Below are 57,671 nucleotides of genomic sequence, written 5' to 3'. Positions count from 1 at the left end.
CGGTTTTCGAAGGCATAGGTACTGCTCAGGTACAGACGCTGCAAGTGCATGAATTTTTTACGCTGGGCGCGCGTGGCATATGCCAGCCACGTGGGCAGTTTCTTCGCCTCAGACACGGTTTTGCGCAGTAGCTCGACATTCGCCCAAGCCTGGCTCAGGGCATTATTGACGGGGATTTTCAGCTGCTCCTCCAGCTCGCCCCTCAATAGCGCACGACTCAACTCGGGGCCCTTTACCTCACTGAAAATGCGTGTAATGTCCTCGGTGCTTGTCTCCAGGCGATGGTAACAACCGAGCAATTTTTTCAGTGCGGCCAGCGCTGGCTTGCCCTTGATCTCAAGGTAGCGAACAGCGAGTGTTGCCCGCGCCGCATGGGCACGCAGGTCGCGGCGTTTATCACGCTCGACAGCGCCCCACAGCACCGAGCCGTCAAGGCTGCTCAAGCTGGCCTTTAGGCTCCGGGTCAATGCGTCCACACAGGAAAACGCCTTTACCCCACCCTCCACTCCAAACGCGTACAACACCACCGGATGCTGGCGGGTCGGGACCCTCATCGCAGCCGCCGTCGTTATCACCCAGACGTTATGAAGCGGGTAGAAGGCGTCCGGCTCGCTGCCCACCGCAATCGACAACACCCGGGTATCAGTGTCCGCGGATCGGGTTGCCGAGGGCTGCGCTACCACTTCAATCACCAAATCTCGATGGGCCGTACCGATCAACTTGAGTCGGTGTAGCAACTGAACCTCACACCGCAAGGATTCGGTCTGGGCCTGCATAAAACGATTAACCCGTCGGGCTCTACCTGCTCCGTCAGGACGCTCCGCCCAGAAAGCCAGCTCGAGCAGCCGGGACCTTGCGTTTTGCATCGCCGTATTCAGCACAAAGGCATGCACGCTGAGTTGCCCCATCAGGGACATGATCTCCAGATAGGCTGGCGTTTCTGCGCTGATGTCATCCAGGTTGAGCAGTGCGAGCAGACGTTTTTCATAGCGCTTGACCTGCTGTTCCTCGGTGAGCAGGGCCAAACCCGGCGCTGAACTGGCGAAGACTATTTCTTCAGCGCGTCGTTGCTGGTCCCACCTGAGCAAGTGATCGCCCATGGAGCCGAGCCGAGCGCCACCGGCCAATTGCTTTCGGGCGCACTGCGCATGCGTAAGAAACAGCGCTGCGTTCAGGGGTTGAGGTGCGGGTTTCTGGTCAGAAAACACGTGCGCAAAATGAACCTTTACCGCACATCCCAGCTCGTTGTTCCATTGCCCGGCCAGTAACGCCTGGGCGCCCTGCTCCAGTGCATCGTCCATCACCTCCAAGCCACAAATAAAACCAGCCGCTGGCGATATATCTGCCGGCCGGTGCAACGCCTTACGGCGACTGATCGGCAAGCAATCCCAGAGCTCATGGAACAGGGACTCGTTCAACGCCAGCAGGTCGCACTGCAGGGCATTGAAGGACGCGGCCTCGTAAAAATTCCGAACCGCCCCCGGTAGATAAACCACATGTGACGCATCGCTGGAATTGCCCTCCCGGTAAAGATACAACGCACCGGGAATCGCGATGGCAGGAGTACCCGGCCACATCAATTGGCTCACTTTCACGCTGGCCCACTCCCCACCGGCGCGCTCACGCGCTGCTGCGGCCGGAGCATCGATCAGGGCTTGAACCATGGCCATGCCCGCACTCGTCAACTCCTCCAACTGCAACGCCATGAAGGCACGGTCGGCGAAGAGCGCCTTTTGCAACTCGACCCAACGCTCGCGACGTGTGAGCCAGGATCCAGGCACCAGGGTGTTCCAATAGCGCGAGGCCGCGTGATCCAGTCGCTCAAAGAGCCTCAGCGCTATAACACGCTGCAAAACCTCCTGCGGCGTGTACGCTAACTGCTTGTTCGGATCGCCCCTGACACTCAATGCAGTGAATTGATTGACGTTGGTCACCACCGTGGGCAGGGCCAATAACGACAACGCCCGGTCGGTCAGGCTGTCGACTTTGTGGGGTATGCCCGGTGGCCTGGACTCGGTAAACAACAGACTATCCGGATCCATTGCGAACGCTTTGCGTAACTGGGCGCGAATGACCGCCAGGATTTTGGGCGAACGCCCTATCAGGCGAGCAAGTTCATGCGTCGACTCTTTACACCGCGAGTCGGCAAGCGCGATCTGATTGATCAGACGGCTGGGGCGGGTGGCGGCGGCGATCCGCCGCATCAATGGCTCCCGAATAGACTGTAACGCGTGGGGATCGTCGGGATCGAAAGAGGGCGCAGCGCTCGGGTGATCCGTGGGCAATGTCATGATGCTTTCTTATCGAGGAGGAAAACGCCCAGCCTAAACATCACCAACCGCCCCACGGCACTAGATAGTTAGCCGTGCAACGGGCAAAAAAAAGCCCGCAGTGTGCGCGGGCGAAACCAACGAAGAGCTTTGGGGGTGTGAAGCGAGGTGACGCTCAGCTACCGCGATAGGTGGAGTAGCTGTAAGGCGAAATCAGCAGCGGGACATGATAGTGATCCTGTTCGGCGCTGATGCCGAAACGCAGCACCACCACGTCGAGGAAGGCAGGCTCTGGCAGTTGCACACCACGGGCGCGGTAATAATCACCCGCGCTGAATTGCAGCTGGTACACCCCACTGCGGTAATCATCGCCTTGCAACAATGGCGCGTCGCAGCGGCCGTCGCTGTTGGTCACAGCGGTGGCTACCCGCTCCAGCTGTGCGCCTTCGACGCGGTACAGCTCCACCTTGATCGCGCTGCCGGGGCAACCGTGTGCGGCGTCCAAAACGTGTGTGGTCAAACGTCCCATGGCGTCTACGCGCCTCCCGTAGTCAGTAGAAGAGTGATCCGCACTTTTTCAGAGCAGCGAAAAAGCCGGCAGTGACTGATTAAGACACTTTTAAATAAAATTGTACACAATAAATTCAACACGCCATCGCTCCCCTTTGGAAGCGAGCGCGCTCGCGAAAATCGTCAACAAAAACCCTGGCGTTCAGGGTGAAAGTTGACGCTCTCATGTTTTTCACGGGCACACTCGCTCCCGCAAGGAATTTTTGCCAGGTTAGCTGACCGGTTGGGCAAGTTTCTTGCAGGTGTTTATTCCAGTGGCCCGCGGAAAAAATGCAGAAATCTAGGCTTACAAAGTGGACAATAAGTTGTATACAATCACTCATCGCTAACACGACGAACAAGAAGGAAGACTGCAGTGAGCGCTGACTACCCACGCGACCTGATCGGTTACGGCAGTAACCCTCCTCAACCCCACTGGCCGGGCAAGGCGCGCATTGCGCTGTCTTTCGTACTCAACTACGAAGAAGGTGGCGAGCGCAACATCCTGCACGGAGACAAAGAGTCCGAAGCCTTCCTTTCGGAAATGGTCTCGGCCCAGCCGCTGCAAGGCGCACGCAACATGAGCATGGAGTCGCTGTACGAATACGGCAGCCGTGCCGGCGTGTGGCGCATCCTCAAGCTGTTTAAAGCATTCGATATCCCACTGACCATCTTCGCCGTGGCCATGGCTGCCCAGCGTCACCCGGATGTGATCCGCGCGATGGTCGAGGCCGGCCACGAAATCTGCAGCCACGGCTACCGCTGGATCGACTACCAGTACATGGACGAGGCCCAGGAGCGCGAGCACATGCTCGAAGCGATCCGCATCCTCACCGAACTGACTGGCGAACGCCCACTGGGCTGGTACACCGGCCGCACCGGCCCCAACACCCGGCGTTTGGTGATGGAGGAAGGCGGTTTCCTCTACGACTGCGACACCTACGACGACGACCTGCCCTACTGGGAGCCCAACAACCCTACCGGCAAGCCGCACCTGGTGATTCCCTACACCCTGGACACCAACGACATGCGCTTCACCCAGGTGCAGGGTTTCAACAAGGGCGATGACTTCTTCGAATACCTCAAGGACGCCTTCGACGTGCTCTACGCCGAAGGCGCCGAGGCGCCGAAGATGCTTTCCATCGGCCTGCATTGCCGCCTGATCGGCCGTCCGGCACGCCTGGCGTCGTTGAAGCGGTTTATCGAGTACGCCAAAGGTCACGAACACGTGTGGTTCACTCGCCGCGTCGATATCGCCCGTCACTGGCAGGAAACCCATCCGTACACGGGAGCAGCGAAATGACTGCGTTCCAAACCCTTAAGCCGTCGACCCTGAGCCGCGATGAATTCGTCAACGCCTTCGCCGACATCTACGAACATTCGCCATGGGTGGCCGAAAAGGCCTTCGCGCTGGGCCAGGACGCATCGATCGACCAGATCGAAACCCTGCACCAGCGCATGAGCGACATCCTGTTGAGCGCTGATCATGCCAGTCAACTGGCGCTGATCAACGCTCACCCGGACCTGGCCGGCAAAGCCGCCGTCCAGGGCCAACTGACCGAAGCCAGCACGAATGAGCAAGCTGGCGCCGGTATTCACCAATGCACGGCCGAAGAGTTCTCACGCTTCACCGAGCTGAACGATGCCTACAAGGCCAAGTTCAAGTTTCCCTTCATCATGGCGGTAAAAGGCAGCAACCGACATCAGATCCTGGCCGCGTTCGAAACGCGCATCCACCACTCGGCGGACACTGAGTTCAAATGCGCACTGGCCGAGATCAACAAGATCGCGTTGTTCCGATTACTGACCCTCTAAACGACCATCCCCAGCCACTCTTTTTAAGGCAGACAAGAAGAATGAAAGCTTACGCCGTACCTTTCGAAAAGTTCGTCAACCTGGCCGACGCCCGCCTGGGCACCAAGATCATCTCCGTCACCGATGACTGGTTCGCCGACGCCAACCGCCTGTTCCAGCCGACCCCGGCCGTGTGGAAGGAGGGCGTTTTCGATGACAACGGCAAGTGGATGGACGGCTGGGAGTCGCGCCGCAAGCGCTTCGAAGGCTACGACAGCGCAGTGATCCGCCTGGGTGTACCCGGTTCGATCAAGGGCGTGGACATCGACACTTCATTCTTCACCGGCAACTTCCCGCCGTCGGCCTCCCTGGAAGCCTGCTTCCTGGCTTCGGGCGAGCCGGATGACAACACCCAGTGGGTGGAAGTGCTGTCCGCCGTCGAGTTGCAAGGCAACAGCCACCACTACCACGAGATCAACAACGACCAGGCGTTCAGCCACCTGCGTTTCAACATCTACCCGGATGGCGGCGTGGCCCGTCTGCGCGTGTACGGCGTGCCGTTCCGCGACTGGTCCTCGGTGGGCGACAACGAACAGGTCGACCTGGCTGCCGCACTGAACGGCGGTCGCGCCCTGGCCTGCTCCGATGAACACTTCGGCCGCATGAGCAACATCCTCAACCCAGGCCGTGGCATCAACATGGGCGACGGCTGGGAAACCGCACGTCGTCGCACGCCAGGCAATGACTGGGTGATCGTCGCCCTGGGCCACCCGGGCGAGATCGAGAAGATCATCGTCGATACCCTGCACTTCAAGGGCAACTACCCGGACACGTGCTCGATCCAGGGCGCCTTCGTGAAGGGCGGCACCGACAGCCAGATCGAAACCCAATCGTTGTTCTGGCGCGAATTGCTGCCGGCGCAGAAACTGGAAATGCACGCCGAACACACCTTCGCCGAGCAGATCAAGGCACTGGGGCCGATTACCCACATCCGCCTGAATGTGTTCCCGGATGGTGGTGTGAGCCGCCTTCGCGTCTTGGGCAAGGTAGCGAAATAAAGGTGAACCCAATCGCGGGCTAGCCCGGCTCCCACAGGGGTACGCGGTCAAATGTGGGAGCCGGGCTTGCCCGCGATAGCGGTAGACCAGACAACATCAAATTCGGAAACTTAAGAAGACAGCCATGCGCACACTGATGATCGAACCCCTGACCAAAGAAGCCTTCGCGCCTTTCGGAGACGTTATCGAAACCGACGGCAGCGATCACTTCATGATCAACAACGGGTCGACCATGCGCTTTCACAAATTGGCCACGGTCGAAACCGCACAGCCGGAAGACCACGCCATCATCAGCATCTTCCGCGCCGACGCGCAGGACATGCCGCTGACTGTGTGCATGCTGGAACGACACCCGCTGGGCAGCCAGGCTTTCATTCCGCTGCTCGGCAACCCCTTTCTGATCGTGGTCGCGCCACTTGGCGATGAACCTGTATCGGGCTTGGTCCGCGCCTTCGTCACCAACGGCAGGCAGGGCATTAATTACCATCGCGGCGTCTGGCACCACCCGGTGCTGACGATCGAAAAGCGGGATGACTTCCTGGTGGTTGATCGCAGTGGCACAGGCAATAACTGCGATGAGCATTTTTTCAAAGAGGATGAGCGGTTGATCCTCGCCCCCCACCAATAAGAGAAGGTCTGATCACCCGACAACAAGGGTGACAGGCGAGAGGTAAAGACTGTGGAAGCACATTTGATGGAATGGCTGAACCTGAGCGTGCGCTGGGTTCACATGATCACGGGCGTCGCGTGGATCGGCGCTTCTTTCTACTTCGTCTGGCTGGAAAACAACCTCAATCGCGTCAACCCCAAGAGCGGCCTGGCCGGTGACTTGTGGGCGATCCACGGTGGCGGTATCTACCACCTGGAAAAATACAAACTGGCGCCGCCGACCATGCCGGACAACCTGCACTGGTTCAAATGGGAAGCCTATTTCACCTGGATGTCGGGCATTGCGCTGCTGTGCGTGGTGTTTTACTGGAACCCCACGTTGTACCTGCTGGCCCCAGGCAGCAGCCTCAGTGGTCCGGAAGGCGTGTTGCTGGGCATAGGCTCACTGTTCGCCGGCTGGTTCATCTACTCCTTCCTTTGCGACTCGGCCCTGGGCAAGCGCCCTGCCCTGCTCGGCTTCATTCTGTTCGTGCTGTTGATTGCCGCCGCGTACGGCTTCAGCAAAGTGTTCAGTGGCCGTGGCGCCTACCTGCACGTCGGTGCGGTGATCGGCACCATCATGGTCGGTAACGTGTTCCGCATCATCATGCCGGCGCAACGCGCGTTGGTCGCAGCGATCGCAGAGAACCGCACGCCCGACCCGGCACTGCCGGCCAAGGGCTTGCTGCGTTCGCGTCACAACAACTACTTCACCTTGCCGGTGCTGTTCATCATGATCAGCAACCACTTCCCGAGCACCTACGGCAGCCAATACAACTGGCTGATCCTGGCGGGTATCGCGGTGGCGGCGGTGTTGGTACGGCACTACTTCAATACCCGTCACAACAGCCAGAAGTATGCGTGGACCTTGCCGGTTGGCGCGCTGGCGATGATCTGTCTGGCCTACGTCACCGGACCAAAACCGGTGTCGACCGCACCAGAAGTGGCCAAGGCGCCCGCCGCCATCGAGTACCAGCCATTGCCGGAAACGGCGCTGGGCGGTGGTTTGAAACCCGCTGCACCTGCCGCACCGGCTGCTCCGGCCGCTGAACCGGCCCCGGCCCAGGCCACCACGGATTTCGGCCAGATCCACAGCGTGATCGAGCAGCGTTGCACTGTGTGCCATTCGGCCAAGCCCACCAGCCCGCTGTTCAGCACCGCGCCGGCCGGGGTGATGTTTGACACACCGGCGCAGATCCAGCAGCAGGCCGCGCGTATTCAAGCGCAAGCCGTGACGAGCCAGATCATGCCGTTGGGCAACATCACCCAGATGACCCAACAGGAGCGGGATTTGATTGGTACCTGGATCAACCAGGGAGCCCGCACCAATTAACTGACTGATTCACACAGATCCAAATGTAGGAGCGGGCTTGCTCGCGAAGGCGCTGGATCAGTCAGCACACTCAATGACTGACACACCGTATTCGCGAGCAAGCCCGCTCCCACAGAGGATTTGTGGTGCTGTAGAGATTGCGTTCCACACAACACAAAAATAAAAAAGATCCGAGGTGTTGCATGACCGAGTTAGCCGAACCGCAGATTCCCGCCGCGCCCGCCATGGTGCGGCTGCCCCTCTTGCAACTGATTCTGGTAGGCCTGCAACACGTCTTGCTGATGTACGGCGGCGCCGTCGCCGTGCCCCTGATCATTGGCCAGGCCGCCGGCCTGAGCCGTGAAGAAATCGCCTTTCTGATCAACGCCGACCTGCTCGTGGCCGGTATCGCCACCATGGTGCAGTCGTTCGGCATTGGCCCGGTGGGCATTCGCATGCCGGTGATGATGGGCGCCAGTTTTGCCGCCGTCGGCAGCATGGTCGCGATGGCCGGCATGCCAGGCATCGGGTTGCAGGGGATCTTCGGCGCGACCATCGCCGCCGGGTTCTTTGGCATGCTCATCGCGCCGTTCATGTCCAAGGTCGTGCGTTTTTTCCCGCCATTGGTGACTGGCACAGTGATCACTGCAATTGGCCTGTCGCTGTTTCCGGTGGCGGTGAATTGGGCCGGCGGCGGCAGTGCCACCGCCACGTTCGGCTCACCAATCTACCTGGCGATTGCCGCACTGGTACTCGCCACCATCCTGCTGATCAACCGCTTCATGCGCGGCTTCTGGGTGAACATCTCGGTGCTGATCGGCATGGGCCTGGGCTACGCCTTGTGCGGTGCACTCGGCATGGTGGACCTCAGCGGCCTGGCAATGGCGCCCTGGGTGCAGGTGGTGACACCCTTGCATTTCGGCATGCCTACGTTCGAGTTGGCGCCGATCCTGTCGATGTGCCTGGTGGTGGTGATCATCTTTGTCGAGTCCACCGGGATGTTCCTCGCCCTGGGCAAGATCACCGGCCAAGACGTCACGCCGAAGATGCTACGCCGCGGGCTGCTGTGTGATGCCGGCGCGTCGTTCTTTGCCGGTTTCTTCAACACCTTTACCCACTCCTCGTTCGCACAGAATATCGGCCTGGTGCAGATGACCGGCGTGCGTTGCCGTTCGGTCACCCTTATGGCCGGGGTCTTCCTCATCGTGCTGAGCCTGTTGCCCAAGGCCGCCTACCTGGTGGCGTCGATTCCTCCGGCGGTGCTGGGCGGCGCGGCCATCGCCATGTTCGGCATGGTGGCGGCGACCGGGATCAAGATCCTGCAGGAAGCCGACATCGCCGACCGTCGCAACCAGTTGCTGGTGGCGGTCAGTATCGGCATGGGCCTGATCCCCGTGGTGCGCCCGGAGTTCTTCGCGCAGCTACCGTTGTGGATGAGCCCGATTACCCACAGCGGCATCGCCATGGCCACGCTCAGCGCGTTGTCGCTGAATATCCTGTTCAACATCCTGGGCGGCGCGGAACGCCCTGAAGTTGCCCCTACGCATTGATTCCTTCGTTCTAACAAAAACAATAACGAAACAGGAATATCAACATGCACACCCTTCACTTGGGGCCGGCCACAAGCCGTGCCCCATTCTCGCCCCACGCGCGCTCTAACAGCGCACTTGAGCCACGGCCTGGGAGCCAGTATTCTCCGCGCCCGCTCGAATCGACTCAAAAAAAAACAGCGAATGTAAAAACTGACTGCAAGGCCAACTTATCCCGGCCTTATGTCTGCGGCCAAAGTGCGCAAAAGTCCTCTGAATTCGACTGCATCCGATGCAGCCGACAGGGATTTTTTGGCTTTTTAAACACCTTGGCGCAGCTCTTGCTAAAAGCACTAAAGCTGACCGAACAGACGATTTTTTCAGCGAACCAAAAGGCGCCACACCAGAGCGCCTGCGTAGAAGAAAAACCATAAAACTTTAACTCGGGAGCAACCGAATGAAACCTATGTTCAAAGGCCTGATGCTGGCGGGATCACTGCTGGCCGGTGGCCAAGCCGTGGCCGGTGACCTGTTGCAGTGGCAGAACAACAGCCTGACTTATCTGTGGGGCAAGAGCTTTACCGTCAACCCGCAGATCCAGCAAACCGTCACGTTCGAACATGCCGATGCCTGGAAATACGGCGACAACTTTATCTTCGTCGACCGCATCTTTTACAACGGCAAGGAAGACGGCAACGTCGGTCCCAGTACTTACTACGGTGAAATAAGCCCGCGCCTGTCGTTCGGCAAGATCTTTGATAAAGACCTGTCGTTCGGCCCAATCAAAGACGTGCTGCTGGCGTTCACTTACGAGTTTGGCGAAGGCGATAACGAGTCGTACCTGCTCGGCCCTGGCTTTGACCTGAACATCCCCGGCTTCGACTACTTCCAGTTGAACTTCTACCAGCGCCAGACCGAAGGCAATCGCCCGGGTGACGGTGTTTGGCAGATCACTCCGGTGTGGTCGTACACGATCCCGGTGGGCAACTCGAATATCCTGATCGACGGCTTTATGGACTGGGTAGTCGACAACGACAAGAACGCCCGTGGCACTTACCACGCCAACCTGCACTTCAACCCGCAGGTCAAATATGACCTGGGTAAAGCGCTGCATTGGGGCGACAAGCAGTTGTATGTCGGCTTTGAATACGACTATTGGAAGAACAAGTACGGGATCGAAGATTCGGGCGCGTTCAAGACTAACCAGGACACTGCGAGCTTCCTGGTCAAGTATCACTTCTGATTGACCCTCGTAGGAGCCGGCAAGCCGGCTCCTACAGGTTCGGTGTCAGGCCGAGGAACCGGGTGAGTTCCTCGCGCTTGGCCAGCGCATCCTTGCGCCCCAACTCGATCAACTCGCTGCAATACCCCGCCTCGAACAGCAAGTAACTCAATACCCCTGCCCCACTCGTCTTGGTCGCCCCCGGCCCACGCAAAAACAAGCGCAATGCCGCCGGCAATTCCTGACGGTGCCGCGCGGCGATTTCATCGATCGGCTGGCTAGGTGCAATCACCAGCACGTCCACCGCCGCCACACCAGGCGCGGCATGGCTGAACTGATTCAAGCGCTCCAGCAACTCGATATCGCTTTCCAGGCTGTCAATGAAGGTGCTGTTGAGCATATGCCCGCCGATCTGTGCCAAGGTCGGCTCCTGGCCGGTGTAGGTACGTTGCGTCGCGGGTTCATTGCCGCGTGGGTTGCCGCTGACGCCAACCACCAACACGCGACTGGCCCCCAGGTGCAACGCCGGACTGATGGGCGCCGACTGCCGTACGGCGCCGTCGCCGAAATACTCCTGGTCGAGCTTGACCGGCGCAAACAGCAAGGGAATCGCTGAACTGGCCAGCAGGTGTTCAACCGTGAGTTGTGTGGGCATGCCGATGCGACGATGGCGCAACCAGGCGTCGATGGTGCCGCCGCCTTGGTAGAAGGTCACTGCGTGGCCGGACTCGTAACCGAAGGCCGTGACCGCCACCGCGTGCAGGTGCTTATTGCGAATGGCTTCATCGATGCCGGGCAAGTGCAGCTTGTCTTTGAGCAGCGCTTTGAGGGGCGTGCTGTCGAGCAGCGCCACCGGCACCTGAGCGCCCAGGCCCAGGAGGCTGTGGATCAAGAAACGGCTGGCCTGGCGGATCACCCCCGGCCAATCACTGCGCAGCACCAGATGGCTACGGAAGCCCTGCCAGAAAGCGGTAAGACGTTGTATCGCGGCCCTGAAGTCCGTGGCGCCACTGGCCAGGCTCACCGCATTGATCGCGCCGGCCGAGGTGCCGACAATCACCGGGAAAGGGTTGGGTGCGCCCGGCGGCAACAGTTCGGCAATTGCCGCCAATACCCCCACTTGATACGCCGCTCGCGCCCCGCCGCCGGAAAGAATCAAGCCTGTAACCGGTTCAGCTGGGCGCATTGCGTCACTCCATGTGGGGAAATGTCTGTCTTATCGGCGGCGTTTTTCGTACAGCTTAGGCTCACCCGGTGGCCGGCTCTTGAAGCGGCGATGGGTCCACAGGTATTGCTCAGGGCATTCACGTACCGAGGCTTCTACCCATTGGTTGATGCGCAGGCAGTCGACTTCATCGCTCTCGCCTGGGAAGTCAGTCAGCGGCGGATGAATCACCAGGCGGTAACCGCTGCCATCGGCCAGGCGCTGCTGGGTGAACGGCACCACCAGCGCCTTGCCCAGCTTGGCGAACTTGCTGGTGGCCGGCACGGTGGCGGCCTGGATACCGAACAGCGGCACGAAGATGCTTTGCTTGGCGCCGTAGTCCTGGTCCGGCGCGTACCAGATGGCCCGGCCGGCGCGCAGCAGCTTGAGCATGCCGCGCACGTCTTCGCGCTCCACGGCCAGGGAATCGAGGTTGTGGCGCTCGCGGCCACGGCGCTGTATGTAGTCGAACAATGGGTTGCCGTGCTCGCGGTACATGCCATCGATGGTGTGCTTTTGCCCCAGCAACGCCGCGCCGATTTCCAGGGTAGTGAAGTGCAGGGCCATGAGGATCACGCCCTTGCCATCCAGCTGGGCTTGCTTGAGGTGTTCCAGGCCCTCGACGTGGGCCAGGCGCGCCAGGCGCTGGCGCGACCACCACCAGCTCATGGCCATCTCAAAGAAGGCGATGCCAGTGGAGGCGAAATTTTCCTTGAGCAGCTGTTTGCGCTCTTTGGCGGATTTTTCCGGGAAGCACAGTTCCAGGTTGCGCGCGGCAATGCGGCGACGCTCGCCGGCCACACGGTACATGCCGGCGCCCAGCAGGCGACCAATGGTCAGCAGCGCGCGATACGGCAGTTGAGTGACCAGCCACAACAGGCCGAGCCCCAGCCATAACAGCCAGAAACGCGGGTGAAGAAATACAGCTCGAAAACGCGGGCGATCCATTACAGATTCCGGTAAAGACAAGGGCCGCGCATTCTACAACGGTTCGACTCGGCTTGCGGCGGGTGAGTGTTCTCGTTATAAGTCTCGACACTTTTCGTGACAAGCCGCTTTTGCCGACCATGAGCCAAACCGAACCGCTAGACCAAGATCCCGTGTTCCAGCTGAAAGGCAGCATGCTCGCCATCACCGTGCTGGAACTCGCCCGTAACGACCTCGACGCCCTGGACCGTCAGCTCGCCGCCAAGGTCGCCCTGGCGCCGAATTTCTTCAACAATGCCCCGCTGGTACTGGCGCTGGACAAACTGCCGGCCGGCCAAGGCAGCATCGACCTGCCCGGTCTGATGCGCGTGTGCCGCTCCCATGGCCTACGTACCCTGGCAATCCGCGCCAGCCGTATTGAAGACATTGCCGCTGCCATCGCCATTGAACTGCCAGTACTGCCACCGTCCGGCGCGCGCGAGCGTCCGCTTGAACCATTGGTCGGTGAAGAGAAGAAAAAACCGGAAAAACCACCCGAGCCTACGATCAAGCCTACAAAGATCATCACCTCGCCCGTACGCGGCGGACAGCAGATTTACGCCCAGGGTGGCGACTTGGTGGTGATCTCTTCGGTCAGCCCGGGGGCGGAACTTCTTGCCGATGGCAACATCCATGTATACGGCCCGATGCGCGGACGTGCCCTCGCCGGCATCAAGGGTGATACCAAGGCCCGTATTTTTTGCCAGCAGTTGACCGCTGAGCTAGTGTCCATCGCAGGCCAGTACAAGGTTTCAGAAGATTTGCGCCGTGATCCGCTGTGGGGGGCTTCGGTGCAGGTCAACCTGTCGGGCGATGTGTTGAACATCATCCGTCTTTAACGGATACTGCCGCATTTTCCAAGCATCTCTAGACTCTGATAGCACAGCGAAACCGGCATTACTTATGTAGGAATATTTTTTTCCTACAAGGCTGTCCGCCTGCAGCGAGTTCCAAGAGATGTTTTTCAGGGACCGAAACGTCCTTCTTCCTTAGGGGTGAAACACCTTGGCCAAGATTCTCGTGGTTACATCCGGCAAGGGTGGTGTGGGTAAGACCACCACCAGCGCCGCTATCGGTACCGGTCTCGCTCTGCGCGGCCACAAGACAGTTATTGTCGACTTCGACGTCGGCTTGCGTAACCTCGACCTGATCATGGGTTGCGAACGCCGCGTGGTGTATGACTTCGTCAACGTGGTCAACGGTGAAGCCAACCTGCAACAGGCCCTGATCAAGGACAAGCGCCTTGAGAACCTGTACGTGCTGGCCGCCAGCCAGACCCGTGACAAAGACGCGCTGACCAAAGAAGGCGTAGGCAAAGTCCTGGCCGAGCTGAAGGAAACCTTCGAATACGTGGTCTGCGATTCGCCGGCCGGTATCGAGACCGGCGCTCACCTGGCGATGTACTTCGCCGATGAAGCCATCGTCGTGACCAACCCGGAAGTCTCCTCCGTACGTGACTCGGACCGCATGCTGGGCCTGCTGGCCAGCAAATCCAAGCGCGCCGAAGAAGGCCAGGACCCGATCAAGGAGCACTTGCTGCTCACCCGTTACAACCCTGAGCGCGTCAGCAACGGCGAAATGCTCGGTGTTGAAGACGTGAAGGAAATCCTCGCAGTGACCCTGCTGGGCGTGATCCCAGAATCCCAGGCCGTCCTGAAGGCTTCCAACCAGGGTGTTCCGGTGATTCTTGACGACCAGAGCGACGCCGGCCAGGCGTACAGCGATGCAGTGGATCGCCTGCTGGGCAAGACCGTGGAACACCGCTTCCTCGATGTCAAGAAGAAGGGATTCTTCGAGCGTATCTTTGGAGGCAACTAAACAATGAAATTTCTCGACTTCTTTCGCGCCAACAAAAAGCCTACGACCGCGTCGGTAGCGAAAGAGCGTCTACAGATCATCGTGGCGCACGAACGCGGCCAACGCAGCACGCCGGACTACCTGCCAGCCTTGCAGAAGGAACTGGTTGAGGTGATCCGCAAGTACGTCAATATCGGCAACGATGACGTGCATGTCGCTCTGGAAAATGACGGCAGCTGCTCGATTCTGGAACTCAATATCACCCTGCCTGATCGTTGATCGAACAGGCGGTCGCCACGGCGGCTCACACACCTTGATCCCTTTTCGGGAACCGGGTGGGCGAGCCGCCGTTGGCGTTTGTTACGAGGCTGTTTAATGCCGCTGTCCAACATCCATATCCTCTATCAGGACGACGCTGTCCTGGTGGTGAACAAGCCCACTCTGCTGCTCTCGGTGCCTGGCCGCGCCGACGACAACAAGGACTGCCTGATCACCCGCCTGCAGGAAAACGGCTATCCCGAAGCCCGCATCGTCCATCGCCTGGACTGGGAAACCTCCGGCATCATCCTGCTGGCCCGTGACGCCGACACCCACCGCGAACTGTCCCGCCAGTTTCACGACCGTGAAACCGAAAAGGCCTACACCGCCCTGGCCTGGGGCCAACCGGAACTGGACAGCGGCAGCATCGACTTGCCTTTGCGCTACGACCCGCCAACCAAACCACGGCATGTGGTGGACCACGAATTCGGCAAGCATGCGCTGACCTTCTGGAAAGTGTTGGAGCGTTGTGGCGACTGGTGCCGCGTGGAACTGACGCCGATCACCGGGCGCTCGCACCAGTTGCGTGTGCATATGCTGTCCATCGGGCATCCGTTGCTGGGTGATGGCTTGTATGCCCATGAACAAGCGTTGGCTGCCTGGCCGCGGCTGTGCCTGCATGCAAGCATGCTCAGTTTCACCCATCCACAAAGCGGCGAGCGCTTGCGCTTTGAGTGCCCTGCCCCCTTTTAAGCTGCGAACACGGGTAAATGTGGGAGGGGGCTTGCCCCCGATGGCGGAGTGTCAGTCACTGTATTTGCTCACTGACACACCGCAATCGGGAGCAAGCCCCCTCCCACATTTGTTCTGTGCACTTCTGGCCATCGAACGGTAAACTCCGCGCATTGCTGTCTGGAGCTATTTATGCGCGAAGCGTTGAATCAAGGCCTGATCGACTTCCTCAAGGTCTCCCCTACTCCTTTTCATGCCACTGCCGCCCTGGCCCAGCGCCTGGAAGCGGCCGGTTATCAGCGTCTCGATGAGCGCGAAACCTGGACCACCGAGGCCAACGGTCGCTATTACGTGACCCGCAACGATTCCTCGATCATCGCCTTCAAGCTCGGCCGTCATTCGCCGCTGCAGGGCGGTATCCGCCTGGTCGGCGCCCACACCGACAGTCCGTGCCTGCGGGTCAAGCCCCAGCCGGAACTGCAACGCCAGGGTTTCTGGCAACTGGGCGTGGAAGTCTATGGCGGCGCACTGCTGGCGCCATGGTTCGACCGCGACCTGTCCCTGGCCGGCCGCGTGACGTTCCGCCGCGACGGCAAGGTCGAAAGCCAGTTGATCGACTTCAAGCTGCCTATCGCTATCATCCCCAACCTGGCCATTCACCTAAACCGTGAAGCCAACCAGGGCTGGGCGATCAATGCCCAGACTGAGCTGCCACCCATCCTCGCGCAATTTGCCGGGGACGAGCGCGTGGACTTCCGTGCCGTGCTCACCGAGCAGCTTGCACGCGAACATGGTTTGAACGCCGACGTGGTGCTCGACTACGAGCTGAGCTTCTACGACACCCAAAGCGCTGCAGTCATCGGCCTGAACGGCGACTTCATCGCCGGTGCACGCCTGGACAACCTGCTGTCCTGCTATGCCGGCCTGCAAGCCTTGCTCACCAGCGACAGCGAAGAAACCTGCGTGCTGGTGTGCAACGACCACGAAGAAGTCGGTTCCTGCTCGGCGTGCGGTGCCGATGGCCCGATGCTGGAACAGACCCTGCGTCGCTTGTTGCCGGAAGGTGATGAATTCGTACGTACCATTCAGAAATCCCTGCTGGTGTCGGCGGACAACGCCCACGGCGTACACCCGAACTACGCCGAGAAGCATGACGCCAACCACGGTCCCAAGCTCAACGCCGGCCCGGTGATCAAGGTCAACAGCAACCAGCGCTACGCCACCAACAGCGAAACCGCCGGGTTTTTCCGCCACCTGTGCATGGCCCAGGAAGTACCGGTGCAGAGCTTCGTGGTACGCAGCGACATGGGCTGCGGCTCCACCATCGGCCCGATCACCGCTAGCCACCTGGGCGTGCGCACCGTGGACATCGGCCTGCCGACGTTTGCCATGCACTCCATTCGTGAGCTGTGCGGCAGCCATGACCTGGCGCATCTGGTGAAGGTGCTGGGCGCGTTCTACGCGAGCCACGACTTGCCCTGAGACCGAGGCGCGGCCATCGCGGGCAAGCCCGCTCCCACAGGGGAATGCATTTCAACTGTGAGAGCGGGCTTGCCCGCGATGACGATTGCAGATACCCACCACGCTATCTGACTCACATCAATTCCATTTCCCGTAATCGCGCCTAGACTTGTCAGTATTCCCACTCCGACAAGGCCGTCGCACCATGATCTCCATGTCCTCCTTCCACGCCATGCTTATCCCGATCCTGATCGGCATGATCATGCTTGCCGTAGGCTTCAACTTCCGTGACAAGCCACTCGGCGTGTTTGGCATGTGGATCGGCATGCTGCTGATTCTCGGCACCGTGGTGTACAAGATCCTCGCAAAACTGGCTGAATAACGATTGCGCTCGTACACTCGGTCAACTCGTCGTTTCCAAGGTTGACCGCCTCGTGCTTTCCCGTCTGTTTGCCCTGCCCTGCTATTGCTTGATCGCCCTGCTGACGCTGCTGCCGCTGACGCCTGCCCACGCCGTGGGCTTGCCCGGCCTGCTCGGCAACACCAACAAGACCCAGCCCCAGGCCCAAGTGCCGTTGGGGCAGTCATTGGACGAAGTGATCAAGACCCTGGAAAACGACCAGCAACGCACCCAGTTGCTGAGTGACCTGAAAAAGCTGCGTGAAGCCACGAAAAAAGCCCAACCGGCCGCCGAAGAAGGCGTGCTGGGGTTGATCGGCGGCACCCTGGCCAACCTGGAATCACAGTTTTCCGGGGCCGACAGCCCGCTGGGGCGCTGGTCCAATGAAGTCGACCTGGCCAAGGAAGAACTCAGTGCGCTGATGTTGCCGGCCAACGAATGGCTGCCGATCATTTTCGGTTTTGCTTTGATCCTTGCGGTATGGAGCCTGCTCGCTGCCGCGCTGATCTGGCTCAGCCACCGCGTACGCGAACGCTTCGGCCTGCCTGAAGAGTTGCCGCAACACCCACGCACCTGGGACATGGTGCGTTTCGCCCTGCGTAAACTCGGCCCATGGCTGATCGCCCTGGTGATCACGGTGTACCTGAGCTATGCGCTGCCCTCGTCCTTGGGCAAATCCTTGGCGATGGTATTGGCCTATGCGCTGGTGGTAGGCACCTGTTTCTCGGCGATCTGCGTGATTGCATTTTCCGTGCTCGACGGTCCGCATCGCCATCGCGCGCTGTACATCCTGCGTCATCAGGCTTTCCGCCCGTTGTGGTGGATCGGCAGCTTCGCCGCCTTCGGTGAAGCCTTGAGCGACCCACGGTTGGTCACGGCGCTTGGACAGCACTTGTCCCATACCGCCGCGACCGTCGCCAATGTGATGGCGGCGCTGTCGACCGGGGTGTTCATCCTGCGTTTCCGCCGCCCCATCGCCCACCTGATCCGCAACCAGCCACTGTCGCGCCGCCTCACACGCCGGGCCCTCAGTGACACTATCGAAATCATCGGTTCCTTCTGGTACATCCCGGCGTTGTTGTTGGTGGGCATCTCGCTGTTCGCCACCTTCGTCTCGGCGGGCGATACCAGCACGGCATTGCGCCAGTCGCTGCTGTGCACGGTGCTGCTGGTACTGTGCATGGTGATCAACGGCCTGGTACGCCGTCACGCCCTCAAGCCGCAGCGCGGGCACAAGCGGCATGCGCTGTATTCCGAACGCCTGAAAAGCTTTGTCTACACCCTGGCCCACCTGGTGGTATGGCTGGCGTTTATCGAGTTGGGCTTGCGGGTGTGGGGCCTGTCACTGATCCGCTTTACCGAAGGCGATGGCCATGAAGTCAGCGTCAAGCTGTTTGGGCTGGCAGGGACCTTGCTGTTTGCCTGGTTGATCTGGATCCTCAGCGACACCGCGATCCACCACGCCCTCACCCGCTCGCGCAAGGGCCTGGCCAATGCCCGTGCGCAGACCATGATGCCGTTGATCCGTAACGTGCTGTTCGTGACCATCTTCATCATCGCGGCCATCGTCGCCCTGGCGAACATGGGCATGAACGTCACGCCATTGCTGGCCGGTGCCGGTGTGATCGGCCTGGCTATCGGTTTCGGCGCACAGTCCCTGGTGGCGGACTTGATCACCGGCCTGTTCATCATCATCGAAGACTCCCTGGCCATCGATGACTACGTGGACGTCGGCGGCCACCTTGGCACCGTCGAAGGCCTGACCATCCGCACGGTGCGCCTGCGTGACATCGACGGTATCGTGCACACCATCCCGTTCAGTGAGATCAAGAGCATCAAGAACTACTCACGGGAGTTCGGCTACGCGATCTTCCGGGTGGCGATCCCCTACAACATGGAGATCGACGACGCCATCAAGCTGATGCGCGATGTCGGCCAGAAAATGCGCAACGACCCCTTGCAGCGCCGCAATATCTGGTCGCCGTTGGAGATTCAAGGCGTGGAGAGTTTCGAGTCGGGCAGCGCGATTCTGCGCGCGCGCTTCAAGACCGCGCCGATCAAGCAGTGGGAAGTGTCGCGGGCGTTCAACCTGTCCCTCAAGCGTCATCTGGATGAAGCCGGGCTGGACCTGGCCACGCCGCGCTTGAGTGTGCAGGTAGTGACCGCCGGCACTGTGCAGGAGAAAGATCAACAACAATAAACTCAGGAGAGGTCCTTATGCGTTTAACCGGTCTGACACCCCCATGGGTTTTCGGCGTGCTGTGCGGGGTTGCCAGCAGTGCCGCGATAGCCGCCAGCAGCGGCCAGGACAGTGCCCGTGAGGAAATCGCCGCCCAGGCAAAAGCCCTTGAACCGGCGATGCTGGAAACCCGACGCGACATCCACGCCCACCCGGAACTGGGCAACACGGAAACGCGCACGGCCGAGTTGGTCGCAAAACAACTGCGCGACCTGGGCCTTGAGGTGAAAACCGGCGTCGCCCGTACGGGCGTCGTTGCGGTGCTAAAAGGCGCCCTGCCCGGCCCCACCGTCGCCCTGCGCGCCGACATGGATGCACTGCCGGTGAAGGAAGTCGCCGACCTGCCCTTCGCCTCCAAAGCCAAAGGCACCTACCTGGGCAAGGAGGTTGACGTGATGCACGCCTGCGGCCACGACGCCCACGTCGCCATCCTGCTAAGCACTGCGAAGATTCTGACCGGCATGCGCGAGCGCCTGCCGGGCACCGTGGAGTTCTATTTCCAACCGGCCGAGGAAGGCCCGAGCGACTTCATCCCCGACGGCAAAAACACCTGGGGCGCCAAAATGATGGTGCAGGAAGGCGTGATGCAGTCGCCCAAGCCGGACGCGGTGTTCGGTCTGCATGTGTGGGCGGGTGTGCCCGCCGGTCAGATTGCCTACCGTTCGGGACCGACCCTGGCGAGTTCGGATGACTTGCGCATCAAAATCCTTGGCAAACAGACCCACGCCGGTCGCCCTTGGGATGGCATCGACCCGATCACCGTGGGCGCGCAGACCATTGTCGGCCTACAGACCGTGGTCAGCCGCCGCACCGATATCTCGTCATTCCCGTCGGTGGTGAGCATTGGCACCATCAATGGCGGCACGCGTTACAACATCATTCCGGAGTCGATGGACATGAGCGGCACCATTCGCTCGTACGACTACGGCATCCGCCAGAAACTGCACGCGGATGTACGGCAGACCGTGGAGAAAATCGCCGAAAGCGGTGGCGCCAAGGCCGAAGTCACCATCATCGAGAAATACGATCCCACCATCAACAACCCGGCGCTGACCGAGAAAATGCTGCCAAGCCTGCGCTGGGCGGCCAAGGATGACGTGGTGCAGGGCCCGCTGGTGGGCGGTGCCGAGGACTTCTCGTTTTATGCCAAGGAGGCACCGGGGCTGTTTGTGTTCCTGGGGGTGACGCCGAGGGATCAGGACATGAGCAAGGCGGCGCCGAACCACAATCCGGGGTTCTTCGTGGACGAGTCGGCGTTGGTGGTGGGGGTGAGGACGCTGGCGTCGTTGGCGACGGATTACCTGTACGCCCGCCAACCTCAATAACCCACCTTCCTGTAGGAGCGAGTTTGCTCGCGAAGACCGTTAATGAAAACGCGGGCATGCTGAGTGCCCGCGGTGCCCTTGCGATTTTCGCGAGCAAGCTCGCGCCTACAGAGCGTCTGGGTGGATCAGCCCGCGACCGCGGCCCCGTCCATCTTCTGGCGCAAGCTCAACGGGCGCATATCCGTCCAGACTTCTTCGATGTAGGCCAGGCATTCTTTCTTCATGCCGCTCTTGCCCACCGTCCGCCAGCCTTCCGGCACGGCCTTGTAATCGGGCCAGATGGAATACTGTTCTTCGTGGTTGACCACTACCTGAAACAGGATGTCGTCGCGGTCAAATACTGAGGTCATTGCTGTTCTCCATCGCTGAAAGCCTGGCTGCGCACCGCGCGCAGCACTGATATCTGTAGAAACGTACCAAGCGTGCAAAAAATTAGAGGCTGGCGACCGCCGCTGCCAACGCACGCCCAAAGATGTCCGCCACGAGGTCGACTTCAACGGCAGTGATCACCAGCGGCGGCAGGAAACGCACCACGCTGCCGTGTCGCCCACCCAGTTCCAGGATCAGGCCACGCTTGAGGCATTCACGCTGCACCAGCGGCGCCAATTGGCGATGCACGGGTGGGTGGCCCTGGACATCCAGCGTGCCATTCGGGTCCACCAGTTCCACACCGAGCATCAACCCGCGACCGCGGATATCCCCCAGGTGCGGGAAGTCGCGCTGCAGGATGCGCAGGTGTTCGCCCAGGCGTTCGCCCATCGCGGCCGCGTGACCGGCCAGGTCGTGGTCCTTGAGGTAGCGCATCACCGCCGAACCCGCCGCCATCGCCATCTGATTGCCACGAAAGGTGCCGGCATGGGCGCCCGGCAACCAGGTGTCGAGCCAGTCGCGATACACCACCACCGCCAGTGGCAGGCTGCCACCAATGGCCTTGGACATCACCACCACATCCGGAATGATGCCAGCGTGTTCGAAGGCAAACAGCTTGCCGGTGCGGCCAAAACCACTTTGGATTTCATCCACGATCAGCGCCACGCCCGCCTGTTCGGTGATTCGGCGCAGACCGCGCATCCAGTCGAGATCAGCTGGAATCACACCGCCCTCGCCCTGCACCACTTCGACAATCACCGCCGCCGGCAGCAAAACGCCCGCCTCGGGATCATTCAGCAGGTTGTCCAGGTAATGCAGGTTGACCCGCACGCCTTCCGCGCCCCCCAGGCCGAACGGGCAACGGTAGTCGTAGGGGTACGGCAAAAACTGCACGCCATTACCGAGCAAGGCACCCAAAGGCTTCTTTGGCCCCAGGCTACCCATCAGGCTCAAGGCGCCCTGGCTCATGCCGTGGTAACCGCCCTGGAAGGACAACACCGTGCTGCGCCCGGTGGCAGTGCGCACCAACTTCAATGCGGCTTCCACCGCATCGGTGCCGGTGGGACCACAGAACTGGATTTTCGCTTCCCGCGCCAACGCTGGCGGCAACAGGCCGAACAGGTCCTGTACGAATTGATCCTTGACCGGCGTCGTCAGGTCCAGGGTGTGCAGTGGCAACTCATCGGCCAGTACCTGCTGGATTGCCTCGATCACCACCGGGTGGTTATGCCCCAGCGCCAACGTGCCCGCACCGGCCAGGCAGTCGATGAAACGGCGGCCTTCCACATCTTCAACGTAGAGGCCCTTGGCGCGCTTGAGCGCCAGGGGGATACGCCGAGGGTAGCTGCGGGCGTTGGATTCCTGCTGGCGCTGACGGGCGAGCAGCGGGGTCTCGTCGAACTGGTAAAGCGTTTCATGCACCTGGACGTCTTCGATACGGCTGGTAGCGACTGACATTTCTCGATCCCTCAATACGCTGATGATGGTGACCAAACTGCCGATCCGCTGGCGTCTGGCCCAAGGGGCATGCGCACGGATTTCCTGTTCTGGAAACGCACCAGCATCAGGAGGATTTACTCCTCCGGTCGCGAAATACCGTCAACCACACAACCCCAGATACTTTTCATTCAACGCATAAAGAATCGCGCAGGTCTGCGCGTCCAGGGACCCCGAGTAATCCCGTGGGCGAAAGTGCATCTGAAACGCCCGCGTGCGCTGTTCAAACCCCTGCCGATTCTTCGCAGGCGCATACCCATAGCGCTGAAACGCGCGCTCCACCTCGACTTCCGACGGCAACCCGAGGCAAAAGCGGCGTTGATACATCGCCTGGGTCGCCTCATCAAACCAGGCCCCCACGCCGGCGTCATGCAAACGCCGCCACGGCAGACATGGTCCTGGATCGCTCTTGCGGCTGAACGCAACGTCCGAATGCCCGAGAATGTCGGTAGGCCCAATCTGTGGGTAACGCCCGAGAATGTCGCGCACCAAGGCAATCAACACCTGGGTTTGTTCCTCACCATAGGCTGGAAAGGTGAATACGCCGCCGTCATCCCGTGCCAGGTTGACGATCTCGATGCCGATCGAGCGACTGTTGAGATTGTCGCGCCCCGCCCAGTGGCTCACCCCGGCATGCCAGGCGCGCTTGTCTTCTTCCACCAACCGGAACACCCGCAATTCTTCATAGCCTGCGTCGCGATAGCGGGGATCGTCAGGGTCGGGCAGCAAATAGTGTGCACTCACGCCATCCTGGGTCAGGGTACGCAGGGAGGAGGCAAAAGGGGCCGCGGTGTAATGCAGGATCACCTGCCGCACGGGCTCGCCGTTACGTTCGTTGAAGCCTTTGGCGGGGAAACTGGTATCGATGACCAACATGAGAACCATCCTTTTCAATACAGGCCGAGTCGTTCAGCCCGTTCAAGCGCAAAAAAATTACCGCCATCCTGAAGGCTTGATCCTCAAGAGGGCGGTAACTATGTGGCGCGTGAAAGAAAAGTGATCAGCGTCGCAGCGGCATCCCCAGGTCGACGCGCAGGCCATCCGGCTGGCTGTCGAACTTCAACGAGCAAGAACAGCGCTGCACAATCGCTTGCACAATCGCCAGGCCCAGGCCGCAGCCTTCGCTGTTGCCATTGCGCCAGAAGCGCTGGGTCAGGTATTGCAGGTCCTCCGGCGAAATCTGCTTGCCGTGGTCACGCACGCGAAACACGACGTTATCGGCGTCGGTCGTCACGCTGAGCGCCACCCGCGTGTCCGCCGGCGTGTGGCGCAGTGCGTTGTCCAGCAGGTTGCGCAGGGCTGCGACCGCCAGGCCCACTGGCATTTCCACCGGGGTAGCCGAAAGGTTTTCCGGCAGGATCAGGTCGATGCGCGTGTTATCACCGGCATTGGCATCCTGGATGGCCAGCCGTGCCACGTCCTCGGCACTGGAGTGCATGCCATCGTCAAATGAGAGGTTGCCTTCTACCCGCGCCAGCAACAGCAATTGCTCCAGGGTACGGTGCAGGCGGTCCGCGCCTTCCTCGGCGTGGGCGAGGGATTGGTCGCGGGCTGCGCCGTCGGTCATGCGCGCCACTTGCAGGTGGGTCTTGATCGCCGTCAGCGGGCTGCGCAGCTCGTGGGCGGCGTCGCCGGTGAGGCGACGTTCACGTTCGATGGTTTTGGCGATGCGTTGCAACAATTGGTTCTGGGTGTCGAGCAGCGGCTTGAGTTCGCTGGGTAACGGGTGGATCTGCAGCGGTTCAAGGGAGTCGGCACTGCGCCGCATCAAGGCGTCACGCATGCGGTTGAGCGGCACCAGGCTCTGACCGATGCCCAGCCACAACAGGCACAGGCAGCCGAGCATGGCAACGCCCACTGGCACCGAAGCGGCCAGCAGGATCGACAGGTTCAACGCCTCACGTTCGACTTGACGGTCGGCCGTGGTGATCAACAGGTCGCCACGGGAAAGCGTGAAGCTGCGCCAGTTCACACCATCGATCACCTGATCACGAAAACCACTCTGGCGCGATTCCAGGCCTTCATCCGGCGTGGCATGGCTGCGCGCCAACACTTCGCCGCGCAAGGAGCTGACCTGGCACGCCATGCCGCCCGGCACATTCAGCTGTGCCCCATGAAAATGCGCACCACCGCTCACACTGGCCAGGCCCGGCATCTGCTCGGTCAGCCCCGCCACCATGCGCGCCGACGCCACCAGGCGTTGATCGAGGGAGAACATCATCTGGTTACGCAGATCGTTGAGCATCCAGGCCGCCGCCAGGGCCCAGATCAACACAAAAGCAGCGCCCAGCTTGAACGTCAGGCGCAGGCGCAGGCTTTTCACGATGCGTCCTCGCCCCCGTCCGCCGGGCCCAGACGATAGCCGAGACCGCGCACGGTCTCGACAATGCCATTGCCCAATTTGCGTCGCAGGTGGTGGATATGCACGTTGAGGGCGTTGCTTTCCAACTCGTCGTTGAAGCCGTAGACGCTGTCCTTGAGTTGTTCGCTGGACAGCACCCGACCTTTGTTGTGCAGCAGGGCTTGCAACAGCGCCTGTTCGCGGCGCGACAGGTCTACCGGCTCGCCCCCCAGGAAAGTCTCACGGCTGCTGGGGTCGTAGGCCAGTCGGCCATGCTCGATCAGGTTGACGCTGCGCCCCGCCACCCGGCGCAGCAGGGTTTGCAGGCGCGCGGCGAGTTCGCGCAGGTCGAAGGGTTTGAGCAGGTAGTCATCGGCGCCGGCTTGCAGGCCGTCGACACGGTTGGTCACCGAATCGCGCGCGGTGAGGATCAGCACCGGGATTTCCAAGCCCTGGCTGCGCTGTTGCTGCAGCAGCTTGAGGCCGTCTTCGTCCGGCAGGCCGAGGTCGAGCACCATGATGTCGAACGTGGCCGCCCTGAGCATCGCGCGCGCGGCACCGGCCGAGGCCACACGCTCCACGGTAAAACCTTGCGCGGTCAGGCCGGCCACGATGCCGCTGGCGATCAGTTCGTCGTCTTCACAGACCAGTACGTGCATGGTGAACCCTTCATAAAAGATCGGGTGATTAAAAGTGCGGCGGATTAAGTGCAGATTATGCCGCTAAACCCTCCACACTCAATCTAGAATAGCCTCGGTTAATCATCGGTTAATCAACGCCACACATTGTGTGCCTACTTGCATCGAACTAAGGCTTGACCATGCGGCATTTGTTTACCTTTCTGCTGGTGTTGTTCGCGGGGTTCGCCCAGGCCGCGCCGGGCAACCCGTTTGAGACCAAACCCGACTTCCTGCCGGTGGGCAAAGCCTTCACTTTTACCTCCGAACGTCTTGAAAGTGGCGAGACCCAGCTGTATTGGCAGATTGCCGACGGTTATTACCTGTACAAGCAGCGCATGAAGTTCGATGGACTGGCCAAACAGCCCACGTTGCCGCAAGGCGAGGCCCATAGCGATGAATTCTTCGGCGACCAGGAAGTGTATCGCCAAGGCCTGGAAGTGAAGATTCCGGCCGGCGCCACCGGCCAGGTCAAACTGGGCTGGCAGGGCTGCGCCGATGCGGGCCTGTGCTATCCGCCGCAGTCGATCACCGTGGACCTGGGGGGCAACCCGGCCGTCGCCGCGACCGCCGAAGCCCAGGACCAAAGCCTGGCCAGTGGCCTGCAACAACGCAGTCTGGGCTGGAGCCTGCTGATATTTTTCGGCCTGGGACTGCTGTTGGCCTTTGCGCCGTGTTCATTGCCGATGCTGCCGATTCTCGCCGGTTTGGTGGTTGGCAGTGGCGCCAGCCCGCGTCGTGGGTTTGCCTTGGCCAGCAGCTACGTCGTGTGCATGGCACTGGTGTATGCCGCGCTCGGCGTGCTGGCGGCCTTGCTGGGTGGCAACCTTGCCGCCTGGCTGCAGACGCCGTGGATTCTCGGCAGCTTCGCCGCCCTGTTCGTGCTGCTGGCCCTGCCGATGTTTGGTTTCTTTGAACTGCAACTGCCGGCGTTCCTGCGCGATCGTCTGGACAACGTCAGCCGCCAGCAAAGCGGCGGCAGCCTGGTCGGCGCAGGGATTCTCGGCGCACTGTCCGGCCTGCTGGTGGGCCCATGCATGACCGCCCCCCTGGCCGGTGCCCTGCTGTACATCGCCCAGAGCGGCAACGCGTTACACGGTGGCCTGATCCTGTTCGCCATGGGCATCGGCATCGGCATTCCGCTGTTGTTGCTGGTGACCGTGGGCAATCGCTTCCTGCCCAAGCCGGGCACCTGGATGAATGTGCTCAAGGGCATCTTCGGCTTCCTGTTCCTCGGCACCGCCGTGCTGATGATCCGCCCGGTGGTCGATGAAAGCCTGTGGATCGGCCTGTGGGGCACGCTCGCGCTGGTGATGGCCTACTGCGGCTGGACCCTGGCCCGCGAATACGGCCTGGCCGCCAAGGTGTTCGGCGCCGGTTCCCTGGTGCTCGGCCTGTGGGGCACACTGCTGGTGGTGGGCGCCGCCGGTGGCAGCGATGACCTGTGGCAACCGCTGAAGGTCTACAGCGCTTCGCGGACCGCCGCCGCACCGAGCGCCCACGATGCCTTCATGACCATCAACGATCCCGCCGTGCTGCAAAGCCAGCTCGACAGCGCCAAGGCTCAAGGCCAGTGGGTGCTGGTGGACTATTACGCCGACTGGTGCGTGTCGTGCAAGATCATGGAAAAGCAGGTGTTCGGCAAACCCGAGGTGATGGATGCCCTGAAAGACGTACGCCTGCTGCGCCTGGACGTTACCGCCGACAATGCCGCCAGCCGAGAGCTGCTCGGCCGCTACAAAGTGCCTGGCCCACCGAGCTTCGTGTGGATCGGCCCGGACGGTGAAGAACGCCGCGCCCAACGCATCACTGGCGAAGTGGATGCCGCCGCCTTCCTGCAACGCTGGACGCAAACCCGGGACGCCCTCTGAATGCTGACCCTGACCATCGGCACCTTCGCCATCGCCCTGAATCACATCCTGCTGATCAGCGCGCTGATTCTCGCCACCCTGGTGGGCTGGCGCGTGGCCAAGCGTGGTGGTGAAAACCCGGAATCGGTGCTGTTCAGCCTCTTCCTGCTGGGCATGCTGGTGGCCCGCGTCAGCTTTGTGCTGATGTACTGGAGCGATTACAGCCAAGCCCCACTGCAGATGGTCGACCTGCGCGACGGCGGTTTCCTCGCCTGGCCGGGCGTGGTCGCGCTGATCCTGGGTGCGCTGCTCTACGGCCGGCGGCGTCCAGCCCTGCGCAAGCCGCTGGGCGCTGGGGTGATCACCGGCCTGGTGTTCTGGGGCCTGACCAGCCTGTCCCTGAGCCTGTACGACAAAGGCTCGCAACTGCCGGACATCACCTTGCGCAACGCCGATGGCGACGTGGTGCAACTGGCCGATTACAAAGGCGGCCCGCTGGTGATCAACCTGTGGGCCACCTGGTGCCCGCCATGCCGCCGCGAGATGCCGGTGCTGGAACGTGCCCAACATCAACGTCCCGACGTGACCTTCCTGTTCGTCAACCAGGCCGAAAGCATGCAAAGCGTCAGCACCTTCCTCGCCACACAAGGCCTGACTCTGGACAACATCCTGTTCGACGCCAGCGGTCGCCTCGGCCAGGCCGTGGGCTCGATGGCCTTGCCCACCACGTTGTTCTATCAAGCCGATGGACGCCTGATCAACAGCCACCTCGGCGAACTGTCCCAGGCCAGCCTGGCCCGCGCCATGGAACCCTTCGACTCCGCTCCTGCTGCCACAAGGAAACCGACATGCCCCGCCTCTGCCACCTGCTGACCCTGCTGCCGCTGACGCTTGCAGCCACCCTGGCCCAGGCCGCTGACTGGCCAGCACCGATCAAACAGATCGAGGCCAAAGGCGCCAAGATCCTCGGCAAGTTCGACGCCCCCAGCGGTCTCACTGGCTACGCCGCCCAGTACCAGAACCGCGGCATGGCCCTGTACCTGACCGCCGACGGCAAAAGCGTGATTGCCGGTAGCCTGTACGACGCCCAAGGCAATGACCTGAGCAGCGCGCCTCTGGAAAAACTGGTGTACGCACCGATGGCCAAGGAAGTCTGGGCCAAGATGGAAAAAAGCAGCTGGATCCAGGACGGCGACGTTAAAGCCCCACGCATCGTCTACCTGTTCAGCGACCCTAACTGCCCTTACTGCAACATGTTCTGGGAACAAGCCCGTCCGTGGGTAAAAGCCGGCAAAGTGCAGTTGCGCCACATCATGGTCGGCATCATCCGCGAAGACAGCCCCGGCAAATCCGCCGCGCTGTTTGCCGCCAAAGACCCGCAAAAGGCCCTGGAAGAACACGAAGCCGCCGGTAAGGGCAGCAAGTTGCAGGCGTTGGAGAAGATTCCGGCGGATATCGAGGCCAAGCTTGATGGGAATATGAAATTGATGGATGAGCTGGAGTTGTCGGCGACGCCGGCTATCTTCTATCTGGATGACAAGGGTGGGTTGCAGCAACAGCAGGGGGCACCTTCGCCGGAGAAGTTGGTGAAAATTCTAGGACCAAAATAATCTATCACCTCGTCACTGAAACAAGAATGCCCGCGCAATGCGGGCATTCTGTTTATCGAGCGGCTTAAACTTCCTCGAGCAGGAAATCAATCATGTACCAATCATTACCGGCCCCGTTTGCCTCATGACTGAAAATATCCAACAACGCACTGTTAGTGCTCGCCACAAATGTAAACCCAAGCGTATGCCAAGCAAGATCAGGAAGCGTTAAGATGGACGTTTGCCGTATCGCGCCCAAGCTCAACGACAATTTTGGAGCGGGAGCGTCATAACCATACTGGCGAACTTTGACGGAGAATCTATACGTATGACCGCTTTCAAGATCACTGAACGCTCTCTGTAAAATCGGTCCAGCGGAGTTATTACTGTACGTGAAGTTTTTAACCGCATAACTCAGTTTCCCGTCCGGGCCATTGACTTGTTCGATCGAGAGATCTCGGGGGTCACCCACGCCCGCACCCGCCTTCCAGGGCTCTAATGTCTGGTGATCAAACACTGTTAGATCCCGGTATTTTTTCTTGAAGGTCAGGTCGAGCTTCTTAAACTCAATCGCATTCTCCAAAGCACCACCCACTTTCGTCGTTACTCTGAACGCAAAAGTCAGGAGCGTGTTGTTTCGGAACTTTTCAAGATCTAAACGGTTTATCGATTTCTGCAGCCCATTCGTCACATCGCTCTGAATCAGAGGTTCGGCAACAGCGATTTTAATTGTCAACGAAGCCCCATCCGCCTCCGCGGTTCCGATGACTTCCAGCCAAGCGATCTGCCCAATTAAAATAAACCACCATGGTTCCAACGTGATCTTAGCATCGCCTGGAAATGCACGTAGATCCAGAACGTCCAATGTAGCCTGCTCGACTTTAAGAGCCGTAAGGCGCACAGGCACGCTGACCTCCAGATCCAAATCTCCCGATGTCTGAAGCTTGCAGGCACTGTTAACGGTGTAATTGATAGTTAGTGTCTCTCCAGCAGCATGAATCACTTCCTCGCGATCAATACTGAAGTCGACATAACCCGCAGTGGAGTTGCCCTGCTTAGGTGGCACCGGCACATCCGTGCCATCCGATAGTTTCACGTTCAACTGGATTTGGTGCTTGGCACTTATGTGCGGGTAGGCAACCCGAACGGTCATTCCATTCCGGGCGTTGTAAATCGTCAGTTGGTTGCCCACAGCTTCGCACACATTCGGCGGATCCAACGCCAGTGCTTCCTGATCAATGTTGAACGTTTGAACCGGAAACCGGAATGCCGTCGACAGATCGCGTTTCCCATCAAAGCTCACCGCTGCATGCAGCTCGAATTCGCTGCAGTCCGCAAGTTTTTGCAACCCTACCCGGCTAATCGCTGCGTCGACGCCGCTCGTCAGCCAGTCAGGCAGGAGCGGCTCATCCGTCAGCACAGAACATTGAAAGGAACTGCCGTCCTCCTGAGTGCCGGTGATCCAAACCCAGACACTTTGCCCAAGCTCAGCATAGTCCCAGACAGGCACCAGTACGGTTGCATCGTCTTCGAATGTCGTGAGGTCCAGGGTGCGCCCCGTTGCTTGTTCGATGCAGGGCGTGGTCAATTGAGGACTCAGTACCTGGATCACACACTCGGGGGAGTGCTGAGGCGGGGAATTGTTTAATTGGACGCTATAGATCAATGTCAGCTTCTGGCAGAACAGAGCTGCGAAAATCTCAGCGGGGACATTGAACGAAAGACTCAGATCGCCCGGCTTTACGTCCTGGCAACCGAGCGGTATCGGCCCATAATTCGGCCCTCTGGCTTGCACACAAACCTGATGGCCTTCGGTCATGCCTGGGTAGGCCACTATTGCATGTCCGCCCCGAGTGGTGTTGACCGGGTTGACCTGCCAGTTACCAGGGGAAACCTGCACCGCTTCCTGAAGACGTGGCGGATTCAAATTCAGTGAAGGGTCGACACGCAGCAGCACCGTAGAGCGTTGATGGAAATCCTGAGCATTTCTAGGCAGCGGGTTCACACTCGACACCGGCGCCTCAGGTTGACAACCGCTCCAGATAACCCCCGAATGGCAGGTACAGGACGAGTAGTCATCCAAACGCCCTAGCCAGGCCCGCGACAGCCTAAACTCGAATACAAACCCCTCATGCGCTTCCTCTTCAGTCACGACATGATCAAAGGCCACCCATTCAAATAATGGCGGTATATGTTGCTCATTACCCGCGACAACAATAAACAATCGCGAGCCTGCCCGAATCATCGGCCAGGCCTTGATCCGGATAGTTTCATCCCCTGTGAACTTGAACATGTTCAACCACGGGGTGCCCCACTCCAATTCGGCATGCGCGAACTCAGGCATTGACTCACGCAGATGCTCTTCGCGGACCTCTTGAATCTCAAGTTCAAGTACCAGTGACTCTTTGCGTGCACCACCGACAACAGCCTCGTACCAGATCAGCACCGTATGCCCGATGCCGGTACTGATCCATTGCCAGGGAATATCGGCGACATTGCCGCTCGCGACGGTGATCGGCGGAAATGTCACACAGGTCGAGCCTTTGATTGCGAAATGCACAACGACCTGGGTACTACCCTCGGGAAGCGTCAGTGTCGCAGTCGTACCTTGGGCTGCATCCAGAGGGTAGAGCACGCTGTTGTTCGCAGCGTACTCGATGACCGCAAAGGGTAATTCGGGCTGGGTTACCTCCGACGAGGGGGCAAGCACAGTGCTTTCGGCCTTAGTGAGGGGTTGTTTGCTTGGGATCGGTTTTTTAGCCACGATAAGACTCCTGTCCAACGTTAGATAACGGTCATCTAACGCGCGGAACAGGAGCCTTGCCTACTGTCAGAATTAACAGTTCTGACGAAGCCCTACGTTGCTGCCGACCAACGGCCCTCTCACAACCCCTCCAACTCCGCCATCAAATCACTCAACCGATCTACCTTCTCGGCACTGACCTCATTGGCTGCCAGCCCGTCGATATACTCGGCCAATTCCGCCACCGTGCTGCACTCGAACATTGCGCGCAGCGGCACATCACGTTGCAGGGTCTTCTGCACCCGCGAGGCAATCTGCGTGGCCAGCAACGAGTGCCCGCCCAGTTCGAAGAAGTTGTCCTGCACCCCTACCCTCTCGACTTTCAGCACCTCGGCCCAGATGGCGGCCAACGTAGCCTCCAGTTCGTTGCGCGGTGCCAGGTAGTCCTGGCTTTGCAGCTGGCCGATCTCCAGCGCCGGCAACGCCTTGCGGTCGAGTTTACCGTTGGCGTTGAGCGGCAGGCGGTCGAGCCAGAGCCAGTGCAGCGGCACCATGTATTCCGGCAGTTCGGCGCGCAGGCGTTGCTTGATGCGGTCCAGGCGTTCGCTTGGGTTCAGTGCTTCATCCGCCGCCACCAGGTAGCCGACCAGGTGCTTGCCATTCATGCCTTCCTGCACGCCCACCGCCGCATCGCGCACTTCCGGTTGTTCGTGCAGGCGCGCTTCGATTTCACCCAGTTCGATGCGGTAGCCGCGAATCTTCACTTGGTGGTCGACACGTCCGACGTACTCCAGCACGCCGTCACTGCGACGGCGCGCGAGGTCGCCGGTGCGGTAGAGACGTTCGCCCGGTGCGCCGAAGGGGTTCGGCACAAATACGGGCGCGGTGCGCAGCGGGTCGCTGACGTAACCGCGACCGACACCCGTGCCGGCCACGCACAACTCACCCACCGCGCCTTGCGGCACCAGTTCCAGTGCGCCATCCAGCAGGTACAAACGGTTGTTGTCGGTGGGCGTACCAATCGGCAAATAGGTGCCTCGGGTAGACGCCAGGTCGACACGATAGAACGCCACATCGTCCGAACACTCCGCCGGGCCGTAAGCGTTGACCAGCCCGATCTCCGGATAACGCTGCAACCACTGGTGCGCCAGTTCCGGTGGCATCGCTTCGCCGGTCGGCAGCATCCAGCGCAGGCCATCCAGGCCGATGCGGTCTTGTGCAAGCATGCCCTGGATCAACGACGGCACGCTTTCCAACACGGTGATGCCCTGGGCCTGGACATGTTCCAGCAGGCCTTGGGGATCATGCGCGATGGTGTTCGGCACGATGTCCACCCGCGCGCCGAACAGCGGCGCAGCGAGGAACTGCCATACGGAAATATCAAAGCTCTGCGACGCGGTTTGCGCAATCACATCCGCGTCGCTCAAGGCCAGGTACGGCACTTTGCTCAGTTGGTTATTGAGCATGCCGCGCTGTTCCACCATCACGCCCTTGGGCAGACCGGTGGAACCGGAGGTATAGATCACGTAGGCAAGGTTATCCGGAGCGCTGTAGACACCGGGGTTTTCACCACGCGCGGGTATTTCCTCCCACACCAGAAGCTGGCAGTCAAAACCGTCCAGCAACTCGATGGCTTGCTCACGGGATGCTTCGGTGCACACCAGCAATGGCGTGCGGCTCAAGTCGAGGATGCTGCGCAGGCGCTGGCTCGGCAGGCCTGGGTCCAGCGGCAGGTAGCCGGCACCGGCCTTGAAGCTGCCGATGATCATGCCGAGCAGGTCGAGGTTACGCTCGGCCAACAACGCCACCGGTTGATCCAGGCCGACACCCGCTGCCATCAGCGCGTGGCCCAGGCCGTTGCTGCGACGGTTCAGTTCGTCATAGGTCCATTGCTGGTCGAGGCAACTGGCGGCGATGCGCTGCGGATGAGCGGCGACCTGCTCTTCGAACAGCTCGATGTAGCTGCGCTCCAGCGGGTAGTCGTGCTCGCTCTGGTTGCAGCCTTCCACCAGGAACTCACGCTCCTGCTCGCCAATCAGCGGCAGGTCGGCCATGTCACCCTGGAAGCCTTGGACCAGCGCCAGCAGCAGGCGCTTGAACTCGCCGAGCATGCCTTGCACGGTGATTTCGTCGAAGTAGCGTTGGTCGTAGGACAGGTGCAGCCCCAGGTCATCACCTGGATAGCACACGGCGGTCAGCGGGAAGTTGGTGTGGGTGCGGCCGGAATCCGAGGTGGCGTTCAGACTTTGTGCACGGTCCAGCACCGAGACTTCCACCGGGGCGTTTTCGAACACGAACAGGCTGTCGAACAGCGGCTGGCCCTTGGGCAGTTCGCTGTGTTCCTGGATCGTCACCAGCGGCAGGTACTCGTACTCGCGCAGTTGCATATTGCTGTCGAGCAGTTCGCTCAACCACTGGCGCACGCTGCACGCTTGACCGTCCTCGGGCAGTTTCACCCGCAGGGCGATGCTGTTGATGAACAGGCCGACGGTGCGTTGCATCTCGGGCATTTCCACCGGGCGCCCGGCCACGGTGACACCGAACAGCACGTCGCGATCACCGCTCAAACGGCGCAGCACCAGCGCCCACGCCGCCTGGGCGAAGGTGTTGACGGTCAGTTGGTGAGCCTGTGCCAGTTCGCGCAGTTGTGCACCGTCGCGGGCATCGAGACGGGTGTAGCAATCGCCCACCACCATGCCGCCGCTGTGGCCCGCGTGTTCACGCAGGAACGGCCGGTCGCTCGGGATTGGCGTGGTGCGTTCGAAGCCTTGCAGGTTCTGTTGCCACCATTGGCGTGCCTCATTGAGGTTCTGGCGTTGCAGCCAGGCAATGTAGTCGCGGTAGCGCGGCGGCGTGGCCAGTTGCGCGTCGCGGCCTTCACCGAGGGCCATGTAGAGCTCGAAGAAGTCATTCATCAGCAATGAACGGCACCAGGCATCGATAAGGATGTGGTGGTTGCTCATCATGAACCAGTAACGCTCGGCGCCGACGCGGATCAGGCGCAGGTGAAACGGTGCCTGGTTGAGCAGATCGAAGCCGGCTTCGCGCTCTTGCTTGAGCAGCGCTTGCAGGCGCGGCTCCTGCTGGTCCTCCGGATCGTCGCTCCAGTCCAGGTACTCAATCGGCGTGCTGCCGGGTGTGTGGATCACTTGCAGCATGTCTTCGCCGACGTTCCAGCAGAACGACGCGCGCAGGGCTTCGTGGCGCGCGATCACCGCCTGCCAGGCCTGGGCGAAACGCTCGGGGTCCAGGGCGCTGTTGATGCGGTAGCGGTCCTGCATGTAGTAGAGGCCGGTGCCGGGCTCCAGCAGGGTGTGCAATAGCAGGCCTTCCTGCATCGGGGTCAGCGGGTAGACATCTTCGATGGCGCTGGCGGCAATCGGCAAGCTGTCGAGTTGCGCCTGGGTCAGGTGCGCCAGCGGGAAGTCGGACGGTGTAAGACCACCGGCGTCGTCCTCCAGACAATGTGCAACCAGGCTTTGCAGCTCGGTGAGGTAGGCATCGGCCAGTTCATGGATGCTCTGTTGATCGTGGCGTTCGCGGCTGAAGGTCCAGCGCAGCACCAGCTCACCACCATACACCTGGCTGTCGACGCTCAACTCGTTGGGCAGCGGCGCGTCCGGGTCATGGGCCAGGCCGGCGGATTCATCCAGCGGGTGGAACAGCGCATCGGCGCCGAAGCTCTGGTCGAACTGGCCGAGGTAGTTGAAGGTGATCTGCGCGCTCGGCAGTGCGGCCAGGGTCTGCTTGCACAGGTCATCGGAGAGGTAGCGCAGCACGCCATAGCCCAAGCCTTTATGCGGCACGGCGCGCAGTTGTTCCTTGATCGCCTTGATCGAATCGCCCTGCCCGGTTTGCGGGGTCAGGCGCAGTGGATAGGCACTGGTGAACCAGCCGACGCTGCGGGTCAGGTCGATGTCATCGAACAGGGTTTCGCGGCCGTGGCCTTCCAGTTGGATCAACGCGCAAGCGTGACCGCTCCAGCGACACAACACGCGGGCCAAGGCGGTCAGCAACAGGTCGTTGACCTGGGTGCGGTAGGCGCTTGGGGCTTGCTGCAGCAACTGGCGGGTGTGTTCGGCATCCAGGCGCACGCTGACGGTGTCGGCATCGCGGTTGCGCAGCGACCCTTGTGGGCGGGCCACCGGCAATGCGGCGTCAGGGCCGGCCAACTGGTGCTGCCAGACGCTCAATTCCTCACGCAGGGATTCGCTACCGGCATACGCCTGTAAACGCGCGGCCCAATCACGCAGGGCACTGGTCTTGGCCGGCAGGCTGACGGACTGGCCATCGTTCAACTGGCGATAAACCGTTTGTAGATCTTCCAGCAATACACGCCACGACACGCCGTCCACCACCAGGTGATGGATCGCGATCAACAGGCGTTGCTGCCCCTCGGGCCCGTCCACCAGCAAGGCGCGCAGTAGCGGGCCGTGCTCCAGGTCGAGGCTGCGTTGGGTGTCGGTGAACAGCGCGGTGCAGTGCGCCATGTCACGCACTTGCGCCTGCATCAGCACGCCGCCTTGCGGCACGGCCCTGTGTTCGGCGTGCCATTGGGCGTCGCGCTTGGAGAAGCTCAGGCGCAAGGCGTCATGGTGTTCCAGTACCGCCAGCAGCGCTTGTTCCAGGCGCTGGGGGTCGAGCAACTGCAGCGGCTTGAGGACCAGCGCCTGGTTCCAGTGCTGACGGTTCGGGGTCTCGGTGTCGAAGAACCAATGCTGGATCGGCGTGAGACCCGAACTGCCGGTCAGCAGGCCCTGCTCTGCCGTAACCTGCTCGGAGCGCGTAGCCACAGCAGCCAGGGTCTGCACGGTCTGGTGCTGAAACAGGTCGCGAGGGCTGAAATGAATCCCGGCCTGCCGCGCACGGCTGACTACCTGGATCGACAGGATCGAGTCGCCCCCCAGCTCGAAGAAGTTATCGTCCAGGCCGACTTGTTGCACGTTCAGCACCGCGCACCAGATCGCCGCCAGGGTGCTTTCCAGTTCGTTGCGGGGTGCCACGTAGTGTTGGCGGTTGGCTTCGGGATCCGGCTGCGGCAAGGCACGGCGGTCGAGCTTGCCGTTGGCGGTCAGCGGCATGCTGTCCAGCACGATCAGGTGCGTGGGCACCATGTAGTCCGGCAGGTGCGCCTTGAGATGGGCCTTCAGCGCATCACGCAGCGCGACGTGCTCGGCATCGCTGACCAGATACGCCACCAACTGTTTGCCGCTCGGCGCATCCAGCGCCAGCACCACCGCTTCGCGCACGGCGTCATGCTCCAGCAGGCGGGTTTCGATCTCGCCCAGTTCGATACGGAAACCGCGAATTTTCACCTGGTGGTCAATACGCCCGAGGTACTCCACCAAGCCATCGACGCGCTGGCGCACGAGGTCACCGGTGCGGTACAGGCGCCCGCCGTTGCGCGCAAACGGGTCCGCGACAAAACGTTCGGCGGTCATGCCCGGACGCTGGTGATACCCCTGCGCCAGACCCGCACCGCCCACGTATAACTCGCCGGTCGCGCCTTGCGGCACCAAGGCCAGGTCGGCGTCGAGAATATAAGCCACGCGGTCACCGATGATGCTGCCGATCGGCACGCTGGCGGCGCCCTCCTCCAAGTGCTCGGGCGCCAGGCTGGCCAGCGGCATCACTACGGTTTCAGTCGGGCCATAGGCGTTGAAGAACACCTGGGGCTGGAACGCGGCACGGATGCGCTGCAAGTGTTCGCCGGTGAGGGCTTCGCCGCCGGTAATGCACATACGCACCGGCATGGTCTGCTGCCGGGTCGCCAACCACTGCGCCAACTGACTGCCGTAGCTCGGGGTGAAGCCCAGGATGTTGATGCCATGGGTGCGGATCAATCCGCAGATTTCCTCGGCATCCCACTGCCCCTGAGCCCGCAACACCACCTGTGCGCCACTGAGCAGCGGCACCAGCAGACGCTCGGTGGCCGCATCGAAGTTGATCGAATAGAAGTGCAGCTCGCAGTCATCCGCGCGCATGCCAAACCGCTCGATCACCGCCGCGCAATGCATGGCGATTTCACCGTGGGATACCACCACGCCTTTCGGCTTGCCGGTGGAGCCGGAGGTGTAGATCAAGTACGCCTGGTGTTGCGGCAGGCTGATAAACGGCAGCGCATCGGCCGGGTAGTTGGCCAGCACCGGCAAGTCATCCTCCAGACACCAGCACGCAACAGTGGCCGGTAACTCGCCGAGGGCCTCGAACATCGCCGCATCGCTGAGCAGCAGGCCGATGCCGCTGTCTTCGATCATGTAGTGCAGGCGGTCCAGCGGGTATTCCGGGTCCAGCGGCACATAGGCACCGCCGGCCTTGAGGATCGCCAGCAGGCCGATGACCATTTCCAGGGAGCGCGGCAACGCCAGGCCGACACGCACCTGCGGGCCGACGCCACGTTCGCGCAGCATCCAGGCCAGGCGGTTGGCGCGGGCGTCGAGTTCTCGGTAGCTGAGGGTCACGCCGGCAAAGGTCAGCGCCGGCGCATCGCCACGGACTGCCACCTGCTGGCTGAACAGTGGGTGGATGCACTGATCGAGACGGTGCTCGCCATTCTCAATGCCCAGGCTGTCTTGCAACACACGCTGTTCATCCGCACCCAGCAACGGCAATTCGCTGAGGCGTTGCTGCGGATCCGCGATCAAGGCTTCCAGCAGATTGCGCCAATGGGCGGCCATGCGCGCAATGCGTGGCTCGTCGAACAGGTCAGTGCTGTAGGTCAGGCAGCAACCCAGGCGATGGTCGAGGTCGGTGACTTCCAGGTTGAGGTCGAACTTGGTCGCCCGCGCATCGTTGGCCAGGTATTCGACGGTCATGCCGGCCAGTTGGCGGCTCTGTTGGAATTCCCAGCGCTGCACGTTGCACATCACCTGGAACAGCGGGTTGTACGCCGCGCTGCGCGGGGGTTGCAGGGCCTCCACCAGGTGATCGAACGGCAGGTCTTGATGGGACTGACCCTCGATCACGGTGTGGCGCACGTGCTCGAACAACTCAGCGACATTCATCTGCCCATTGAGCTGGCACCGCAGCACCTGGGTGTTGAGGAAGGCACCAATCAAGCCTTCGCTTTCAGGACGGATACGGTTGGCAACCGGGGCGCCGATACGCAAGTCGGTCTGGCCGCTATAACGGTAGAGCAGCACGGCCAGGGTGGCGGTCATGGTCATGAACAGGGTCAGGCCGCGCTCGGCATTGAAGGCACGCACGCGGGCAGCGAGGTCGTCGCTGAGGTCGAAGCGGTACAACTCGCCCTGGTGGCTTTGCACAGGCGGGCGTGGACGGTCGCCGGGCAGTTCCAGCAGCGGGTGTTCATTGCCCAGTTGCGCAGTCCAGTAATCCAGCTGACGCTGGCGCTCGCCGGACTCCAGCCACTGACGCTGCCACACGCTGTAGTCGAGGTATTGCACGGGCAGCGGCGCCAGCGGCGAGTCGCGCTCGTCGATAAAGGCCTCGTACAACGCGCTGAGTTCACGGGCAAAGATGTCCATGGCCCAGCCTTCGGTGACGATATGGTGCAGGGTCAGCACCAGGTAGTGTTCCTGCTCGCCGGCCTTGACCAGGCACGCACGCAACAACGGCCCGGTTTCCAGGTTGAACGGCGTGTGTGCCTCATGATCAGCCAGTCGCTGCAGGCGCGGTTGACGGTCGGCTTCGCTCAGCGCGGAGAAATCCTGCCAATCCATGCGCAGCCCGGTCTGCGGCGAAACGTTCTGATAAGCCACACCATCGACGCTCGGAAACGTCGTGCGCAGGGTTTCGTGACGCATGATCAGCGCTTGCAGCGCCGCCTCGAAACGCCCCACGTCCAGCACGCCACGCAAACGCGCCATCCCGCCGACGTTGTAGGCCGGGCTGTCCGGTTCCATCTGCCACAGGAACCACATGCGCTGCTGGGAATAGGACAGCGGCACGGGTTGGCCGCGGTCGACCTTGGCGATGACGGTCTGTTGGTTGCGTTGGCCCGAGGCCTGGATCAGGCCGACCTGCTCGGCAAACGCCCCCAGTTCACTGGCGTCGAACAAGGTGCGCAACGGCAGTTCCACATCACAGGCCTGGCGGGTGCGGGAGATGATCTGCGTGGCCAGCAACGAGTGGCCGCCGAGGGCGAAGAAGTCATCGCGCAGACCAATGCTTGGCAGGCCGAGAACTTCGCGCCAGATCGCGGCGATTTGCTGTTGCAGCGGCGTTTCGGGTTCGACGTGTTCACGCACTTGCCACACCGGCGCCGGCAATGCGCGGCGGTCCAGCTTGCCGCTGGGGCTCAACGGCATGGCGTCCAGGCGCATCAGCAGCGCGGGCACCATGTACTCCGGCAACTCCGCGGCCAGGGCGGTTTTGACCTGTTGTTCGTCCAGGTTGCCATGGGCAGTGAAGTAGCCAATCAACTGCCCGTCACGCACCAGCACCACAGCTTGAGCGATGCCCTCCAGGGCGAGCATGCGCGCCTCGATTTCTTCCGGCTCCACACGGAAGCCGCGCAGCTTGACCTGCTGGTCGAGACGCCCGAGGTACTCGATCACACCGTCGGCGCTCCAACGGGCGCGGTCACCGGTGCGGTACAGGCGGGCGCCTTGGTGATCGGCGACAAAACGCTCAGCCGTCAACCCGGCGCGGCCAAGGTAACCCCGGGCCAGGCCGATACCGCCGATGCACAGCTCACCCGGCACGCCCAGCGGCACGGGGTTGAGCTGCTCATCCAGCACGCGGCAGATCACGTTGCCCAGTGGCCGACCAATCGGCGAGCGCTCGCCGTCTTCTGCGCGACAGTGCCAGTGGGTCACGTTGATCGCGGTTTCGGTCGGACCATAACGGTTATGCAATTGCACGGCTGGCAACTGGGCCAGAACGCGGTTGCGCAGTTCGGCGGGCAAGGCTTCCCCGCCCGAGAACAAGCGCCGCAGGCTGGTGCATTCGGCCACCAGCGGTTCGTCGATAAACAACTGCAACAGCGGCGGCACGAAGTGCAGCGTGGTCACGCCGTGTTCCTGCACCAACTGCGCGATCCGATGCGGGTCGCGATGCTCACCGGGCCCGGCCAGTACCAGGCGGCACCCGGTGATCAGCGGCCAGAAGCATTCCCACACCGACACGTCGAAACTGATCGGTGCCTTCTGCATCAGCACGTCGGTTTCGTTGAGTGGATAAGTGGCCTGCATCCACTGCAAGCGCTCGGCCAGCGCGGCATGGGTGATGCCCACGCCTTTGGGCTGGCCGGTGGAACCGGAGGTGTAGATCACGTAGGCGAGGTTATCACCGTGCAAATGCAGGCCGGGCGGCTGGGTGGGCCAACTGTCCAGGTGCAGGCTGTCCATGGCGATGACGCACACGCCGCAGGCAGCCGGCACCTGCTCCAGCAGCGCGGTCTGGGTCAGCAGCAGGTGAACGCCGCTGTCCTTGAGCATGTAGGCCAGGCGCTCGGTGGGGTAATCCGGGTCCAGCGGCACGTAGGCGCCCCCGGCCTTGATGATCGCCAGCAAGCCGATCAACAGTTGCGGCGAACGTTCGGCGGCGATGGCCACGCACACGTCCGGGCCGACGCCTTTGTCACGCAGGTAATGGGCCAGGCGGTTGGCCTGGGTGTGCAATTGGGCGAAGGTCAGGCTGCCGCCGCCCCAGACCAGCGCGGTGGTGTCCGAGGTCTGCTGGTTGAGCAGTTCGGGCAGCCACACTTGGGCCGGTGCGCAGGGTGCTTCGCTGTAAAGGGCTTGTTCGTCGTGCTGCATCAGCATGAGGTCGCCGATGGCTTGCCGGGGCTGTTCGCAGACGGCGTGCAACAGGTTGATGTAGTGCTCGGCGAGGCGCTGGATGGTCGCGCTTTCGAACAGTTCATCGGCATAGTCGAACGACAGGCTCAGGCGCCCGTTGCGGTCTTCTTCGGTGTGCAGTTGCAAATCGAACTTGGCTTCGCGGCTGTGCCACGGCAACTCGTCGGCGAGCATGCCCGGCAGGCGGCGCAATGCGCTGAGGTCGCGTTGCTGGTGGTTGAACATGACCTGGAACAGGCCCTGCTCGCGGGCCTGCGGGAAGGCCTCCAGCAGTTGTTCGAATGGCAAATCCTGATGGGCCTGGGCGCCCAGCGCAGCCTGGCGTGTCGCGGCCAACAGTTCAGTGAAGGGCAAGCGCCCATTCAGCTCGGCGCGCAGCACCAAGGTGTTGATGAAGAAGCCGACCAGGCCTTGGGTTTCCTGGCGCGGGCGGTTGGCGTTGGGCACGCCGATGCGGATATCGCGTTGGCCGCTGTAACGGTAGAGCACGCTCTGGAAGGCTGCCAGCAACAGCATGAACGGGGTGGACTCGTGGGTCCGGGCGGTCTGGCGAATGGCTTCGCTGAGGCTCGCGCCAAGGCGCACAGTGTGGCGTGAGGCACTGTGACGGTGGTGTACCGAGCGCGGGTGGTCGGTCGCCAGGCTCAGGGTGGGATGCTCTTCACCCAACTGCGCTTTCCAGTACGCCAGTTGACGCTGGCCTTCACCTTCGGCCAGCCATTGGCGCTGCCAAGTGCCGTAGTCGGCGTATTGCAGGGCCAGGGGCGGCAGCTCCAGGGTCTGGCCCTGGACTGCGGCGGCATAGAGGCGTGAGAACTCGTCCATCAGGATATTGAGCGACCAGCCGTCGGCGATGATGTGGTGCAGCGTCACCAGCAGTTGGTGATCTTCATCGTCCAGACGCACCAGGGTCACCCGCAACAGCGGACCTTTTTCCAGGTCGAACTGGGTGCGCGCTTCGTCTTCGCGGATCTGTTGCGCACGGGCTTCGCGCTCGGCAACGGGCAGGTCGCTGAGGTCGATGACTTGCAGGTCGAAATCGGCCTTGGTATCGACACGCTGGAAAGCCTGGCCGTCGCGCTCGTAGAAGCGTGTACGCAGGGCTTCGTGGCGCTGGATCAGTTGCTGGAAGCTGGTACGCACCGCGTCTTCATCCAGCTCGCCGCGCAGGCGCAGGGCGCCGGGGATGGTGTAGGCGCTGCTGTGGGGGTCCAGTTGCCAGGTGATCCACAGGCGGTTCTGTGCCAGGGATTGGGGCAATTCCTCTTGGCGCGACAGGCTGTGGATCGCGCCTTGGGCGACGCCGCCGTCCTGCTGCAACTGCGCAACGCTGGCGGCAAAGCCTTCCAGGGTCGGTGCTTCGAACAGCATGCGCAGGTTAAGCTCCAGGCCGAGGCTTTCGCGCAGGCGTGCGACCACCTGGGTGGCGGTGATGGAGTTGCCGCCGAGTAAGAAGAAGTGGTCATCGGCCGCAACCGTCGCCACCTGCAACTGCTCGCACCAGATCGCCGCAATCTGGTTGTGCAGTTCGGATTCCAGCGCCCCATCGCTCTCCTGCGCGTGCAGGTCCGGGAACTGCGCATAGCTGTCGAGGCTACCGTCCTTGTGACGAAGCGCACAGGCCGCGCGCTGCAGCTTGCCGCTGGAGGTCTTTGGCAAGGCGCCAGGGTTGAGCAGCACCACCACGCTTGGCGCCTCTTGATACGCCTCGGCGACGGCTTGGCGAATCGCCTTGATCAGCGCCTCGGGCGCCAGGATTTTCTGCACACTGCGGCTGATTTCAGCGGCAATGCCGATGCCTTCCAGGCCCTGCTCATTCACTGCAAATGCGGCGACCCGGCCTTTGCGTACCACCTCCACTTCGCGCTCGATGGTCTGCTCGATGTCTTGTGGGTACAGGTTGTGGCCGCGCACGATCAGCAGGTCTTTGAGGCGACCGGTGATGTACACCTCACCGTCACGGATGAAGCCCAGGTCGCCCGTACGCAGCCACCTACGGCCGGCATGTTGCACAAAGGTCTTTGCGGTGGCTCCGGGGTTACGCCAGTAGCCGTGGGCGATGCTCGGACCCGTGGCCCAGAGTTCGCCGACGTGGTTGTCGGGCAGCTCGGCAAGGGTATGCGGGTCAGCGATCAGCACCGCGTGTTCCGGCTGGCGGGTGCCACAGCTCATGATCGCACTGCCCTGCCCCGGCTCGGCGCGATTGGCGGCCAGGGCCTGATCGTCGACGCGCATCGCCGCAATGCCCTGGCCACGGCTGCCGCCCGCGACAAACAGGGTCGCCTCGGCCAGGCCGTAGGAGGCAAAGAAATGGTTCGGGGTAAAACCGCAGGCGGCGAACTTCTCGGCGAAGCGTTCCAGAGTGTCGAGGCGGATCGGCTCGGAGCCGGAATAGGCCACGCGCCACCGGCTCAAATCCAGGCGCTCCAACGCGGTCTCGCTGACCCTTTCGCTGCACAGGCGATAGGCGAAGTCCGGACCGCCGCTGATGGTGCCGCCGTATTCACTGATCGCTTCCAGCCAACGTAACGGTCGCCCGAGGAAGTAGGCCGGCGACATCAGCACGCAGGGCACACCACTGAAGATCGGTTGCAGTAGACCGCCAATCAGCCCCATGTCGTGGTACAGCGGCAGCCAACTGACGATCACGTCATCGGGGTTCAGGTCGATGCCGAAACCGCGACGGATCAACACTTCGTTGGCCACCAGGTTACCGTGGCTGACTTGCACGCCCTTGGGCAACGCGGTGGAACCTGAGGTGTATTGCAGGAAGGCGATGTCGTCCGGATGCAGGTCAGGGGCGACCCAATTGCCGGCACCTTCCAGCCGATCGACGCTCAATACGGGCGGCGCATTTTCGAGCTGCGACAAGCCATCGGCGAGGCTGGCGATGGTCAGCAGCAGACGCGGTTCGGCATCGCTGATGATCGACAGCAGGCGCGCCTGATGGTGGCGACGGGTGGACTCCGGCGGATAGGCCGGCACCGCGATCACACCCGCGTACAGGCAACCAAAGAACGCCGCGACATAATCCGGGCCACTGGGGAACAACAGCACGGCACGGTCGCCCAGGTCCGCATTGGCCTGCAAGGCGGCGGCGATGGTGCGGGCACGCTGATCCAGATCGCGATAACTGAGCACAACGCTGTGCTCGGCGGACTCGGCGAGGAAGCGCAAGGCGACCTGGTCCGGGGTCTGCGCAGCACGACGTTGAAGGGACTGGACCAGGGTACGGGGAAGTTCGAAGGCGTCCATCATGGGGTTCCTGCCTGAAATCGGCTTACGGGAAATTCGAGAATTCGGGGGGGCTGGTTCAGCCGACGGCAAGTGGACGTGCCACGCCATTGCGCCATCGGGCCAGGTGTTCCTCGGCGTAACGCCGCATGCAGCGCAGCACGGCGCTTTCGTGCTGTATGAGGAAGAAGTGGTGGCCGTCGAACATGTCCAGGGAAAAGCCACTGGCGGCATCCAGCTGCCAGTCGAGCAGTTGGTCGGCGCGCACGCTGTCCTGTTTGCCGCCAAACACGTGAATCGGCATGCCCAGCGGTGTGCGCTCGCCGTAGCTGAAGCTGCCGCACAGCAGGAAATCCGCGCGCAGGATCGGCAGCATCAACTGCATCAACTCGGGGTTGGTCAGGGCTTCTTCGGCGGTGCCTTGCAGCTCGCGCAGGCGGGCGATCAGTTGTTCGTCGGTCTTTTCGATGGCGTATTCGCTGACGTCGCGGCGTGCCGGCCCGGCCGTGCCGGAAGCGAACAGGGCCAGCGGCGGCGGCACGTCGCGCGCACGCAGCGCATGCGCCAACTCGAAGGCGAGCAGGCCGCCGAGGCTGTGACCGAACAAGGCGTAGGGGCCGTTCAGGTCGCGGCTGATTTCATCGGCGAGCTGGGCCGCCAACACCTTGATGTCGCGCTGCAACGGCTCGTCCATGCGCATGCCACGCCCGGGCAATTCCAGTGGGCATACCTGCAACCACTCGGGCAGGGCCCGACGCCAGCGCGCGTAAACCATGGCGCTGGCGCCCGAATAGGGCAGGCAGAACAGCCGCAGTCGGGTCGGCGCACTCATCGAGTGACGACTCCAAACTGAAACACGCTGTATGCACGATAAAAACCCATTTCGTCCTCCTGCGGGTGCTGGTCCTTGGCCGTTTTACTAACGGACCTGTCACCCAGAAGAACGGACGGCACCAGCAAATAATTAGTCGCCGGGTACGAGCGAGACGTGGTTCACACCTAACAAGAAAGCATAAGATTAGTTCGCCTTCTCATTTGACAATCATTATCATTCAGCATAATTTGTTGCCCGATGTGTAGGAGGCCTCAGCAAGGACGCCCTCCCCTGACTTCTTTTGCGACAAGGTGATTTCCATGACGGAACAAGTATCCACAGGCAGGTGCGACTCACCGCTTCTCCAGGCATTCGTCGATAATCGGCTGATCCTGGTGAAGATCGCGGCACGTATTACCGGCTGCCGCTCCCGTGCCGAAGACGTAGTGCAGGACGCCTACTTCCGGCTGCAGTCGGCGCCGACGATCACGTCATCGTTCAAGGCTCAATTGAGTTATCTGTTCCAGATCGTGCGCAACCTGGCGATCGATCACTACCGCAAGCAGGCCCTGGAGCTCAAATATTCCGGGACGGAAGAGGAAGGCTTGAATGTGGTTATTCACGGCGCTTCACCGGAAACCTCGCACATCAATTTCAACACCCTGGAAAACATCGCCGACGCCCTGACGGAGCTGCCGCAACGCACCCGCTACGCGTTCGAGATGTACCGCCTGCACGGCGTGCCGCAAAAGGACATCGCCAAGGAACTTGGCGTATCGCCGACCCTGGTGAACTTCATGATCCGGGATGCGCTGGTGCACTGCCGCAAAGTGTCGGGCAGCCATAGCGATACGTTTGCACGTAGGGTGTGACACACCGCTGTAGGAAATGTGGGAGCAGGCCTGCTCCCACACTCAGGGTACCGCCGTCACATCAATGCGGTACGGCTCGAAAATCTTCAGCATCTCGCCATCATCACGCAAGCGTTTGAGCAATGCGGAAAAGGCCTCCCCCGTGATCGGTGCTTTCGGGCGCAGTAGCGCGAAGTGGTGATACACCTGGTCGATGCGCTCCGACACCAGGAACTGCCCCGCCATCTCCGCATTGCGCACCATAAAGTCACTCAAGTACGAACGGGTCACCAAGGCAATGTCGGCACGCCCGCGCGCAACCATCAGCAGGTTGCTGTCATGGGAGTAGGTCAACGTGGCGTTGAAGTGCTCCGCCATGTACTTGGGGTCGGGGTTGAAGTTGGCGAAGGCGTAGTGATAACCGCTGAATACCGCCAGGCGTTTGCCCTTGAGGTCAGCGAAATAGCTTTGGTCGCGACCGGCCTCACGTTGGGCGACAAAAATCTCTGCGTCTTCCAGGCCCATATCGACCGTGGTGTGGGGAATCTTCTGCCAGCCCCAGTCAGGGTTTTCGAAGATGGCCATATCCACCCGGCCCTGCTCGAAATCGCGAAAACGTCGCGGGATAGAGGTGGGCACCAGTACAAATTGGTAGTCGGTTTGCGAGGCGTTCAGGGCCTCGACCAGTTGCGGCAGCAACCCGGTATCGGCACCCTGCTCGGGGCGCACGGTGTAGGGCGGGAAATGTGCCGCGCCGATGCGGACCAGTTGCGCAGCCGAAGCCTGCCCCCACCACGCGGTGCCCAGTGCCCAAAAGGTAAGTCCTGCAGCCAGCCGCCATGGCGAAAACATCAAGGCACACACCGTTCAAAAACGCTAATGGCGATAAGCTAGGCGTTTTCGTCTGGCGAGACAACTTTCCATCGGCAAATTAATAGCTTGCACCTCAATCGGCTTTCAGAACCATTAACAGGGCTTCTTCGGCCAACTGCTCAAGCGTCAGGCTGCCCTCGGCGCGGAACCAAGTGGTGGTCCAGGACAAGGCACCGGTGAGGAAACGCCGGGTAATAAATACATCGCCCCGGATATAGCCGGCGTCCTTGGCCTCACCCAGTACCTGCAGCCAGATCGCCTCATACACATCACGCAGGGCCAGCACCTGGGCCTGGCCTTCGGCCGACAGCGAACGCCATTCGTAGACCAGCACCGCCATGGCCTCGCCGCTGCCGCCCATGATCGACTGCAATTCACAGCGAATCAGCGCCAATACACGCTCACGCACGTTGCTGGCTTCCTCAAGGGAAGCGCGCATCATCGCGGTGTTGTAATGGATGGTTTCTTCCATCACCGCGCGCAAGATCTCGTCCTTGCTCTTGAAGTGATGAAAGATGCTGCCGGACTGGATGCCCACGGCGCTGGCCAGGTCGCGCACCGTCGTGCGCTCGAAGCCCTTGTTGCGAAACAGGTGGGCCGCGGTCTGCAGCAGCTTGCCCCGGGCGCTGTCGGGGTCGGTCAGTTGGCCGGCTTCAACCATGGTGCGCATCACCCGCAGGGCTTTATGCTCATCCATGCCTCTCTCCTCTACTTCCACGGACGTCTTGGCCGGCAATTTAGGCCGTGGCGGCCACCCAAGCAAGCGCTTGGCTAAAACTTGTGACTGGCGTTTACAAACCAAGCGCTTGCTTGGTAGTCTCGCCCACAGCCATTCGAGGAAGGATTTCTCATGAGCAAGACAGTTCGTATCGGCTGTGCCAGCGCCTTCTGGGGCGACACCTGCACCGCCGCTGCCCAGTTGGTGCACGGCGGCAAGCTGGATTACCTGGTGTTCGACTACCTGGCGGAAGTCACCCTGTCGATCCTCGCCGGCGCGCGCATGAAAGATCCCCAGGCGGGCTACGCGACGGATTTTGTCGAAGTGCTCACGCCCTTGCTGGCGGATATCCAGCGCCAGGGCATTCGTGTGATCAGCAATGCCGGCGGTATCCATCCCCAGGCCTGCGCCGCCGCCCTGCAAGCGGCCTGCGACAAAGCAGGTATCAAACTGAACATCGCCGTGCTGCTGGGCGATGACCTGCTCCCCCAACTCAAGCAACTGCACGGCATCACGGACATGTTCAACGGCACGCCGTTGCCACCGGTGTGCGTGTCCGCCAACGCCTACCTCGGCGCACCGGGCATTACCCAGGCACTGGCACTGGGCGCGGATATCGTCATCACCGGTCGCGTGGTGGACAGCGCCGTGGTCAGCGCGGCGCTGGTGCATGAGTTCAACTGGTCCTGGCAAGACTACGACCGCCTCGCCCAAGCCGCATTGGCCGGGCATATCATCGAATGCGGCGCACAGTGTACCGGCGGTAATTTCACCGATTGGCGCGATGTGCCGGACTACGAACACATCGGTTTTCCCATCGTAGAAGTCGGCGCCGACGGGCAGTTCACCGTCGGCAAGGTCGACGGCACGGGCGGGTTGATCAGCGAACTCAGCGTGGCCGAGCAGTTGCTGTATGAGATCGGTGACCCGCGGGCCTATCTGCTGCCCGATGTGATCTGCGACTTCAGCCAGGTCAAGTTGCAGCAGCAAGGCAAAAACTGTGTGCGCCTGCACGGCGCCAGGGGCTTGCCGCCCACCGATCAGTACAAGGTCAGCGCCACCTACCCGGACGGCTTCCGCTGCACCGCCAGTTGCCTGATCGCCGGGATCGATGCGGTGGCAAAGGCCGAGCGGGTCAGCCAGGCCATCATCCACAAGACCTCGGAACTGTTCAGCCAACGCGGTTGGGCGCCCTACACCGAGGTGAATATCGAACTGCTCGGCAGTGAAGCGACCTATGGCGCCCACGCGAAGCGTCAGGACTGCCGCGAAGTGGTGGTGAAACTGGCGGTGCGTCACCCGAGCAAACAGGCATTGGTGCTGTTCGCACGTGAGATCGCTCAAGCCGCCACCGGCATGGCGCCGGGCCTGACCGGCATCGTGGGCGGACGGCCAACCGTGTACCCGTTGATCCGGCTGTTTTCATTCCTGATCGATAAATCCGCCTGCCAGCTGTTGATCGACTTGCAGGACAAACGCCACACCTGCTCCCTGCCGGTTGCCGACGCCCCCGCCCTGCCCGATGCACCGATTGACCCACCCAAGCCCCGAGGCCGCGCCGACGCCAGCGTCCCTCTGGTGAAACTGGCCGTGGCGCGTTCCGGCGACAAGGGCAACCACAGCAACATCGGCGTGATCGCCCGCGACCCCGAGTACTTGCCCTGGATCGCCGAAGCGCTGACCCCGGAAGTGATCGTCGACTGGATGGGCCATGTGCTGGACCCCGTTCACGGTCGCGTCGAGCGCTGGTATTTACCCGGCAGCCACAGCCTCAACTTCCTGCTGGAAAACGCCTTGGGCGGCGGCGGCATCGCCAGCCTGCGCATCGACCCGCAGGGCAAAGCCTTCGCCCAGCAACTGCTGGAAATCCCCATCGCCGTGCCGCAACACATCGCAGATTCACTCACCTGACAGGAGCGTTGCCGTGGCCTTCGACTCGATCTTCAAAGCCAACCTGTTCCACGGGCACACCGTGATGGTCACCGGCGGTGGCAGCGGTATTGGCCGCTGTACCGCCCATGAGTTGGCGGCCTTGGGTGCCAAGGTGATCCTGGTGGGACGCAAGCCGGAAAAGCTGCAAAACGTCGCGATCGAGATCGCCGAAGATGGCGGCAGCGCCGCGTGGCAGGCGTGCGACATTCGCGATGAAGAGGCCGTAAAGGCGCTGGTCAAACACATCATTCATGCCCACGGCCCGATCCACGGCCTGGTCAATAATGCGGGGGGCCAATATCCGTCACCGCTGGCGGCGATCAACCAAAAAGGCTTCGAAACCGTAATCCGCACCAACCTCGTCGGCGGCTTCCTGGTGGCGCGGGAAGTGTTCAACCAATCCATGAGCAAGCATGGCGGCGCCATCGTCAACATGCTCGCGGACATGTGGGGGGGCATGCCCGGCATGGGCCACTCGGGTGCGGCGCGCGCGGGCATGGACAACTTCACCAAGACCGCCGCCTTCGAATGGGGTTACGCCGGGGTACGGGTCAATGCCGTGGCGCCGGGCTGGATCGCCTCCAGCGGCATGGACACCTACGAAGGCGCGTTCAAGGCGGTGATCCCGACCTTGCGCGAACACGTGCCGCTCAAGCGCATCGGCACCGAATCGGAAGTCAGCGCGGCCATCGTGTTCCTGCTCAGCCCCGCCGCCGCCTTCATCAGTGGCAGCACTTTGCGCATCGACGGTGCGGCCAGCCTGGGCAGCCGCGCCTGGCCGTTGCACAAGGCGCAGGCACCGAGCGAACCCTTCAATGGCTTTCACCGTGCCTACCTGCCGGATGTGCTCAAGGCGGAGAAATAGACCATGCCGGTAATCGAGTCCTTGATCGACACCCACCACGCCCAGTTCGCGCAAAATCGCGAGGCCATGCTGGCGGCCATCGCCCACCTTCACCAGTTGGAACACACCCTGCTCGCCAAGGCTCAGGAAGCCAAGCCCAAGTTCGACAAGCGCGGCCAACTGCTGCCCCGCGAGCGTCTCGCCCTGTTGCTGGACCCCGGCGCGCCGTTCCTGGAACTGGCCAGCCTGGCCGGCTACAAGCTGCACGACGACAAGGATGGCAGCGCCGCCGGCGGTGGGTTGATCGCCGGCATCGGCTACGTCAGCGGCGTGCGCATGCTGGTGGTGGCCAATAACAGCGCGATCAAGGGCGGCACCATTTCCCCCACCGGCCTGAAGAAATCTCTGCGCCTGCAACACATCGCCATGGAGAACAAACTGCCCGTGGTGACCCTGGCCGAAAGCGGCGGCGCCAACCTCAACTACGCCGCCGAGATTTTCGTCGAGGGCGCGCGCAGCTTCGCCAACCAGGCGCGCATGTCGGCCATGGGTTTGCCGCAGATCACCGTGGTGCATGGCTCGGCCACGGCGGGCGGTGCCTATCAGCCGGGGCTGTCGGATTACGTGGTGGTGGTGCGTGGCCGGGCCAAACTGTTCCTCGCGGGCCCGCCGCTGCTCAAGGCCGCAACCGGCGAAGTGGCCACCGATGAAGAACTGGGTGGCGCAGAGATGCACGCACACACCGCCGGCACCGCCGAATACCTGGCGGAAAATGACGCCGACGGTGTGCGCATCGCACGGGACATCGTCGGCCTGTTGCCCTGGAATGATCACCTGCCAATGGTGCCAAACCGTGATTACGCAGAACCCCTGTATCCCATCGAAGAACTGCTGGGCCTGATCCCTGACGACCCGAAGAAACCCTACGACGTCCGCGAAATCCTCGCGCGCCTGGCCGACGGCTCCCGCTTCCTTGAATTCAAAGGCGAGTTCGATGCCCACACCGTCTGCGGCCACCTGCACATCCAAGGCCACGCCGTCGGGGTGATCGGCAACAACGGCCCGATCACGCCCAAGGGCGCGACCAAGGCCGCACACTTTATCCAACTGTGCGACCAAAGCCGCACGCCGCTGCTGTTCTTGCACAACACCACCGGCTTCATGGTCGGCACCGAGTCTGAGCAGCAAGGCGTGATCAAGCACGGCGCAAAGATGATCCAGGCGGTGGCCAATGCGCGAGTGCCTAAACTCACGATTGTGGTGGGCGGCTCCTACGGCGCCGGCAACTATGCAATGTGCGGCCGCGGCCTGGACCCGCGCTTTATCTTCGCCTGGCCCAACAGCCGCACGGCGGTGATGGGCGGTGCGCAGGCGGGCAAAGTGCTGCGCATCGTCACTGAGGCCAAGCAGTTGAAGGACGGCCTGGTGCCGGACCCCAAGGTGCTGGACATGCTGGAGCAGGTCACCGCACAGAAGCTCGACAGCCAATCCACCGCGCTTTATGGCAGTGCCAATTTGTGGGACGACGGGCTGATTGATCCACGGGATACACGGACCTTGCTGGGCTTTCTGCTGGATATCTGCCACGAGGCGCAGGTGCGTGAGTTGCAAGCCAATACCTTCGGTGTAGCGCGTTTTTAGGAGAACAATAAAAATGATCTTTACCCAGGAACACCAGGCACTGCGCCGCACCGTCCGCGCCTTCGTCGACCGCGAGATCAACCCCCATGTGGACGCATGGGAAAAAGCCGGACGCTTTCCCATCCATGAGATCTTCCGCAAGGCTGGCGACCTCGGTCTGCTCGGCATTTCCAAGCCGGAGAAATTCGGTGGCATGGGCCTGGACTACAGCTATTCCATCGTCGCCGCCGAAGAATTCGGCACCATTCGCTGCGGCGGCATTCCCATGTCCATTGGCGTACAGACCGACATGTGCACCCCCGCCCTCGCCCGCTTCGGCAGCGATGAACTGCGCGACGAATTCCTGCGTCCGGCCATCAGCGGCGAGCAGGTCGGCTGCATCGGCGTCTCGGAAACCGGCGCCGGCTCCGACGTGGCCGGGCTCAAGACCCATGCGCGCAAGGACGGCGACGACTACGTGATCAACGGCAGCAAAATGTGGATCACCAACTCACCCAGCGCCGACTTCATCTGCCTGCTGGCCAACACTTCCGACGACAAACCGCACATCAACAAGTCGCTGATCATGGTGCCGATGAACACCCCCGGCATCAGCGTCAGCCCGCCCCTGGAAAAGCTTGGCATGCACAGCTCCGAGACCGCCCAGGTGTTCTTCGACGACGTGCGCGTGCCGCAGCGCAACCGCATCGGCCATGAAGGCGCGGGGTTCATGATGCAGATGCTGCAGTTCCAGGAAGAACGCCTGTTTGGCGCGGCCAATATGATCAAGGGCCTGGAGCACTGCATCGACAGCACCATCGACTACTGCAAAGAACGCCAGACCTTCGGCAAGGCGCTGATCGATAACCAGGTCATTCACTTTCGCTTGGCTGAGCTCTCCACCGAAATCGAATGCCTGCGCGCGCTGGTCTATCAGGCCACCGAGCAATACATCAAAGGCCAGGACGTCACCCGCCTGGCCTCCATGGCCAAGCTCAAGGCCGGGCGCCTGGGCCGCGAAGTCAGCGACAGTTGCCTGCAATACTGGGGCGGCATGGGCTTTATGTGGGACAACCCCGTGGCCCGCGCTTATCGCGATGTGCGCCTGGTGTCGATCGGCGGCGGCGCCGACGAAATCATGCTGGGCATCATCTGCAAACTGATGGGCACCTTGCCGGGGAAAAAATCATGAAGACCTTGCTGCTGGAACCGCACAACGGCGTGTTGCACATCACCCTCAACCGCCCTGAAAACCGCAATGCGATGAGCCTGGAAATGGTCAATGAACTGCGCAGCGTGATGGCGAAGCTGGACAGCCAGACGCGGGCGGTGGTGATCAGCGGTTCAGGCGGGCATTTTTGCGCCGGGGCGGACGTGAAGGATCTCGTCACCGCGGGTAGCCAACTACAGGCACTGAACCGGGCGTTTGGCACCTTGCTGCAGGAAGTGGAAAGCGTGCCGCAAGTCGTGATCGTGGTGCTACAGGGCGCGGTGCTGGGCGGGGGGTTTGGGTTGGCGTGTGTGAGTGATATCGCGATAGCCGATCACCAGGCGCAATTCGGATTGCCGGAGACCAGCCTGGGATTATTGCCAGCGCAGATTGCGCCGTTTGTGGTCAAGCGGATTGGCCTGACCCAGGCACGACGGTTGGCGCTGACGGCAGCTCGGTTTGATGGCGTGGAAGCTGAACGATTGGGGGTGGTGCATTTTACCGAGCGCGACCCGCAGGCGCTGGCAGAGCGTTTGGATGAGGTACTGGGACACGTGCTGCGCTGCGCACCAGGCGCGAATGGACGGACCAAATCCCTGTTGCTGGCGAGTGTGGATGAGCCGCTTGAGGCTGTGCTGGACCGAGGGGCGCAGTGGTTTGCCGAGGCGGTAAGGAGCGAAGAAGGGATTGAGGGGACGCAGGCGTTTGTGCAGAAAAGAAAGCCTCGGTGGTGTAAGTGACGCCATCGCGAGCAAGCCAGCTCCCACAGTGCAGAGGTGCGAACACCTACAACTGTGGGGGCTGGCTTGCCTGCGATGAGGCCCGCTCAAACACCCCATCAGCCAAGGGATACACCCATGCCCGCATTCAGCAAAATCCTGATCGCCAACCGCGGTGAAATCGCCTGCCGCATCCAGCGCACCGCCCAGGCCCTTGGCTATCGCACGGTGGCGGTCTACAGCGATGCCGACGCCCAGGCCCTGCACGTACAGATGGCCGACGAAGCCGTGCACATCGGCCCCGCCCCGGTCCAACAGTCATACCTCAATATCGACGCCATCCTCAACGCTGCCAGAGTCACCAGCGCCGATGCCATCCACCCCGGCTACGGCTTCCTCTCCGAAAACCCCGACTTCGCCCGCGCCTGCCAACAAGCCGGCCTGACCTTCATCGGCCCCAGCCCCGAAGCCATCGAACTGATGGGCAGCAAACGCCTGTCCAAACTCGCCATGCTCGACGCGGGCGTGCCGTGCATCGCCGGTTACCAAGGCAGCGCCCAGGACGACAGCACCCTGCAACGGGAAGCCGACGCCATCGGCTACCCCTTGATGATCAAAGCCAGCGCCGGCGGTGGCGGTCGCGGCATGCGCCTCGTCCAGCACCCGGAAGAGCTGCTGGACAACCTGCACACCGCCCGCTCAGAGGCCAAAAACGCCTTCGGCAGCGGCGAACTGATCCTCGAACAAGCCCTGATCGACCCGCGCCACGTCGAAATCCAGCTGTTCGGCGACAGCCACGGCCACCTCATTTACCTCGGCGAGCGCGACTGCTCGATCCAACGCCGCCATCAGAAAATCATCGAGGAAGCCCCCTGCCCGGTCATGACGCCCGAACTGCGCCAGGCCATGGGCGAAGCCGCTTTGAACGCCGGGCGTGCGGTGAACTACGTCGGCGCCGGCACCGTGGAATTCCTGCTCGACCGCAACGGCCGATTCTACTTCCTGGAAATGAACACGCGTCTGCAAGTGGAACACCCGGTGACCGAACTGATCACCGGCCTCGACCTGGTGGACTGGCAGTTGCAAATCGCCGCCGGCCAACCATTGCCGCTGACACAGCCGGACGTCTCCCTCAACGGCCACGCCATGGAAGTGCGCCTGTACGCCGAAGACCCGGCCCAGGGTTTCCTGCCGCAAACCGGTGAGGTGTTGCGCTGGGATCCGGCCGCTGGCGTGCGTATCGACCATGGAGTGACGGAAGGCCAACGCATCAGCCCGTTCTACGACCCGATGCTGGGCAAAATCATTGCCTATGGCGCGACCCGCGAAGAGGCGCGACGCAAATTGCTACGGGCGGTGGAAGATACGGTGCTGCTCGGGGTCACCACCAATCAGCCGTTGCTGGTTGATCTGCTCAAGCATCCGGACTTTGTCGGCGGCGATTTCAGTACCGGATTTATTGCTGAGCACTTCAGCGAAATCCAGCCCCTGACGCCGTCAGCAGAACACCTTGCCCTGGCCGCCGCACTGTTTTACCAGCACAGCGCCAACCAGCATCCCCAAGGCCTGGCGGGATGGCGCAACAACACCAGCGCACCCTGCACCTATCGCCTGGAGGTCAACGGCGACACCCACACCGTCAACGCTGCCCCCCTGCCTCTCACCACCGACGGCCGCCACGCCAACCACGTGTTCAATGGCATCCGCCGCCGCACCGCCTATCACCTCGTCGGCAACCAACTGTGGCTACCTGGCCTCACGGTGACTGACCGCACCCAGCAAGTCGCCAGCCGCCAGGCCAACGTCAGCAGCGGCACGGTCAAGGCGCCGATGGACGGTGCAATTGTCGATGTGCGGGTCAGCGCCGGCGACAGCGTGACCAAAGGCCAACTGTTGCTGGTGCTCGAAGCCATGAAAATGGAGCATCCGTTGACGGCCGGTATCGACGGTGTGATCAAGGGCGTGCAAGTAATCGCCGGTGATCAGGTGCGCAATCGTCAAGTTTTACTGGAGATCGTCTAGCCCCTAGGCGGAACTACAGGGGCGGGCTACGCTCTATCCCCATCAGAAAGGGAAGAGTACGGGAACCTGCACGATGCCTCATTGGCTGATTATTGACCTTGAAGCCACAACGGATGAAGGCGGCTGGCCCGTGACGGAGATGGAAGTCATCGAGATCGGCGCGAGCCTGGTCAACCGCCAGGGCCGCGAACTGGATCACTTCCAGCGCTTTGTGCGGCCGCTGCGCCGGCCATTGCTAACGCCCTTTTGTCGCCAACTGACCCACATCACCCAGGCAAACATTGATGGCGCGGCGCCGATGACCGAGGTGTGGCCGCTATTCGAGCGCTGGCTGGGCCAGCATCAGCCGCGCCTGGAAGGCTGGGCCAGCTGGGGTGATTACGATCGTAAGCAACTGGAGCTCGAATGGCAGCGCCACGGCCTGTCCAGCGCACTCGCGACCACGCCCCACCTGAACCTCAAGCAGCGCTTCGCCAAGGCCAGGCGGCTGGACAAGCCCCTGGGGCTCAACGGCGCCCTGCAATTGGCGGGGATGCAGTTCCATGGCCAACAGCATCGGGCGCTGGAGGATGCACGCAACACCGCGCGCCTGCTGCCGTTGATTTTGCCGGTCTAGGCAGCTCCTCTGGCCTTGGGCATACTGGACGCCCTTTTTGGTGATGCTTACCTGTAGGAGCGAGCTTGCTCGCGAAGAACGTCAACGCTAAAGCGGGTAATCTGATTAAACGCGGTGCCTGGGCGTTCTTCGCGAGCAAGCTCGCTCCTACAATAAAAGCATCAACCCCTTTTCCGAGGAATCGCCCATGTTCAAAGTCAACGAGTACTTCGACGGCACCGTCAAGTCGATCGCTTTCGGCACCGCAGAAGGTCCGGCGACGATCGGCGTAATGGCCCCCGGCGAATACGAGTTCGGCACCGCCCAGCGTGAAATCATGCACGTGGTGTCTGGCGCCCTGACCGTCAAACTGCCTGATGCCAGCGAGTGGGAAACCTTCGCCGCCGGCAGCCAGTTCAACGTGCCCGCCAACAGCAAGTTCCAGCTGAAGGTCGCCGTGGACACCGCTTACCTGTGCGAATACCGCGGCTAAGGGTTTCCCGGAAGCAAAAAAAAGCCCGTCTCGCAGGAGACGGGCTTTTTTTATGCGTGAGGAAAGTTACTCCAGGATCGTCACCGGCATCCCGACTTCCAGGCGCCCGATACCGTCGTTGACCAGGTTCTGGCCGAAAATCGCGCCGGCTT

General features: G+C 61.7%; 43 protein-coding genes and 1 pseudogene (2 of these 44 only partly in view). 29 read left to right on the top strand and 15 right to left on the bottom strand.

What is annotated here, in order from left to right; genetic code table 11:
* Together AC4PS7_RS11450 and uraH are read right to left on the bottom strand one after the other, a co-directional pair.
* On the bottom strand, positions 1–2,291 hold the 5' portion of the coding sequence (locus AC4PS7_RS11450; RefSeq protein ID WP_492179409.1) for a dermonecrotic toxin domain-containing protein. Its footprint begins 2,944 nt before the window's first position; 2,291 of the gene's 5,235 nt are visible here — the first part of the coding sequence; it begins with the start codon at positions 2,289–2,291; its stop codon lies off the left edge, out of view.
* A 154-nt stretch (positions 2,292–2,445) separates the two neighbouring features.
* Complete coding sequence (gene uraH / locus AC4PS7_RS11445) at positions 2,446–2,799, bottom strand: hydroxyisourate hydrolase (RefSeq protein WP_010208838.1); 354 nt, start codon at positions 2,797–2,799, stop codon at positions 2,446–2,448.
* A 396-nt stretch (positions 2,800–3,195) separates the two neighbouring features.
* Here uraH and puuE point away from each other — a divergent pair, with 396 nt between their 5' ends.
* From puuE to AC4PS7_RS11405, 8 genes are all read left to right on the top strand, one after another.
* The gene (gene puuE / locus AC4PS7_RS11440) at positions 3,196–4,122 is read left to right on the top strand and encodes an allantoinase PuuE (RefSeq protein ID WP_305469331.1); all 927 of its coding nucleotides are present in this window, start codon (positions 3,196–3,198) and stop codon (positions 4,120–4,122) included.
* Positions 4,119–4,634 (top strand): 2-oxo-4-hydroxy-4-carboxy-5-ureidoimidazoline decarboxylase, encoded by a 516-nt coding sequence (uraD, locus tag AC4PS7_RS11435; protein WP_350487778.1) that lies wholly within the window; start codon positions 4,119–4,121, stop codon positions 4,632–4,634. Before puuE ends, uraD begins: the two co-directional genes overlap by 4 nt.
* A 41-nt stretch (positions 4,635–4,675) precedes the next feature.
* Positions 4,676–5,671, top strand: a complete 996-nt coding sequence (alc, locus tag AC4PS7_RS11430) for an allantoicase (protein WP_010208835.1) — start codon at positions 4,676–4,678, stop codon at positions 5,669–5,671.
* A gap of 124 nt (positions 5,672–5,795) precedes the next feature.
* Positions 5,796–6,299: an ureidoglycolate lyase gene (locus AC4PS7_RS11425; protein ID WP_010208834.1), complete on the top strand. Its 504-nt coding sequence runs from the start codon at positions 5,796–5,798 to the stop codon at positions 6,297–6,299.
* Positions 6,300–6,350: 51 nt separating this feature from the next.
* Complete coding sequence (locus tag AC4PS7_RS11420) at positions 6,351–7,652, top strand: urate hydroxylase PuuD (protein WP_021490809.1); 1,302 nt, start codon at positions 6,351–6,353, stop codon at positions 7,650–7,652.
* Between the two features lie 182 nt (positions 7,653–7,834).
* Positions 7,835–9,181: a nucleobase:cation symporter-2 family protein gene (locus tag AC4PS7_RS11415; protein WP_010208832.1), complete on the top strand. Its 1,347-nt coding sequence runs from the start codon at positions 7,835–7,837 to the stop codon at positions 9,179–9,181.
* 44 nt (positions 9,182–9,225) lie between these two features.
* On the top strand, positions 9,226–9,594 hold the full coding sequence (locus AC4PS7_RS11410) for a hypothetical protein (protein WP_198581077.1): 369 nt from the start codon (positions 9,226–9,228) through the stop codon (positions 9,592–9,594).
* A gap of 23 nt (positions 9,595–9,617) precedes the next feature.
* Complete coding sequence (locus AC4PS7_RS11405) at positions 9,618–10,403, top strand: outer membrane protein OmpK (protein ID WP_010208831.1); 786 nt, start codon at positions 9,618–9,620, stop codon at positions 10,401–10,403.
* Positions 10,404–10,434: 31 nt separating this feature from the next.
* On the opposite strand, the gene AC4PS7_RS11400 is transcribed toward AC4PS7_RS11405, so the two are convergent.
* Together AC4PS7_RS11400 and AC4PS7_RS11395 are read right to left on the bottom strand one after the other, a co-directional pair.
* Positions 10,435–11,568, bottom strand: a complete 1,134-nt coding sequence (locus tag AC4PS7_RS11400) for a patatin-like phospholipase family protein (RefSeq protein ID WP_021490810.1) — start codon at positions 11,566–11,568, stop codon at positions 10,435–10,437.
* Positions 11,569–11,598: 30 nt separating this feature from the next.
* A complete protein-coding gene (locus tag AC4PS7_RS11395; RefSeq protein ID WP_010208829.1) occupies positions 11,599–12,534 on the bottom strand; it encodes a lipid A biosynthesis lauroyl acyltransferase in 936 nt (311 codons plus the stop codon).
* A gap of 119 nt (positions 12,535–12,653) precedes the next feature.
* Between AC4PS7_RS11395 and minC the strand changes: the two genes are divergently transcribed.
* The 8 genes from minC (at position 12,654) to AC4PS7_RS11355 (ending at position 20,764) form a co-directional block, all read left to right on the top strand.
* Entirely contained in the window at positions 12,654–13,391 is a 738-nt protein-coding gene (minC, locus tag AC4PS7_RS11390; RefSeq protein WP_010208827.1) for a septum site-determining protein MinC, read from the top strand.
* A gap of 166 nt (positions 13,392–13,557) precedes the next feature.
* Entirely contained in the window at positions 13,558–14,370 is an 813-nt protein-coding gene (minD, locus tag AC4PS7_RS11385; RefSeq protein WP_003175251.1) for a septum site-determining protein MinD, read from the top strand.
* Between the two features lie 3 nt (positions 14,371–14,373).
* Entirely contained in the window at positions 14,374–14,628 is a 255-nt protein-coding gene (gene minE, locus AC4PS7_RS11380; protein WP_010208824.1) for a cell division topological specificity factor MinE, read from the top strand.
* 96 nt (positions 14,629–14,724) lie between these two features.
* Positions 14,725–15,360 carry an RluA family pseudouridine synthase gene (locus tag AC4PS7_RS11375; RefSeq protein WP_010208822.1) on the top strand — a complete coding sequence of 212 codons (636 nt, stop codon included), beginning with the start codon at positions 14,725–14,727 and terminating at the stop codon, positions 15,358–15,360.
* A 171-nt stretch (positions 15,361–15,531) separates the two neighbouring features.
* Positions 15,532–16,821 (top strand): M18 family aminopeptidase, encoded by a 1,290-nt coding sequence (locus tag AC4PS7_RS11370; RefSeq protein WP_010208821.1) that lies wholly within the window; start codon positions 15,532–15,534, stop codon positions 16,819–16,821.
* Positions 16,822–17,005: 184 nt separating this feature from the next.
* The gene (locus tag AC4PS7_RS11365; RefSeq protein ID WP_010208820.1) at positions 17,006–17,182 is read left to right on the top strand and encodes a hypothetical protein; all 177 of its coding nucleotides are present in this window, start codon (positions 17,006–17,008) and stop codon (positions 17,180–17,182) included.
* 52 nt (positions 17,183–17,234) lie between these two features.
* Positions 17,235–19,400, top strand: coding sequence for a mechanosensitive ion channel family protein (locus AC4PS7_RS11360; protein ID WP_010208819.1), 2,166 nt, complete (start codon positions 17,235–17,237; stop codon positions 19,398–19,400).
* Positions 19,401–19,417: 17 nt separating this feature from the next.
* Positions 19,418–20,764, top strand: a complete 1,347-nt coding sequence (locus tag AC4PS7_RS11355) for an amidohydrolase (protein WP_010208818.1) — start codon at positions 19,418–19,420, stop codon at positions 20,762–20,764.
* Positions 20,765–20,889: 125 nt separating this feature from the next.
* Here AC4PS7_RS11355 and AC4PS7_RS11350 read toward each other — a convergent pair whose 3' ends face one another.
* The 5 genes from AC4PS7_RS11350 to AC4PS7_RS11330 form a co-directional block, all read right to left on the bottom strand.
* The gene (locus AC4PS7_RS11350; protein ID WP_010208817.1) at positions 20,890–21,114 is read right to left on the bottom strand and encodes an MbtH family protein; all 225 of its coding nucleotides are present in this window, start codon (positions 21,112–21,114) and stop codon (positions 20,890–20,892) included.
* Positions 21,115–21,196: 82 nt separating this feature from the next.
* Positions 21,197–22,591, bottom strand: a complete 1,395-nt coding sequence (locus AC4PS7_RS11345; RefSeq protein ID WP_492179408.1) for an aspartate aminotransferase family protein — start codon at positions 22,589–22,591, stop codon at positions 21,197–21,199.
* Positions 22,592–22,732: 141 nt separating this feature from the next.
* The gene (locus AC4PS7_RS11340) at positions 22,733–23,506 is read right to left on the bottom strand and encodes an N-acetylmuramoyl-L-alanine amidase (protein WP_010208815.1); all 774 of its coding nucleotides are present in this window, start codon (positions 23,504–23,506) and stop codon (positions 22,733–22,735) included.
* Between the two features lie 124 nt (positions 23,507–23,630).
* Positions 23,631–24,953: an ATP-binding protein gene (locus tag AC4PS7_RS11335; RefSeq protein WP_045791795.1), complete on the bottom strand. Its 1,323-nt coding sequence runs from the start codon at positions 24,951–24,953 to the stop codon at positions 23,631–23,633.
* The gene (locus AC4PS7_RS11330; RefSeq protein ID WP_010208813.1) at positions 24,950–25,630 is read right to left on the bottom strand and encodes a response regulator; all 681 of its coding nucleotides are present in this window, start codon (positions 25,628–25,630) and stop codon (positions 24,950–24,952) included. The genes AC4PS7_RS11335 and AC4PS7_RS11330 overlap by 4 nt, the downstream gene beginning before the upstream one ends.
* 161 nt (positions 25,631–25,791) lie before the next feature.
* Between AC4PS7_RS11330 and dsbD the strand changes: the two genes are divergently transcribed.
* Genes dsbD through dsbG form a run of 3 tightly spaced genes read left to right on the top strand, consistent with a single transcriptional unit; the run spans position 25,792 to position 29,108 of the window.
* The gene (gene dsbD / locus AC4PS7_RS11325) at positions 25,792–27,519 is read left to right on the top strand and encodes a protein-disulfide reductase DsbD (protein ID WP_042571853.1); all 1,728 of its coding nucleotides are present in this window, start codon (positions 25,792–25,794) and stop codon (positions 27,517–27,519) included.
* Positions 27,520–28,371, top strand: a complete 852-nt coding sequence (locus tag AC4PS7_RS11320; RefSeq protein WP_045791793.1) for a TlpA disulfide reductase family protein — start codon at positions 27,520–27,522, stop codon at positions 28,369–28,371. It abuts the gene before it with no gap.
* Positions 28,347–29,108, top strand: a complete 762-nt coding sequence (dsbG, locus tag AC4PS7_RS11315) for a thiol:disulfide interchange protein DsbG (protein ID WP_045791792.1) — start codon at positions 28,347–28,349, stop codon at positions 29,106–29,108. Before AC4PS7_RS11320 ends, dsbG begins: the two co-directional genes overlap by 25 nt.
* Positions 29,109–29,172: 64 nt before the next feature.
* Here dsbG and AC4PS7_RS11310 read toward each other — a convergent pair whose 3' ends face one another.
* From AC4PS7_RS11310 to AC4PS7_RS11300, 3 genes are all read right to left on the bottom strand, one after another.
* Positions 29,173–31,851, bottom strand: a complete 2,679-nt coding sequence (locus tag AC4PS7_RS11310; protein WP_198831677.1) for a carbohydrate binding domain-containing protein — start codon at positions 31,849–31,851, stop codon at positions 29,173–29,175.
* A 119-nt stretch (positions 31,852–31,970) separates the two neighbouring features.
* Positions 31,971–44,852, bottom strand: coding sequence for a non-ribosomal peptide synthetase (locus AC4PS7_RS11305; protein ID WP_492179407.1), 12,882 nt, complete (start codon positions 44,850–44,852; stop codon positions 31,971–31,973).
* Between the two features lie 55 nt (positions 44,853–44,907).
* Positions 44,908–45,660 (bottom strand): thioesterase II family protein, encoded by a 753-nt coding sequence (locus AC4PS7_RS11300; RefSeq protein ID WP_492179406.1) that lies wholly within the window; start codon positions 45,658–45,660, stop codon positions 44,908–44,910.
* 302 nt (positions 45,661–45,962) lie between these two features.
* Here AC4PS7_RS11300 and AC4PS7_RS11295 point away from each other — a divergent pair, with 302 nt between their 5' ends.
* Positions 45,963–46,514, top strand: coding sequence for an RNA polymerase factor sigma-70 (locus tag AC4PS7_RS11295; RefSeq protein ID WP_005789991.1), 552 nt, complete (start codon positions 45,963–45,965; stop codon positions 46,512–46,514).
* Positions 46,515–46,556: 42 nt separating this feature from the next.
* On the opposite strand, the gene AC4PS7_RS11290 is transcribed toward AC4PS7_RS11295, so the two are convergent.
* A complete protein-coding gene (locus tag AC4PS7_RS11290; RefSeq protein WP_010208806.1) occupies positions 46,557–47,345 on the bottom strand; it encodes a substrate-binding periplasmic protein in 789 nt (262 codons plus the stop codon).
* Between the two features lie 94 nt (positions 47,346–47,439).
* On the bottom strand, positions 47,440–48,063 hold the full coding sequence (locus AC4PS7_RS11285; RefSeq protein WP_010208805.1) for a TetR/AcrR family transcriptional regulator: 624 nt from the start codon (positions 48,061–48,063) through the stop codon (positions 47,440–47,442).
* 153 nt (positions 48,064–48,216) lie between these two features.
* On the opposite strand from AC4PS7_RS11285, the gene AC4PS7_RS11280 reads away from it, so the two are divergent.
* The 9 genes and pseudogenes from AC4PS7_RS11280 to ppnP all read left to right on the top strand — a co-directional run bounded on the left by AC4PS7_RS11280 (position 48,217) and on the right by ppnP (position 57,519).
* Positions 48,217–49,995 (top strand): acyclic terpene utilization AtuA family protein, encoded by a 1,779-nt coding sequence (locus AC4PS7_RS11280; RefSeq protein WP_010208804.1) that lies wholly within the window; start codon positions 48,217–48,219, stop codon positions 49,993–49,995.
* 13 nt (positions 49,996–50,008) lie between these two features.
* Entirely contained in the window at positions 50,009–50,881 is an 873-nt protein-coding gene (locus tag AC4PS7_RS11275) for an SDR family oxidoreductase (protein ID WP_010208802.1), read from the top strand.
* Positions 50,882–50,884: 3 nt separating this feature from the next.
* Complete coding sequence (gene atuC / locus AC4PS7_RS11270) at positions 50,885–52,501, top strand: geranyl-CoA carboxylase subunit beta (RefSeq protein ID WP_010208801.1); 1,617 nt, start codon at positions 50,885–50,887, stop codon at positions 52,499–52,501.
* A 13-nt stretch (positions 52,502–52,514) separates the two neighbouring features.
* Positions 52,515–53,672, top strand: coding sequence for a citronellyl-CoA dehydrogenase (gene atuD, locus AC4PS7_RS11265; RefSeq protein ID WP_010208800.1), 1,158 nt, complete (start codon positions 52,515–52,517; stop codon positions 53,670–53,672).
* Positions 53,669–54,430, top strand: coding sequence for an enoyl-CoA hydratase/isomerase family protein (locus AC4PS7_RS11260; protein WP_010208799.1), 762 nt, complete (start codon positions 53,669–53,671; stop codon positions 54,428–54,430). Before atuD ends, AC4PS7_RS11260 begins: the two co-directional genes overlap by 4 nt.
* A 117-nt stretch (positions 54,431–54,547) precedes the next feature.
* Positions 54,548–56,431 carry an acetyl-CoA carboxylase biotin carboxylase subunit gene (locus AC4PS7_RS11255; protein WP_042571860.1) on the top strand — a complete coding sequence of 628 codons (1,884 nt, stop codon included), beginning with the start codon at positions 54,548–54,550 and terminating at the stop codon, positions 56,429–56,431.
* A 73-nt stretch (positions 56,432–56,504) separates the two neighbouring features.
* Positions 56,505–57,047 carry a 3'-5' exonuclease gene (locus tag AC4PS7_RS11250; protein ID WP_021490825.1) on the top strand — a complete coding sequence of 181 codons (543 nt, stop codon included), beginning with the start codon at positions 56,505–56,507 and terminating at the stop codon, positions 57,045–57,047.
* Positions 57,048–57,112: 65 nt separating this feature from the next.
* Positions 57,113–57,202, top strand: a pseudogene (locus tag AC4PS7_RS11245) (outer membrane lipoprotein carrier protein LolA); the annotation flags it as partial.
* Positions 57,203–57,234: 32 nt separating this feature from the next.
* On the top strand, positions 57,235–57,519 hold the full coding sequence (gene ppnP / locus AC4PS7_RS11240; RefSeq protein WP_010208796.1) for a pyrimidine/purine nucleoside phosphorylase: 285 nt from the start codon (positions 57,235–57,237) through the stop codon (positions 57,517–57,519).
* 66 nt (positions 57,520–57,585) lie between these two features.
* On the opposite strand, the gene AC4PS7_RS11235 is transcribed toward ppnP, so the two are convergent.
* A protein-coding gene (locus AC4PS7_RS11235) for an MOSC domain-containing protein (RefSeq protein WP_010208795.1) crosses the window boundary here: on the bottom strand, positions 57,586–57,671 show its 3' end. The gene runs 721 nt beyond the window's last position; only the last 86 of its 807 coding nucleotides appear in the window; its start codon lies beyond the right edge, outside the window; the stop codon is at positions 57,586–57,588.

It is taken from the genome of Pseudomonas sp. DW-iso3, from assembly GCF_058725305.1.
The sequence above is the reverse complement of the archived record's forward strand: the minus strand, read 5'-3'. Positions and strand labels throughout refer to the sequence as shown.

Bases quoted from the DNA above. Each gene is read 5' to 3' on its own strand.
- AC4PS7_RS11375 (WP_010208822.1), top strand. From the start codon at position 14,725: ATGCCGCTGTCCAACATCCATATCCTCTATCAGGACGACGCTGTCCTG.
- AC4PS7_RS11370 (WP_010208821.1), top strand. From the start codon at position 15,532: ATGCGCGAAGCGTTGAATCAAGGCCTGATCGACTTCCTCAAGGTCTCC.
- AC4PS7_RS11400 (WP_021490810.1), bottom strand. From the start codon at position 11,568: ATGCGCCCAGCTGAACCGGTTACAGGCTTGATTCTTTCCGGCGGCGGG.
- AC4PS7_RS11285 (WP_010208805.1), bottom strand. From the start codon at position 48,063: ATGGATGAGCATAAAGCCCTGCGGGTGATGCGCACCATGGTTGAAGCC.
- atuC (WP_010208801.1), top strand. From the start codon at position 50,885: ATGCCGGTAATCGAGTCCTTGATCGACACCCACCACGCCCAGTTCGCG.
- AC4PS7_RS11295 (WP_005789991.1), top strand. From the start codon at position 45,963: ATGACGGAACAAGTATCCACAGGCAGGTGCGACTCACCGCTTCTCCAG.
- AC4PS7_RS11405 (WP_010208831.1), top strand. From the start codon at position 9,618: ATGAAACCTATGTTCAAAGGCCTGATGCTGGCGGGATCACTGCTGGCC.
- AC4PS7_RS11355 (WP_010208818.1), top strand. From the start codon at position 19,418: ATGCGTTTAACCGGTCTGACACCCCCATGGGTTTTCGGCGTGCTGTGC.
- AC4PS7_RS11250 (WP_021490825.1), top strand. From the start codon at position 56,505: ATGCCTCATTGGCTGATTATTGACCTTGAAGCCACAACGGATGAAGGC.
- AC4PS7_RS11365 (WP_010208820.1), top strand. From the start codon at position 17,006: ATGATCTCCATGTCCTCCTTCCACGCCATGCTTATCCCGATCCTGATC.
- AC4PS7_RS11410 (WP_198581077.1), top strand. From the start codon at position 9,226: ATGCACACCCTTCACTTGGGGCCGGCCACAAGCCGTGCCCCATTCTCG.
- AC4PS7_RS11340 (WP_010208815.1), bottom strand. From the start codon at position 23,506: ATGTTGGTCATCGATACCAGTTTCCCCGCCAAAGGCTTCAACGAACGT.
- dsbG (WP_045791792.1), top strand. From the start codon at position 28,347: ATGCCCCGCCTCTGCCACCTGCTGACCCTGCTGCCGCTGACGCTTGCA.
- AC4PS7_RS11345 (WP_492179408.1), bottom strand. From the start codon at position 22,591: ATGTCAGTCGCTACCAGCCGTATCGAAGACGTCCAGGTGCATGAAACG.
- atuD (WP_010208800.1), top strand. From the start codon at position 52,515: ATGATCTTTACCCAGGAACACCAGGCACTGCGCCGCACCGTCCGCGCC.
- AC4PS7_RS11255 (WP_042571860.1), top strand. From the start codon at position 54,548: ATGCCCGCATTCAGCAAAATCCTGATCGCCAACCGCGGTGAAATCGCC.
- AC4PS7_RS11350 (WP_010208817.1), bottom strand. From the start codon at position 21,114: ATGACCTCAGTATTTGACCGCGACGACATCCTGTTTCAGGTAGTGGTC.
- minC (WP_010208827.1), top strand. From the start codon at position 12,654: ATGAGCCAAACCGAACCGCTAGACCAAGATCCCGTGTTCCAGCTGAAA.
- AC4PS7_RS11425 (WP_010208834.1), top strand. From the start codon at position 5,796: ATGCGCACACTGATGATCGAACCCCTGACCAAAGAAGCCTTCGCGCCT.
- AC4PS7_RS11260 (WP_010208799.1), top strand. From the start codon at position 53,669: ATGAAGACCTTGCTGCTGGAACCGCACAACGGCGTGTTGCACATCACC.
- ppnP (WP_010208796.1), top strand. From the start codon at position 57,235: ATGTTCAAAGTCAACGAGTACTTCGACGGCACCGTCAAGTCGATCGCT.
- dsbD (WP_042571853.1), top strand. From the start codon at position 25,792: ATGCGGCATTTGTTTACCTTTCTGCTGGTGTTGTTCGCGGGGTTCGCC.
- AC4PS7_RS11280 (WP_010208804.1), top strand. From the start codon at position 48,217: ATGAGCAAGACAGTTCGTATCGGCTGTGCCAGCGCCTTCTGGGGCGAC.
- AC4PS7_RS11305 (WP_492179407.1), bottom strand. From the start codon at position 44,852: ATGATGGACGCCTTCGAACTTCCCCGTACCCTGGTCCAGTCCCTTCAA.
- uraD (WP_350487778.1), top strand. From the start codon at position 4,119: ATGACTGCGTTCCAAACCCTTAAGCCGTCGACCCTGAGCCGCGATGAA.
- AC4PS7_RS11320 (WP_045791793.1), top strand. From the start codon at position 27,520: ATGCTGACCCTGACCATCGGCACCTTCGCCATCGCCCTGAATCACATC.
- AC4PS7_RS11300 (WP_492179406.1), bottom strand. From the start codon at position 45,660: ATGAGTGCGCCGACCCGACTGCGGCTGTTCTGCCTGCCCTATTCGGGC.
- alc (WP_010208835.1), top strand. From the start codon at position 4,676: ATGAAAGCTTACGCCGTACCTTTCGAAAAGTTCGTCAACCTGGCCGAC.
- AC4PS7_RS11415 (WP_010208832.1), top strand. From the start codon at position 7,835: ATGACCGAGTTAGCCGAACCGCAGATTCCCGCCGCGCCCGCCATGGTG.
- AC4PS7_RS11290 (WP_010208806.1), bottom strand. From the start codon at position 47,345: ATGTTTTCGCCATGGCGGCTGGCTGCAGGACTTACCTTTTGGGCACTG.
- AC4PS7_RS11330 (WP_010208813.1), bottom strand. From the start codon at position 25,630: ATGCACGTACTGGTCTGTGAAGACGACGAACTGATCGCCAGCGGCATC.
- minE (WP_010208824.1), top strand. From the start codon at position 14,374: ATGAAATTTCTCGACTTCTTTCGCGCCAACAAAAAGCCTACGACCGCG.
- AC4PS7_RS11395 (WP_010208829.1), bottom strand. From the start codon at position 12,534: ATGGATCGCCCGCGTTTTCGAGCTGTATTTCTTCACCCGCGTTTCTGG.
- uraH (WP_010208838.1), bottom strand. From the start codon at position 2,799: ATGGGACGTTTGACCACACACGTTTTGGACGCCGCACACGGTTGCCCC.